Here is a 56818-nt window from a genome sequence, read left to right on the forward strand (position 1 = left end):
GTCGGTCGGCTACGCCACGCTGTATGGCGACATGAACGGCGGCTTCAATCCGATCAAGGACATCTACAAGACCGAGGTGTTCCGTCTGTCGAGCCTGCGCAATGGCTGGAAGCCGGACGGCGCGCTCGGGCCCTCAGGCGAGGTGATTCCGGTCAACATCATCATCCGGCCGCCGACCGCGGAGTTGCGCGAGAACCAGACCGACCAGGATTCGCTGCCGCCCTACGACGTGCTGGACGCGATCCTCGAGCGGCTGGTGGAGCGCGAGGAGCCGCTGGCGACCATCATCGAAGCCGGCTTCGACCGCGACGTGGTGGCCCGGGTCGATCGCCTGCTCAACATCGCCGAATACAAGCGGCGGCAGGCGGCGCCGGGGGTGAAGGTGACGCGGAAGAATTTCGGCCGCGACCGCCGCTATCCCATCACCAACCGCTTCCGCGATTTCGGCAAGGCGTTGCCGGCGCCCGACGAGACGCTGGTGGCGCGCACCTCGCGCGCGTCGGCGGAGGCGTTCGAGGGCTGAGCTCTTCTTACCGCTTCGGGATGAAGGCCGGGCCGACGGTGCGGATCTGGCCGTCGCTCGCCGGCGCGGCCGCCGGTGCCGTGGCGTCAGCGGCTGCGGGCTGCTGTTGAGCTGCGGCTGCGGGCGCGCCTTTCTTGCCGGCCGCGGCCTTGGTCTGGGCGCGCTGCTGCATCTTCCGCGCGCTCTCCTCGGTGACGATGATATCGCCCTGCTGCTCGGCGGACGCCTTGTCGTCGACCGCCTTCAGCGCCTCGGCCCAGCTCTGGCCGGCCGGCTTGCAGGAGCAGGACGGATTGAACTCGGTGCGGTACTTGAAGGCGTTCGGCAGCGACGAGTAGGACACACCGCTGATCGAGACCGCCTGGTTGATGTCCTCGCCGGGATTTCGGTAGGTGAACAGGCTGGCATCCGCGGCAGGGCACTGCGCCTTGCAGATTTGCTCGTCGGCGGCGAAGCGCGCCTGCACCGTTGCGAACGAGATCGGGAAATAGGCGCCGTCGCAGGTGCGGACGCAGACGGTACGGAAGGTACCGGACTGGGCGCCATACTGCGCGTCTGGCGGGGGCAGCGGATTGTTGGGATTGCCGCCACCACCGCCGCCGAACAGGTTCTCGAGGAAGTTGCCGGGGCCACGCGCGGCCGCGGCATATTGCGGACCGCAATTGTTCTGCGCCAGCGCGGTCAGGACCGAGCGGCGCTGGTTCTCGCGGTCGGCGCCACCGAGCCCGCCGGAGCGCAGTCGTTCGAGATTGGCGGTGATCTGGTCGAGATTGGCGCGCATCTGCTGGATCTGGGTATTGACCGGACCGCACTGCGCCGAATTGTTATTGAAGAGCGAGAAGAACCCGGAGCTGTCGCAGCCCATGCGCCGGGCCTGCGCCGTCACCCGATCGAGTTCGCCCTGCTGGCGGGTCGCTGCGTCCTGATAGCGGCGGATCTGCTCGTCCTTGGCCGGATCGCCGGAGCCGCCGCCGCGGTCGATCGCCGCCAGCTGGCCTTCGAGCCGGCCGCACATCGGATTGGCCTGCGGCGCGGCTTGCGGAGCCGGACCGGGCGGGCCGGGCGGCACTTGCGCCAGGGCATGCGTGGCGGGCAGGGCCATGCCGGCCAGCACGGCGCACGTCAGAAACCAGCAGGAGAAGCGAGAACGGGAGCTATTGGGCATATCCGGCCATTAAAACGACGCCGCGCGGCGATCAACGCCAAAGCGCGCGGGCAAGGCCGCTGCAATAGCCGTTTCTCGGGGCAGCGTCACGTCGTTTCCGGGGCGCCGGTGTGGCAATAACCCCGCCCGACCAGCGGCTTGGCTCAGCGCTGGCAGGTGATGGCAACGAATTCGCCGCAGCTGTTGCCGCTGCATTTTTCATTCGCGGCGTGCGGAACCGCGCCGGTGATCTCGTCGGGATCGACGCGGCGGTAGTTGGTGGCCTGCGCAAAATCGCGTGACCGGCAATAGGCGCGGGCGGCGGAGGCGCCGCAGCGGTCGCCGCGGGCGAGGCACTGGTCGATGCCGTAGCCGTCGGCCTGGTTGGCGACGATGAAGACGCGGCTGTCGGCCAGCGCAGCCGAGGAGAAAAGGAAGGACGGAGCAAGGAAGAGCGTGCAGGCAATCAATGCTGAAATGGGCCGCATGGTGCACCGGTGAAAATGGCGGGGAATCCGCTGGCGTCCGGATACGCCCAAATCCTTAATAATGATTAACCATGAGGGCGTTGACGTGATTTCGGTGCGGGGCGGGGTGGCAAACCGCCCGAAAACAGCCCCTTGACGCAATAATGGGGCCGTGAGACATGGTGGAACCATGAACGGCCACCTCGCCATCTGCAGCATTTGCCGCGAGATTATGAGCTAGCGATTCGCTGGCTGAGGCCGTCTTTTCTCAACACATGAGAGCATTGGACCGCCCGGCCGCAAGGGAACGGTTTCCATGGATTTGCGCCTCTACGATACGCTGACCCGGGAGAAGCGGCCGTTCGTGCCGCTCGATGCCGACAACGTCCGCATGTATGCCTGCGGACCGACGGTCTATGACTTCGCTCATATCGGCAACGGCCGCGCGGCTATTGTCTTCGACGTGCTGTTTCGCGTGCTGCGCCATCGCTATGGCGCCGATCACGTGACCTATGTCCGCAACATCACCGACGTCGACGACAAGATCAACGTCCGCGCCGCGCGGGATTATCCCGGCGTGCCGCTGAACGAAGCGATCCGCAAGGTCACCGAGCAGACCTATCAGCAGTATCAGGACGATGTCACGGCGCTCGGCTGCTTGCCGCCGACCGTGCAGCCGCGCGCGACCGAGCATATCCCGGAGATGCGCGCGATCATCGAGAAGCTGGTCGCCGGCGGCTTTGCCTATGTCGCCGAGGATCACGTGTTGTTCTCGCCGCAGGCGATGAACGCGGCCAACTCGATGTTGCCGCGCTACGGCGCGATGTCGAAGCGTTCGCTCGACGAGATGATCGCGGGCGCCCGCGTCGACGTCGCGCCCTACAAGCGCGACAACACCGACTTCGTGCTGTGGAAGCCGTCGAAGCCGGGCGAGCCGTCATGGCCGTCGCCGGCCGGCATCAAGGTCGAGGGCCGTCCCGGCTGGCACATCGAGTGCTCGGCAATGGCCTGGAAGCATCTCGGCGAGAAGTTCGACATCCATGGCGGCGGCATCGACCTGGTGTTCCCGCACCATGAGAACGAGCTCGCCCAGACCTGCTGCGCGTTCCACTCCGACCGCATGGCCAATGTCTGGATGCATAACGGCTTCCTGCAGATCGAAAGCGAGAAGATGTCGAAGTCGCTCGGCAACTTCTTCACGATCCGTGATCTCTTGGCCGATTGGCCCGGCGAAGTGCTGCGGCTTGCCATGCTGAAGACGCATTATCGTTCGCCGCTCGACTGGACCGTGAAGGCCACAGAGGAGGCCGCGAAGACGCTCGACGACTGGTACGCGGTCGCGGCCGACGCCGAGCCCGGCGCGCCGTCGCCGGCGATGGTCGAGGCGCTCTACGACGACCTCAATACGGCGCAGGCGATGGCGGTGCTGCACGGCCTGCGCAGTGCTGCGTCGAGCAGCGAACAGAGCCGCAAGGAGTTTACCGGCTCGCTCCGGCTGCTCGGCTTCCTTTCGGAGAGCGCGGCTGCGTGGGAGGCGCGCAAGCAGCAGGCGAGCGGCGTCGATGTCGCAGCTGTCGAGGCGCTGATTGCCGAGCGCACCGCGGCGCGGGCGCGCAAGGATTTCAAGGAGTCCGATCGGATCCGCGATCAGCTCGCCGCGATGGGCGTGGCGATCAAGGACGGAAAGGATGCCGAAGGAAAGCCGATCACCACCTGGGAGGTCGCGCGATGAGCCGTTCCGCACCCGCACTGCGCCCGTATCTGCCCGACGACGCGCCGCTGCTGGCGGCGATCTTCGCGGCTTCGATCATGGACCTGACCGGCGACGACTACAGTGAGGCGCAGCAGGAAGCCTGGGCGATGGCCGCCGATGACGAGGCAGCGTTCGGCAAGAAGCTCGCCGGCCAGCTCACGCTGATCGCGACCTTGCAGGGCGCGCCGGTCGGTTTCGCCTCGCTGAAGGGCGCCGATCTCATCGACATGCTCTATGTGCATCCGAGCGCGGTCGGGCAGGGTGTCGGCAGCGCGCTGTGCGATGCGCTGGAGAAGATCGCGAGTGCCCGCGGCACCAAGACCCTAAAGGTCGATGCCAGCGACACCGCGCTGGAATTCTTCCGCAAGCGCGGCTACGTCGCCCAGCAGCGCAACTCGGTCACCATCAACGACGAGTGGCTTGCCAACACCACGATGCAGAAGCAGCTCGATGGTGTCGCCACCCCGGGAGGCCACGCGTGAGCCGCGAGCGCCTCTATCTGTTCGACACCACGCTGCGCGACGGCGCGCAAACCAATGGCGTCGACTTCACGCTGCAGGACAAGCAGGTGATATCAGGCATGCTCGACGCGCTCGGCATCGATTATGTCGAGGGCGGCTATCCAGGCGCCAATCCGACCGACACCGAGTTCTTCAGCAAGAAGCCTGCCTTCGAGCACGCGCGCTTCACCGCCTTCGGCATGACGCGGCGGCCGGGCCGCTCGGCGTCGAACGATCCCGGGCTTGCCGGCATCCTCGAAGCCAAGGCGGATGCGATCTGCTTCGTCGCAAAGTCCTCGGCCTACCAGGTCCGGGTCGCGCTCGAGACCACGAATGAGGAGAACCTCGCCTCGATCCGCGATAGCGTCGCGGCCGCGAAGGCGCTCGGCCGCGAGGTGATGGTCGACTGCGAGCATTTCTTCGACGGCTACAAGGAGAACCGCGACTACGCGCTCGCCTGCGCCAGGGCCGCCTATCAGGCCGGCGCCCGCTGGGTGGTGCTGTGCGACACCAATGGCGGCACCATGCCGCATGAGATCGAGACCATCGTCGGCGATGTCGTCACGCACGTGCCCGGCGCCCATCTCGGCATCCACGCCCATAACGACACCGAGCAGGCGGTCGCCAATTCGCTCGCCGCGGTGCGGGCCGGCGCGCGGCAGATCCAGGGCACGCTCAACGGCCTTGGCGAGCGCTGCGGCAACGCCAATCTCTGCTCGCTGATCCCGACCTTGAAGCTGAAGCAGGATTTTTCGGACAAGTTCGAGATCGGTGTCACCACGGAGAAGCTGGCAACGCTGGTGAAGGTGTCGCGCACGCTCGACGACATGCTGAACCGCGCGCCCAACCGCCATGCGGCGTACGTCGGCGAGAGCGCGTTCGTCACCAAGACCGGCATCCATGCCTCGGCTGTGATGAAGGATCCGCAGACCTATGAGCACGTGCTGCCGGAACTGGTCGGCAATCACCGCAAGGTGCTGGTGTCGGATCAGGCCGGCCGCTCCAACGTGATGGCCGAGCTCGACCGTGCCGGCATCGCCTATGACAAGAGCGATCCGCGGCTGACGCGGCTGGTCGAGGAGTTGAAGGAGCGCGAGGCGGCGGGCTTTGCCTATGAATCCGCCAACGCATCGTTCGATCTGCTGGCGCGCCGCACCCTCGGCAAGGTGCCGGAATATTTCAAGGTCGAGCAGTTCGACGTCAATGTCGAGCAGCGCTACAACGCCAACGGCCAGCGCGTCACGGTGGCGCTCGCGGTGGTGAAGGTCGATGTCGACGGCGAGCGGCTGATTTCGGCCGCCGAGGGCAACGGCCCGGTCAACGCGCTCGACGTCGCGCTGCGCAAGGATCTCGGCAAGTACCAGAAATATATCGATGGCCTGAAGCTGATCGACTACCGCGTGCGTATCCTCAATGGCGGCACCGAAGCGGTCACGCGCGTCTTGATCGAAAGCGAGGACGAGACCGGCGAGAGCTGGACCACGGTCGGCGTCTCGCCCAACATCATCGACGCCTCGTTCCAGGCGTTGATGGATTCGGTGTTTTACAAGCTGGTGAAGTCGGGCGCACAGGCTTGAGTGATTGAGCCGTCATTCCGGGGCGATGCGAAGCAGCGAACCCGGAATCTCGAGATTCCGGGTCTGGTCCTTCGGACCATCCCGGAATGACAACGGGGAGGGAGTATCCATGATCGACCACGTCTCCGTCGGTGTCCGCGATCTGGAACGGGCCGCGCGGTTCTACGAGCCGACGCTGGCCGCGCTGGGTCTGAGCCGCCTCGTCACGCGGCCGGCGACGATCGGCTTCGGCAAGGCCTATCCCGAATTCTGGATCAATCTGCGCGCCGGGATGGCGCAGGTCCCGCATGAGAGCGGCACCCACATCTGCCTGCGCGCGAAGACGACCGCTGAGGTCGATGCCTTCCACACTGCGGCGCTGGCGTCAGGCGGCCTCTCCGATGGCCCTCCGGGCCTGCGCCCGCACGACCGCGTGCGCTACTATGCGGCCTTCGTCCTCGATCCCGACGGCAACCGCATCGAGGCCGTGACTTTTCCGAGCGAGTAGTAAGGATTTCAGGCTAGCACTTATCTCGACCCGTCATCCTGAGGAGCGCGTAGCGCGTCTCGAAGGATGCGCGGCCACCAGCGGGGCCGTCGTGCTTCGAGACGGCCGCTTTGCGGCCTCCTCAGCATGACGGTGATGGAGCCGAAAGTGCGGCGAACAGTTACAGCCGCCGCGCCACTTCGGGCGCCAGCTCCTTCGCGGCCGCCGGCTTGCCGGCCACCGCCGAACGCAGCCGCGGTAAAATCTCGTCGACGCGATCGGCCATCAGCACATTGATCGGCAGCGTCGCGCGGATGAATTCGGTCGTGCGCATGTGGCTCAGCAGCGAGAGCAGGGGCTCCCAGAAGCCATCGATGTTGGCGAGCAGGATCGGCTTATGGTGACGGCCGAGCTGCTGCCAGGTCAGTTGCTCGACCAGCTCCTCCAGCGTGCCGATGCCGCCGGGCAGCGCGACGAATGCATCCGAGCGCTCGAACATCAGCCGCTTGCGCTCATGCATGTCGGGCGTGACGATCATCTCCTGAACCGAGGTCAGCGCGTTCTCGCGCGCGCGCAGGAATTCGGGAATGATGCCGGTGACGGAGCCGCCGTGGTCGAGTGTGGATTTCGCAACCGCGCCCATCAGGCCGATCGAGCCGCCGCCATAGACCAGGCGCACGTTGTTGTCGGCAAAGCTCTTGCCGAGTGCGATGGCAGCTTCAACGAAGCGGGGATTGTTACCGGGGCCGGAGCCGCAATAAACACAGACAGTCTTGATTTGGTTCATACGATCCTTGTGGCACTGCAGCGTAAACAGGGTCAAGACTCGCATATGGGGATTGAGGGCCAAAAAATCCCCTAAATTCCCGCGAATCGCGAACAATTTTCGTCATAAGCCTGTACGCCGCGTTCAAACGATCTATATGACGGGCACAATGGCAAATCGTGGACAAGATGTGGCGGCGGACCGCCGTGCCGCGACCGCGCGGGCGGGCGCCTGATGGTGCCGCCGCAACAGAGTGTGACCGGCGCCGCACAGCCCACGGCCACGCCGCCGGCCGCCGAGAAGGGGACGCTGCTCGGCACCCTCGTTCATCTCTGGCCCTATATCTGGCCCGGCGATCGCGCCGATTTGAAGACGCGCGTGATCTGGTCGGTGGTGTTGCTGCTGTTCGCCAAGCTCGCGACGCTCTCGGTACCGTTCACCTTCAAATGGGCGATCGATGCGCTGAACGGTACGGGATCGGCGCCGGTTGCGGCCTCGAACTGGGTGGTCTGGCTGATCGCCTCGCCGGTGTTGATGACGATCAGCTACGGCGCGGTGCGTATCATCATGGCGGTGCTGACGCAGTGGCGCGACGGCATCTTCGCCCGCGTCGCGATGCATGCGGTGCGGCGGCTCGCTTACATCACCTTCGTGCATATGCACGAGCTGTCGCTGCGCTTCCATCTCGAGCGCAAGACCGGCGGCCTGACCCGCGTCCTGGAGCGCGGCCGCTCCGGCATCGAGACCATCGTGCGGATGGTGATCCTGCAGCTGATCCCGACCATCGTCGAGGTCGCGCTGCTGGCGGGCGTGCTGCTCTGGCAGTTCGACTGGCGCTACGTGCTCGCGGTGCTGCTCACGGTCGTCGTGTTCATGTACTTCACCTACATCGCGACCGAGTGGCGGATCGAGATCCGCCGCAGGATGAACGATTCCGACACCGAGGCGAACACCAAGGCGATCGACTCGCTGCTCAACTACGAGACGGTGAAATATTTCGGCGCCGAGGAGCGCGAGGCGCGGCGCTACGACCGCTCGATGGAGCGCTACGAGCAGGCCAGCGTGAAGACCTACACCTCGCTCGCCGTGCTCAACACCGGGCAGGCGATCATCTTCACCGCGGGGCTGACCGCGACCATGCTGATGTGCGCGTTCGGCATCCGCAACGGCACCCACACCGTCGGCGATTTCGTGCTGATCAATTCGATGATGATCCAGCTCTACCAGCCGCTGAACTTCATGGGCATGGTGTATCGCGAGATCAAGCAGGCGATCATCGACATCGAGAAGATGTTCGACGTGCTGGCGCGCGATCCCGAGGTGCAGGACATTCCGGGGGCCAAGCCGCTCGCGGTGTCGTCCGGCAGCGTGCGGTTCGAGGATGTCCGCTTCGCCTACGAGGTGGACCGGCCGATCCTCAAGGGCCTGAGCTTCGAGGTGCCGGCCGGCAAGACGGTTGCGATCGTCGGTCCCTCCGGCGCCGGCAAGTCGACGATTTCGCGGCTGTTGTTCCGCCTCTACGACGTCTCGAGCGGCCGCATCCTGATCGACGGCCAGGACATCAAGACCGTGACGCAGGCCTCGCTGCGCTCGTCGATCGGCATGGTGCCGCAGGACACCGTGCTGTTCAACGACACCATCCGCTACAACATCCGCTACGGCCGCTGGGACGCCCGCGACGACGAGGTGGAGGAGGCGGCGCGCCTCGCGCAGATCGACGGCTTCATCCGGATGTCGCCGCAGGGCTATGAGACCCAGGTCGGCGAGCGCGGCCTGAAACTCTCCGGCGGCGAGAAGCAGCGCGTTGCGATCGCGCGCACGGTGCTGAAGGCGCCGCCGATCCTGGTGTTGGACGAGGCGACCTCCGCGCTCGACAGCCACACCGAGCACGAGATCCAGGGCGCGCTGGAGCGGGTCTCGCGCAACCGCACCTCGCTGGTGATCGCGCACCGGCTGTCGACCATCGTCGGCGCCGACGAGATCATCGTGCTGGACCAGGGCCGGATCGCCGAGCGCGGCACCCACGCGCGGCTTTTGGCCGCCGACGGCCTTTATGCCAGCATGTGGAACCGGCAGCGCGAGGCCGAGGAGGCCCGCGAACGGCTCGCCCAGGTCGATGAGGACGGCGCCGCGCCGAATCGGCTGCCGCCGGCGGTCACTGAATCGTCGGAGGATTCCAGCCCCGACGCGGGTGAGAAACCCTTGCCGACCGCCGCGGAATAGTCGATTTAGAGCCTCTCCCGCCAAATGGGGCGGGGAAACGCAAGCGAGCTCTGATGTCGATCGCCAATTCCATCCGCGCGCAGATCCCGCCGATCCACCCGGAGGGCTATCCCTTCATTGGCGGCTTCGCTCTGGCGAGCCTGATCCTGTTCTGGATCTGGACCCCGCTGGGCTGGATCGGGACGCTGCTGACCGTCTGGTGCGCGCTGTTCTTCCGCGATCCGGTCCGCGTGACGCCGCTGCGCGACGGCATCGTGGTGTCGCCGGCCGACGGCCGCGTCTCGATGGTGGTGCAGGCGCTGCCGCCGGCCGAGCTAGGGCTCGGCGACAAGCCGCTGCCGCGGGTCTCGGTGTTCATGAGCGTGTTCAACTGCCATGTGAATCGCAGCCCGGTGGTCGGCCGCATCGACCGCATCGCCTACCGTCCCGGCGCCTTCATCAATGCCGAGCTCGACAAGGCGAGCGAGGACAATGAGCGCAATTCGCTCGTCATCTCGACCTCCAACGGCCGCATCGGCGTGGTCCAGATCGCGGGCCTCGTGGCGCGGCGCATCGTCTGCTTCGTCAAGGAGGGCCAGTCGATCGGCGCCGGCGAGCGCTTCGGCCTGATCCGCTTCGGCTCGCGGCTCGACGTCTATCTGCCCGAGGGCACCAAGGCGCTGGTCTCCGAGGGGCAGACCGCGGTCGCCGGCGAGACGATTCTGGCGGATTTCCGGGGCGCCGATCCGGGCCGGACTTACCGCGCCGATTGATTGCTCGCACATCTAGCCCCTCATCCTGAGGAGCCCGCAAAGCGGGCGTCTCGAAGGATGCAGGCCGCCGAGAGGGGCCTCATGGTTCGAGACGCGCGTTCGGCGCTCCTCACCATGAGGGTGTACGCCTGGATCAGGCAATTAACTCTGTTTCTCCGGCCCGATCGGCCGGTTCCCGCACCGATGGCGGAGCGGGGCAGCGCTTGCTATATTGCAAAACCATGACGCCATTCGATCCGAATTCCACCGAGTATCGCCGCCGCCGGTTCCGCCCGATCCCGGTGCGGATGCTGGTGCCGAACATGATCACGCTGCTGGCTATCTGCGCCGGGCTGACCGCGATCCGGCTGTCGACGGAAGGGCGGATCGAGCTTGCGGTCGCCGCGATCGTGTTCGCCGCGATCCTTGACGGCATCGACGGCCGCGTCGCCCGCATGATCAAGGGCCAGTCGAAATTCGGCGCGGAGCTCGACAGCCTGGCCGACTTCGTCAATTTCGGCGTCGCGCCGGGCCTGATCCTGTATTTCTGGCAGCTGCATGAGCTGAACAACGGCGGCTGGATCGCCGCGATGGTGTTCGCGATCTCCGGCGGCCTGCGGCTTGCGCGCTTCAATGCCTCGATCGACGATCCGAACAAGCCGGCCTTCGCCGCCAACTATTTCACCGGCGTGCCGGCGCCGGCCGGTGCGATCACCGTGCTGCTGCCGATCTATCTCGCCTTCCTCGGCGTGCCGATGCCGCCGGCGACGCTGACGGCGTTCTACACGCTCTTGATCGCCTTCCTGATGGTGTCGCGGCTGCCGGTGTTCTCCGGCAAGACCGTGAAGATGCGCGTGCCGCCGGAAATGGTGCTGCCGGTGTTCGTTGCCGTGGTGTTCTTCGTCGCGCTGCTGATCGGCTATCCCTGGCACATCCTGTCGGCGGGCTCGGTTGCCTATTTGATCAGCCTGCCCTGGGGCTGGAAGTCCTATCGCGACCAGGAGCGCCAGCTTGCCGCGCAGACGCAAGCTGCGGGCGCGCCGGCGCCGGCCGCTGCTGCTCCCTATGCGGCGCCGGTCGCGGAGAGCGATCGCGACGATCGTCCGACGCATCTGCATTGATGCCTCTCTATGATCCGTCATCCTGAGGAGCGCGGAGCGCGTCTCGAAGGATGCACGGCCACCAGCGGGGCCGTCGACCCTTCGAGACGGACGCTTGCGCGGCCTCCTCCAGCGACAACGGCTTCGCCGTTGCGCGGGGGTGACGGTGATAGAGCTGGTTGCGCCTTCCCAAATATCAGCCATGAGCGTGCCTCGGTTGGGTTCGCCTGCGATCTCGGCTATAGGCTGAGACGGCCCTGCGAACGCCAAAAATCAGGAGAGAAACGCCGTGACGACATCTGCTTCCGCCCCGCTTCCTGCTTCCGTCCTTGAAGCGTTGGCGCGCTACGACACGCCGACGATTTGCAACGCGATGGAGATCGTCGCGCCGGAGCGCCGTCTGATCGGCTACACCGTGAAGCCGCTGGTCTGCCCGTTCCCGACGCTGCCGCCGATGGTCGGCTACGCCCGCACCACGACGATCCGCTCGGTGCTGAAATCCGGCCTCTCGGCCGAGGAGCAGTCGAAGCGCCGCATCGAATATTACGAATATGTCGGCACCGGCTTCGGCCCGCGCATCTCTGTCATCCAGGACATCGACGGTCCGGACGTCGGCTACGGCGCATTCTGGGGCGAGGTGCAGAGCAACGTGCACAAGGCGCTCGGCTGCCTTGGCGTCATCACCGACGGTTCGATCCGCGATATCCCGCAATGGGCGCCGGGCTTCCAGGCGCTGGCCGGCTCGATCGGTCCGTCGCACGCCTGGGTGCATGCGGAGAGCTTCGGCGGCGAGGTCCGCGTCGCCGGCATGACGGTGCGATCCGACGACCTGATCCACGCCGACAGCCACGGCGCCATCGTGATCCCCTACGACGTCGCGGCGAAGCTGCCCGAGGCCGCCGAACTCTGCGGCCGCCGCGAGACCCCGATCCTGGACATCGCGCGTTCCAAGGATTTCTCGCTCGAGAAGCTGAAGGACGCGCTGAAGCGTTCGGCGGAAATCCACTGAGCGCGCGTTGTCGATTTGCGGAACGGCGGGCCGAAGGGCCCGCCGTTTTGCTTTCGTCAGGCCGGCGCAACCTTCGCGATCTCGTTCGCCCCGCGAACCGTCATGTCGATGGCGACATAGAGGATCACGGCGAGGCCGACATAGGCGATCCAGCGGTGGTTCTGCAGCAGCCGCGCGATGAAAGAAGCCGCTGCGCCCATCATCGCGATCGAGAGCGCGAGGCCGAACACCAGCACGATCGGCTGCTCGCGCGCCGCGCCCGCGACCGCCAGCACGTTGTCGAGCGACATCGAGACGTCGGCAACGATGATCTGCGTGGTGGCCTGCCACAGCGTCTTGCGCTGGCCCTTTGCGCCATCGGCATGTTCGGCCGTGGTCTCGTGCGCGTCGGCGCGCAGCTCGCGCCACATCTTCCAGCACACCCACAAGAGCAGGATGCCGCCGGCCAGCAGCAGGCCGACGATCTGCATCAGCTGCGTGGTGACGAGGGCGAACAGGATGCGCAGCAGTGTCGCGGCACCGATGCCGATCAGGATCGCCTTGCCGCGCTGCTTGGCCGGCAGGCCCGCCGCGGCAAGGCCGATCACGACGGCATTGTCGCCGGCCAGCACGAGGTCGATGACGACGACTTGCAGCAATGCGCTGAGGGCGTCGAGTGAAAACAATTCGGGCGAAAATAGTTCGGACATGGTCGCATTCCCCTTTAGGTCGGGGAGCGGACCCTTTCGACGAAACCGGCTCTTGCCGTCATGCGGACGGCAAATCCACCGCGACGCTTATCCGCGTCACGGGTCGAAGCAGGGCCACTCCAACTGAGTTCCAGTCCGACATCGCAGCTTGTGGCTGCCAGAGGGGCCCGGCCTGGGATTACGGTCGTGACACCGGACGCATTGCTGCTTCTTCCTCGAAGAACAGCGCCGCCTGATCCGGTTCGCCGAGGATCGCCGCTGCGCACCCCATGAAGGTGAACGCGCCGGCAAAATCCCACAGCGTGAGGTTCGCCACGCTTGTGCGCACGTGGATCACGCGCGCCGCAATCGCGGTAATGGCTGCCTGGACGAACAACAACAGGCTGAGCACGGGCAGCACGAGCGCGGGCTCAACCAGACGGAGTGTCAGGACGATCGGCAGCGCGGTCAGCGCGCCGAACAACAGCAGCATGCCGAACGGCTCCAGCGAGGGAGTCTTTCGCAAGATCCTGTCTGGAATGGTCGAGGACATTCCGGTCCTTTGCCGATCTTGTGCCGATCCTGGCTTGTCGTTCACATCAAGGATATCAGAACGCGATCTCCCTGAGGCGCGACGCGGCGCCGCGCGACCGCCGGCCGCGCGACAAGATGTACGTCTGCGGTTCCGGAGAAGGCCCGTGCCCCGGGGCGACTTTTTTGGCGCCGTCGGCGCGGTGGCATGCCATGGCAAAGTCCGCGCGGCGCCTTTATCTTTGCTGACAGCGTTGGGCGAACGATCGAAAGGCAATTTCGATGAATATGGCAGGCAAGACGGTGCTGATCACCGGTTCCACCGACGGCGTCGGCCGTTACGTCGCGACGAAGCTGGCGTCGGCCGGCGCCCGGGTCCTGATCCACGGCCGCGATACCAAGCGGGCGCAGACGCTCGCCGACGAGATCAAGCGTCTCAGCGGCCGCGAGCCGATGTTCTACCAGGCCGATCTGTCCTCGCTGGCCGAGGTTCGCGAGTTTGCCCAGCTGGTGCTCGACGACCAGGAGCGCCTCGATGTGTTCGTCAGCAACGCCGGCATTGGTTCGCAAAACGAGGGGCCGGCGCGGCAGACCAGCAAGGACGGCAACGAGCTGCGCTTCGCGGTCAACTATCTCGCCGGCTTCCTGCTCGCGCATCTGTTGCTGCCGCGGCTCAAGGCGAGCACGCCGGCGCGCATCGTCAACGTCGCGTCGCTCGGCCAGCACCCGATCGATTTCAGCGACGTGATGATCACGAAGAACTACAACGGCGCGCGCGCCTACGCGCAGAGCAAGCTGTCGCAGATCATGTTCACCATCGACTTGGCCGCGGAGCTCGAAGGCTCCGGCGTGACCGTTAACTCGCTGCACCCTGCGACCTATATGAACACCACGATGGTGCGCGCCAGCGGCGCGACGCCGATCTCGACCGTCGAGCAGGGCGGTGATGCCATCCTGCGTCTGGTCCAGGATGACGATGTGGCAGGCCGGAGCGGGCTGTTCTTCGACGGCAAGCGCGAGGCCCGCGCCCATGCCCAGGCCTATGACGCCGAGGCGCGCAAGCGGCTCAAGGCGTTGAGTCTGAAGCTCACTGGGTTGCAGGCTTCCTGATCCGGCGCGGCGCCGGCCCCCCTTGGATGCGACCTTGGGCGCGGATCGTCTCGAACAGGCGCTTGCATGCGGCCGGAACGCCGCGATCCGGCACCGTTGCAATGCCGAGCAATAGACCCGGCTGCGCGCGCTTCGGTGAAACATACCAGGGCGAGAGCGGGGCGGGCGCCAGCCCGTGCGCGAGCAGTGCTCGGGCGATCTCGACATCGGCGGTCTTGTCCGGCAGCGTCAGCATGACCGCGAGGCCGGCAACCCGCGCGTCGTTGCTCCAACTCCGCAGCGCCGTCGTCAGCGCATCGCGCCTGTCGCAATAGGCCCGCTTGGTTCGCCTGAGATGGCGGATGTAGTGGCCGTCGCGCATGAACTCGGCGGTCGACAGCTGCACCGCCGGGCCGGGAGCAGGGACCAGGCAGGTCGCGACATCGGCGAACTGCGCCGCCAATGGCTCCGGAGCAACCAGGAAGCCGAGGCGAAGCGTCGGCGAGATCGTCTTGCTGAAGGAGCCGAGATGGATCACCCGGCCGGCGCGGTCGAGCGAGGCAAGCGCCGGCGCGGCACGGCCGTCGAGCTGCAACTCGCCGAGATAGTCGTCCTCGATGATGAAGGCTCCGGTTTGCGCGGCCCAGTCGAGCAGCTGCGCGCGACGTTTCGGCGACAGCGGCGGGCCGAGCGGCGCCTGCTGGCCCGGCGTCACGACCGCGAGTGCCGCGTCGGGGGCGTACTTGAGGCCGTACTCGACATCGACACCATTGGCATCGACTGATATCGGGACGATCTCCAGCCGCGCGAGCTCGAGGCCCTTTCGCGTCAATGGAAATCCCGGGTCTTCCATCCACACGCGGCGGCCTTCGAGGCCGAGCACGCGCAGCGCGAGGCCGAGTCCGCCGCTGAATCCCGAGGTGATGACGATCTGCGCGGGCGAGCATTCGAGCCCGCGCGCGATCGCGAGGTGCGCCGCGATCTCGCGTCGCAATTCGAGCTCGCCGCGTGGATCGATATGTCGGGTCACCGCGCTCAATTCCGCCCGGACGGCGCGCGCGCGGATTCGCGCCAGCAGCTTGGCGGGGAGGCTATCCTGCGCGGGGACGCCCATCCGGAAGTGTCCCTGACCGCTCAGATCCCGAAACATCTCCACGACCGATCCGGGAGCGACCGGCGCATCGGGCTTGGCGGCCTTCCCGGGCCGCCTCGCGACGGTGGTGCCGCCCGCCTTCGACGACACGATGTGCTGGGCGTCCGACAGCTTGTCGTAGGCCGCCCGCACGGTGCCGCGCGCAACGCCGAGCTGCGCGGCGAGGTCGAGCCAGGAGGGCAGCCGGGCGCCCGGCACCAGCACGCCATTGTCGATCGCCGCCGCGATCGCCTTGCGGATCTGCTCGGAGAGCGGCGTTCTGGCCGACCGGTCGAGCGCGATGGGAAGCGGGTTGGGCATGGCTCGTGGTACACCAATTCGGTTCATTCTTGGTGCTTCTTTTTGGCCATGCGTGCCCGCATCTATCCGTTAGCAATGGAGGCACGAGATGAAGACCTTGATGACGACGCTGCTGGCCTGCGCCGCGCTTGCGACCCCGGCGATGGCGCAATCGGTGACGCCGAAGTTCGAGCATATGATCACGAACATTCCCGGCAAGTCGCTGATCGCGGTCGAGGTCAACTTCCCGCCCGGCGAGGTCTCGGCGCCGCACCATCACGCCAAATCGGCGTTTCTTTATGTCTATGTTCTGCAGGGCGCGATCGAGAGCCAGCTCGAGGGCGAGGCCGCGCACATCTATCGGGCTGGCGACAGCTTCTACGAGCCGCCCGGCGCGCATCACGTGCTCGGGCGCAACGCCAGCGCGACCGAACCGGCGAAGCTGCTTGCGGTGTTCGTCGTCGACAGCAACGACAAGGCGCTGACTGTGTTCGACAAGGAAGGACACAAGCAATGAGCATGCGGATCGATTACAACAAGGTCGCGCCCGCGGGCATCAAGGCGCTCGGCGGCGTCTATGGCTACATCACGCAAAGCGGCCTTTCCGCGCAGCTCGTCGAACTGGTCTATCTGCGGATATCGCAGATCAACGGCTGTGCTTATTGTCTCGACATGCATACCCGCTCACTTCGGAAAATGGGCGTCAAGGTCGAGAAGTTGGCGCTGCTACAGGTCTGGCGCGAGGCGGAGGCGCTGTTCGATGCCGAGGAGCGCGCGGCGCTGGCCTGGGCCGAAACCGTCACCCGCGTGGCGGAGACCGTGATTCCGGATGCCGATTACCGGGCGGCCCGCGAAATGTTCAACGAGAAGCAACTGGTCGACCTGACCATCGCGATCGGCCTGATGAACACCTACAACCGGATCGCGATCGGCTTCCGCAACCCGCCGCAGGCGGTAACCGAGCATTCCGCTGCGGCGGCTTGATCTTGGCAGGATGGGTCAACTCCTCGACAGGAGCAACTCATTCGTTGCGGGCCGCATGCTCAGCAGCAGGAGTGCGCCGGAGAGCAGGTACAGCGCCATGACGAAGTACATGCCATAGATGTTGTCGCCGGTGTTCCGCACGATGAACCCGGTGATCGACGGGCTTACCGCCGGACCGAGGTTTCCGAGGCTGGTGACGAGGGCAAGGCCGCCGGCCGCCGCGCCTGCTGAGAGATACTCACTGGTCAATGCATAGAAGAGCGGCGGCGCTGACACAAAGCCGATGACGGCGAAAGAGAGAGCCAGGATCGAACCAACAAAAGTGCCGTGGAGCAACATGAGAAAGAACAAGCCGCCGGCGGCAATCGTGACGCAGGTCGCATAGTGCCAGCGGCGCTCATGCCGCTTGTCCGAATGACGACCGATCAGGATCATGCAGACGATACCCGCAGCGTTGGCTACTGCGTGATAGACGCCGACTAGTAGCGGATCCTTTACTCCCCAGCTATGGATCAGGGTCGGCATCCAGAATACCATCTTGTAGTTGGCGCCCAGCAGACAAAAACAGGACAGCGACAACAGGTAGACCTTCGGGTCTCGCAGCAGCTGCCGGAACGTCCCCGAGGTCGCCTTCACGATGTTCTCTTCGTCATGCTGTAAAGCATCGTCCAGCAGCGCCTTCTCCCCCTTCGAGAGCCACGCGGCCTGGAACGGCTTGTCCTTGAGCAGGTAATACACGAGAACGCCGAGGATTGGCGCGGGCATCCCCTGGATCAGAAACAGCCATTGCCAGCCATAAAGACCGCTGACGCCATCGAAATACTTCAGGATCGAACCACACAGCGGACCAGCGATGAACATCACAATGGGGGGCGCCGACGCGAGGATCGCGATGACCTGCCCGCGCCTCACCGACGGGTACCAGTACGTCAAGTACAGCAGCACGCCCGGGGCGAAGCCGGCCTCAAAGACACCAAGAAAGAACCTCGCCGCATAGAACTGGAGCGGCGTCGATACGAACATCATGGCGGTCGCCGCCAATCCCCAGAGCACCATGATCCGCAACAGGGTCTTGCGCGCGCCGATCCTTTCCAGAAGAAGATTGCTGGGCACCTCAAACAGGAAATATCCGACGAAGAAGATGCCCGCGCCGAGCCCGTAGACTGCATCATCAAACGGCAGTGTCTGCTTCATCTGAAGCTGTGCAAAGCCGATATTGATGCGGTCGAGAAAGGCGACCATGCTGGCGATCAGTAGCAAAGGTATAAGGCGCCAGTCGACCTTCGCGAACACGGCCTTGTACGCCGGGTTCTCCAATATGGGCGACGATGACTTGTTTGCAGCAGGCAGATGCATTCTTGTTCCTTCCAAAGTATGCTTTTGCCTATGATGTCCTTCGAACCAGTCGCTGCTCCATTGCGCGGGAGTAATGGTCTAACCTCGAAAGCTCAGGCGACCTTTGCCTCGATGATGCTGTGGCGCCCGGCCGGATAGGTCGCGGTGTGAGTAAAGCCGGATTCGCGAAACAGCCAGGCGTACTTCTTTTCCGTTCTTTCGAGACCGCCAGGCCCGCGAAGCATGAGCAGATCGGTCAGCGTCTGTTCCCTGTGCGCATCGCTTACGCTCGGGAATTCCGGCATGATCCGTTCGATAAGCAGGAGCACGCCACCTGCAGGGAGCGCCCTTCGACAGTTTGCGAGGATGACCATGCTGCGGTCATCGCTCCAATCGTGAATGATGTGCTTCATGACGATGGCATCCGCGATTGATGGAATCGTCTGGAAGAAATCGCCGGCCATGAATTCGACGCGGTCACTGAGCCCGCTGCGCCTCAGTTGGCCAGTCGCGGATTCGGCGCAGCGCGGAAGGTCGAAAATGGTCCCTCGGATATGCGGATGTTGCCCGGCTATGGCGCCAAGGAGTTCGCCGGAGCCGCCGCCGACATCCATGAGATGAGCGAACGCACCGAAGTCGTAGGCCCCCAGGATATCCGGAATCGCCAGACGCGTCCCCTCCATCATCGCCGCATTGAATATGCGGACCATCTCCGGATCGTGCGCCATCAGATCAAAGCTGTTTTCATGGCCAAGCAGTTGCGCGGCGGTCTTGCCCGTCATGATCGAGTCCAGCAACCCGGTCCACGATTCGGCCAGGAACTGGCCTTCAAAGATCGTCCAGTTCTTGAGGGACTGGGTTGCGGCCCCGTCAAGGCAAGCTCCAAGTTCGGTCAATGCGTATCGGTCTTCAGCGACCGTGCAAATGCCTATGGTCGAAAGTGCTGTCAGCAGGCGGCGGAGCGCCTGTTTGTTCGCGCCGGTCGCCTCGACGAGTTCGCCAAGGGGCCGCGATCCATCGCGCAGGAGCTCAGCGATCCCCAGCTTCGCGGCGACATAGATGACCGCGGTCACGCGCTGCGACTGAATAAGGTGCAACAATTTTGCAGATGCGTGGATAGAGGACATCGATCATTCCCTCCCATGTTGCTCGTTGGTTCGCGGGCAGCACTCCCCGGCAAAATTGCTCAGGCCGGAGAGCGGCGCGCTGTGCGGCATTGATTGGCCGATCCTGATCTCGGTGTCGGGGACGCCCGGGCCGCATCGCTTGTCTGTCCCCGCAACCGGGGAAGGGCTGAAACCTGAAACACTTAGCGCAGCATGGACGACAGAACTGGTCATGGAGGCCTGCCTGGCGCTGACCGCCTTTGATGGATCGCTTCTCGGGACGGTTTTGCCATCCCGCGCCGTAAGATGATGCTGTACAATTACCATCAGGTCCCGAAACCTGGCCGATATTCTGCCGATATTTTCCGAAATGGCCCAACGAGGCATTCTTGCTTAAGTCATCGCAGCCTTCGATTGTGATCGGCGACCGGACCTTGGACCTGGCTCGCGAATTGCTGCTCGACGGGCGCGGCGACATCGTGCCGTTGCGTCCTCAAGCCTGGGCCGTGCTGCGGCTCCTCGCGCAACGCGTCGGGCGCCTGGTGCATAAGGACGAGATATTGGATGAGGTCTGGTCGGACTGCGAGGTCACGGAAGACTCGCTTGTCCAGGCAATCGGCGACATCAGGCAGGCCTTGGGAGAGGCGGGCCGATTGGCCCTGAGAACGTTGCCTCGCCGCGGCTACATGCTGGTCGTGGATGGCGAGCAGGCCGACCGCCCGGCCTCTGCCAGCATCACGACCTCGTCGATGCCGGACAATGCCGGAAAGCCAGCGGGTTCAACGTCGATCCCACACCTGTCCATTGTTGTTCTACCATTCACAAATATTGGCGGCGATCTGGAGCAGGAATATTTTGTCGATGGCGTGACTCACAGTTTGACTACCGACCTGTCGCGCATCGCCGGCGCGTTCGTCATCGGCCGGGGCACCGCGTTCACCTTCAAGGGAAAGGCGGTGGACGTGAGGGAGATCGGTCGCGAATTGAATGTCCGTTACGCGCTGGAAGGGTCGGTGCAACGCGGCGGCAATCGCTTTCGCCTGAACGTTCAGTTGACTGACACGGAAACCGGAGCCCATGTGTGGGCTGAGCGCTTCGACAAGCCCGCTGCCGACTTGCTGGACATGCAGGATGAGATCGTATCCCGGCTCGCCAATACGTTGAACGCCGAGCTTATCAAGGCCGAAGCACGACGAGCGGAAAGGTTGCCCCAGCCGGACGCGATGGATCTCTATTTTCAGGGCAGGGCTGTCCTGAACAAAGGAATAGCGCCTGCGGTTATGGCGCGAGCAAGGGATTTCTTCATGCGCGCCCTCGCGCTTGATCCCGACAATATTGAAGCAGCGGTTGCCGCGGCTCAGGTCGATTTTGCGATCGGTTCTTCCTCCATGGCCGATGACGGACCGGCATATTTCAGGGCCGCGGAGAAGGCGCTGAATGGCGTGTTGTTGCGTGCGCCCAATCACCCCAGAGCCCACATGTTGCTCGGCGCGGTTCAAATTCGGACACACCGCGCTGCAAAGGGTATCGCTGAATGTCGCCAGGCGCTGGCGCTCGATCGGAATTTGGCCGATGCGCATGGGTTTATTGGCCTAGGGAAGCATGCGCTGGGGCGTGGCGAGGAAGTCGAAGGGCATATTCAAGAGGCGTTACGACTGTCCCCTCGCGATACGCGTGCCTTTCTCTGGATCATGGTTGTCGGGATGGCCAAGTTGATGTCCTGCACCAATGCAGACCTCGAGGCGCTGGACTGGCTTCGCCGGAGCATTGAGGCTAATCCCAATTTTGCGCTCGCTCACTTTCACTTGGCTGGCGCGTTGGCCATGATGGGAGACCTCGAGGAAGCACAATCCAGTGCCAAAGCTGGACTGGCACTTGATCCAAACTTCAGCATTCGTCGATACGACGTCAATGTCGTCTTCCTGTCCGACAATCCGGTATGGCTCGCCAAGCGTAAGCGCTTTTATGAGGGAATGCGCATGGCCGGCGTGCCGGAAAGCTAGTGCCGCGTTCGATCATCTGCGTGAATGGGATAAAGCTGCGACGAGGAGCTGCATTTGAGCTCCAGCAGCGGCGCGCCATACACGCGTCTTGGTCAGCGGCGGAGCACCACTCACGAACCCGGCTTGGCCTCGACCGGCTTCTGCGCGAACTGCGGAAAAGTCTCGGCCACGACCGGCCCATCCAGCCGCCATGAATAGCAGCCGCCGACGAAGAACGGCGGCTCGGTGACATCGCGCTGATGATCGAGCGCGCCGCGGCCCTGCGGGTCCTTGCCGGAGGTCGCGGTCTGGAACAGCGTCGTCACCGCCGGTCCCAGCAGCTCGGCGAGATGGGTGCAGGTCTCGAGCTTGCCGATCTTGCGACGGACCAGTTCGCGCCAGCCCTTGCCGATGCGTTCGCCGACCAGGCGCTGCAAAATGCCCTCGACGTCGAGGCAGGATGGGTAGGGCGTCGAGGCCATCGTGGTGCCGGTCTCGCGGATCGTAAAACTGTCGTCGACCGCGAGCCGCAGGCGGATATCGTGCACGGGATCGTCGGGCTGCTGCAGGCCGCGATGCTTGTCCTGTCGCGCATAGGGTTTGGTGTCGACCAGCCGCGCCTCGACTTCCCACAATCCGTCGTCACGGAGATAGCCGAGACATTCGACGGAGCGGCGGTGCATCAGGCGGCGGGGCTTGCCGTCGGCATTGGTATCGGGTGCGGACATCGGAACTCGCTGGATTGAATCTAGTACTGATCCAATCGGCCGCGTGCGCCGATGTCAACGCTCGCAGCTGAATGGCGTCATGAGACGTCGTCATTCCGGGATGGCGCGTCAGCGCCAGACCCGGAATCTCGAGATTCCGGGTTCGATGCTTCGCATCGCCCCGGAATGACGGGGTGACGTTGAGAGCTGCCCCTCAGCTCACGCGCCGTTCGCGGTTCTCCCAATATGGCTTGCGCAGCTCGCGTTTCAGAATCTTGCCGGCCCCGGAGAGCGGCAGCGGGGTCGAGGTGATGTCGACGCTGCGCGGGCATTTGTAGCCGGCGATCAGCGCCTTGCAATGCTCCATCAGCTCCTCCGGCGTGGCGCTGGCGCCGCTCTTCATCACCACGACGGCGTGAACCTGCTCGCCCCAGCGTTCGCTCGGAATGCCGATCACGGCGCATTGCGCCACCGCCGGGTGCTGGGCGAGGGCGTTCTCGACCTCGGCCGAATAGACGTTCTCGCCGCCGGAAATGATCATGTCCTTGACGCGATCGACGACGTAGACGAAGCCGTCCTCGTCCATGTAGCCGCCGTCGCCGGTGTGCATCCAGCCGTCGATCACGGCGCGCGCGGTTTCCTCCGGCCGCTCCCAATAGCCCATCATCACCATGTCGCCGCGCACGGCGATCTCGCCGACGGTGCCCGTCGGCACCACCTTGTCCTCCGCGTCGACTATCTTGACCTCGGCGCCGAGCGTCGCCCGGCCGGCGCCGCGGTGCCGTCCCTTGGCGCGGCCGTCGCCGATATGCTCTTTCCAGTGCAGCAGGGTCGCGATCGGCGACAGCTCGGTCATGCCGTAGGCTTGCGTGAATTCGACATGCGGCAGCGCCTTCATGGCGCGCATCAGCACAGCATCGCTCATGACGGAGGCGCCGTAGGAGATCCGCTTCAAGGACGACAGGTCGTAATTGCCGAGCGTCGGATGATCGACGAACATCTGGATCATGGTCGGCACCAGCAGCACGTCGGTGATGCGCTCCTTCTGGACCGCGGCCGCGACGCCGTCGGGCGTAAAGCCCTGGATCACGACATTGGAGCCGCCGGACAGCAGCACCGAATACATCGCCGCGCCGTTGGCGAGGTGGAACATCGGCGCCGCGTGCAGGTAGATCGAGGTGCCCGGCCACAGGCCTTCGCCGAGCGCATTCAACGCATTGGCCATCAGATTGCCGTGGCTCAGCATCACGCCCTTGGAGCGGCCGGTGGTGCCGCCGGTGTAGAAGATGCCGGCGAGATCGTCGCGGCTGCGCATGGCATCGGCTATCGGCGCGCTGCGCGCGATCAGCGTCTCGTAATTCTCCATGCCAGCCGGCGTCTCGCCCTCGTCGGCATAGACCAACTTCAGGCCGGGGATGGCGCCTGCCAGCGCCGCGCCGACCGGCGCAAACGCCTTGTCGACGAACAGGATCGTTGCGCGGCAGTCGCGCAGCGCGTCCTCGTTCTCCAGCGGAGACCAGCGGATGTTGAGCGGCACGATCACGGCGCCGGCCCAGCCGACCGCCAAATAGAGTTCGAGATAGCGGTCGGAGTTCAGCGACAAGATCGCGACGCGGTCGCCGTCCTGCGCCCCGAGGCCGCGGATCGCGGCGGCTAGGCGGGCGACGCGTTCGCCGACCTCGCGCCAATTGCGCCGCCGCTCACCGCAGACGACTGCGAGCCCGTTTGGATTGACCTGCAGCGCGCGCCGCAGTCCGTGTGTGATGTTCACTCGTCTCCTCCCTTGGATGCGTTTCCCTTGCGAGGCGGTTTGTCCGCCTTCTCTGCAGCCGGAAAGGCTGCTTTGTGCGCTGTTGTCTTGCGCGTTGATGTCATTTGCGTTGTTGCTTTGGCGATGCCTTCGGTGAGACGGATCGCAAATTCCTCGGCGACGGCGCGTCCGCTCAGCTCGCCGCCCGGCTGGAACCAGTGGCCGATCCAGTTCAGCGAGCCGGCAATGGCGAACGCCGCGAGTTTCGGGTCGCAGGGTTTCACCGAACCGTCTTCGACGCCCTGTGCGATATAGTCGCGGAAGGCGCGGTCGATCCGCCGCTTGGCGGTCTGCACGATCTTGCGGTTGTCCTCGCTGAGATCGCGGATGTCGAAGCGGACCAGGCTTTTCCCGTAGTCCGCGGTCATCAGCTCGGCATAGCGGACGGTGAGCTTGCGCAGCTTGTCGAGCCCCGAGCCGCCGCCCGCCGACGTCTCGGCAATGCATTCGTCGACCAGCTCATTGCCGATCGACCAGCACTCGAACAGGATCTCGTCCTTGCCGCGGAAGTAATTGTAGAGCGCGGGCTTGGTGATGTTGAGCCGCTTGGCGACGTCGTTCAGCGTGGCGCGGTGATAGCCCTGTTCGAGGAACAGGGCGACGGCCGTGCGCAGAACCGCCTCGCGCTTCTCGTCGCGGGCGCGGCGCCGGCTTTCGAATGGCAGCCAGGGGGACTCGTTGCTGGAAGGGAGGGAGTGGGCGTCCATCGCGTCGGCTGTTGTCGCATTGACTCCGGAAGGTCGCCCGTATATTACCCATGGGTAATAAATAGTCCAGTGGGTAATTTCCGGGAGGACACGCGATGACGTCACGCACCTATGTTGCCGGGGTCGGCATGATCCCGTTCGTCAAGCCCGGCGCCAATGCGCCGTATCACGTGATGGGCGCCGAAGCGGCGAAGCTGGCGCTCGCCGACGCCGGTCTCGATTACGGTCGTGTGCAGCAGGCCTATGTCGGCTATGTCTACCGCGACTCCACCTGCGGCCAGCGCGCGCTCTATCCGGTCGGCATGACTGGCATCCCGATCGTCAACGTCAACAACAACTGTTCGACCGGCTCGACCGCGCTGTTCCTGGCGCGGCAGGCGATCGAGTCGGGCGCGGCCGACTGCGTGATGGCGCTCGGCTTCGAGCAGATGAAGCCCGGCGCGCTCGGCGCCGTGTTCACCGACCGTCCCAGCGCGTTCGACGATTTCGATGCCGCGGCCGACAAGCTGGTCGACGCGCCCGGCGTGCCGCTGGCGCTGCGCTATTTCGGCGGCGCCGGCCTCAGCCACATGAAGAAATACGGCACGCCGCTCTCCGCCTTTGCAACAGTGCGCGCCAAGGCGAGCCGGCATGCCAAGAACAATCCGCTGGCCCTGTTCCGGAAAGAGGTAACCGCCGACGACGTGATGAACGACCAGGTGATCTGGCCCGGCGTGATGACGCGGTTGATGGCGTGCCCACCGACCTGCGGCGGCGCCGCCGCGATCCTGGTCTCGGAGAAATTCGCCGACCAGCACGGCCTCAACAAGCAGGTCCGCATCGCCGCGCAGGCGATGACCACGGATACGCCGTCGACCTTCGGTGCGTCAGACATGATGCAGGTGGTCGGCTACGACATGGCGCGCGATGCCGCGCGCAAGGTCTATGAGGCCGCCGGCATCGGGCCTGATGATCTCGACGTCGTCGAGCTGCACGACTGCTTCGCGCACAACGAGCTGATCACCTATGAGGGGCTTGGCCTGTGCGGCGAGGGTGAGGCCGCGAAATTCATCGACGACGGCGACAACTCCTATGGCGGCAGGATCGTCACCAACCCGTCCGGCGGGCTGCTGTCGAAGGGCCATCCGCTCGGCGCCACCGGACTTGCGCAGTGCTATGAGCTGACGCGGCAGCTGCGCGGCACCGCTGCGGCGACGCAGGTGGAGGGCGCGCGGATCGGCTTGCAGCACAATCTCGGCCTCGGCGGCGCCTGCGTCGTGACGCTCTACGAACGCGCCTGAGGCCGCCCATGGTCGATCAATCCGCTGTCGGGCGTACATTCACGCCCGTGACCGCGCGCGTCGAGCCGGGGCGCCTGCGCTTCTTCCTCGATACGCTCGGCGAGACGAATGCCGTCTATCGCGACGAGACGGCCGCGCAGGCGGCCGGCTTCACGGCGGCACCGGTACCGCCGACCTATCTGTTCTGCCTCGAGATGATGGATGCACCCGACCCGTTCGAGTTCCTCACGGCGCTCGACATCGATCTGGCCCGCGTGCTGCACGGCGAGCAGCGCTTCGACTATCACGCGCCCGTGGTCGTCGGCGACACGCTGACGTTCCGCCCGCGCGTCACTGGCGTGACCGACAAGAAGGGCGGAGCGATGACGCTGATCGTGGTCGACACCCCCGTCACCAACCAGAACGGCGTCCATGTTGCCGATGTCTCGCGCACCGTCGTGGTGCGCAATGCGAGGCCGTCATGACCAGCTCTCCCTCTGTCGGCGATATCATCGTCCACAAGGAGTTTCCGGCGATCAGCCGGCATCGCCTGGCGCTGTATTGCGGCGCCTCGGGCGATCACAACCCGATCCATGTCGATATCGATTTCGCGAAGGCGGCCGGCTTTCCCGACGTGTTCGCGCACGGCATGCTGGTGATGGGCTATCTCGGCCAGGCGCTGACCGACGCGGTGGCGCCGTCGCGCATCCGCTCGTTCTCGACCCGCTTTGCCGCGATCACCCAGCTCGGCGCGCAGCTGACCTGCGAGGGCACGGTGACCGAGCTGAACGAGCAGGGCGGTGAGAAGCGCGCAAAACTCGCGCTGACGACGAAGGATCAGAACGGCGAGATCAAGCTCGCCGGGGAAGCCATTATCGCGCTTTAGGAGAGATCATGTCGAAACTGCAAGGCAAAGTCGCGCTCGTCTCAGGCTCCGGCCGCGGCATCGGGCGGGCGATTGCGCTGAAACTCGCCGGCGAGGGCGCGCGCGTCGTGGTCAACGATCTCGATGCCGAGCCGGGCGATGCGGTCGTTGCCGAGATCAAGGCCATGGGCGGCGAGGCGATCGCGGTCAATGGCAGCGTGACCGAAGCCGGCTTTGCCGATCGCTTCGTCGGCAGCGCGATCGATCGGTTCGGCGGCCTCGACATCATCGTCAACAATGCCGGCTACACCTGGGACTCGACGATCCAGAAGATGACCGACGAACAGTTCCAGGCGATGCTCGACGTCCATCTGGTCGCGCCGTTCCGCATCATGCGCGCGGCGTCGGAGCCGATCCGGGTGATGGCGAAGAGAGAGGCCGAGGCGGGCCGCGAGGTGTTCCGCAAGGTCGTCAACATCTCCTCGATCGCGGGCCTCTACGGCAATGCCGGGCAGGCGAGCTATTCGTCCGCCAAAGCCTCGCTGATCGGCCTGACGCGCACGATGTGCAAGGAGTGGGGCCGCTACAAGGTCAACGTCAATTGCGTCGCGTTCGGCCTGATCAACACCCGCCTGACCCAGCCGATCGAGAGCCAGCAGAAGACCATCGACGTCGCCGGCCGCGACATCAAGGTCGGTGTCCAGCCGCAGATGCTGGAGGCGATGGGCCGCATGATCCCGCTCGGCCGCGGCGGCACGCCGGAGGAGGCGGCCGATGCGGTCTATCTGTTCTGCGCTCCGGAATCGAATTACATCAGCGGTCAGGTGATCGTCGCCGGCGGCGGTCTGCTGATTTGACGAGAGCGTTTTCAAGCGAAGTGGGTACCGGTTCGCGTCAAGAAAACGCGTCAAAGAAAGAATGCGTAGCGAGGGCAGATGCACTACCGATCGTCCTGGATGACCGAGGAGCTGGACACCTTCCGCGACCAGTTCCGCAAATTCCTCGCCAAGGATCTGGCGCCGCACGCCGAAAAATGGCGCGAGCAGAAGCTGGTCGACCGCTCGGCCTGGCGCGCGCTCGGCGAAATGGGCGCGTTGCTGCCGAGCGTGCCCGAGGCCTATGGCGGCTTAGGGGCCAGCTTCGCCTATGACGCCGCCGTGCTCGATGACCTCGAGAGCACGGTGCCGGAGCTGACCACCGGCGTCTCCGTGCACAGCGCGATCGTCGCGCATTACATCGTCAACTACGGCTCGGAGGAGCAGAAGAAACGCTGGCTGCCGAAGATGGCGTCGGGCGAGATGGTCGGCGCCATCGCGATGACCGAGCCCGGCACCGGCTCGGATCTGCAAGCCGTCAAGACCACGGCGAAGAAGCAGGGCAATTCCTACGTCATCAACGGCCAGAAGACATTTATCACCAACGGCCAGGCCGCCGATCTCGTCATCGTGGTGGCGCGGACCGGGGCGCCGGGCGCCAAGGGCATCTCGCTGATCGTCGTTGAAACCGCGGGCGCCGAGGGCTACCGGCGCGGCCGCAACCTCGACAAGATCGGGCTGCACGCATCAGACACGTCGGAGCTGTTCTTCGATAACGTCACGGTGCCGCCGGAAAACCTGCTTGGCGCCGAGGAGGGCAACGGCTTCGTGCAGCTGATGCAGCAATTGCCGCAGGAGCGGCTGTCGCTCGCCATCGGCGCAGTCGCCTCGATGGAGCGCGCGGTCAGGATCACCACCGAATACACCAAGGAGCGCACCGCGTTCGGCAAGCCGCTGCTTGAATTCCAGAACACCGCCTTCAAGCTCGCCGAGCGCAAGACCGAGGCGATGATCGCCCGCGTGTTCGTCGACTGGTGCGTCGAGCGCCTGGTCGCCGGCGACCTCGACACCGTGACGGCGTCGATGGCGAAATGGTGGTGCTCGCAGAAGCAGGTCGAGACCGCCGACGAGTGCCTGCAGCTGCATGGCGGCTACGGCTACATGCAGGAATATCCGATCTCGCGCATGTTCATCGATTCCCGGATCCAGAAGATCTATGGCGGCACCAACGAGATCATGAAGCTCCTGATCGCGCGCTCGCTTTGAAACTTCTTCACCGTCATTCCGGGGCATGCGAAGCATGAACCCGGAATCTCGAGCCGCAACTTCGAGATTCCGGGTTCGATGCTCGCGCATCGCCCCGGAATGACGCGGAGAGGTGAGTGCGCGCTCATGTCCTTCGCGCGCCGCTACATCGCGCGCACGTTCTTGAGGAACTTGTCGACCTGAACTTCCAGCTCGGAGGCGTTGCTGGCGAGCTCTCCGGAGGCCGCCAGCACGTTCTCGGCGGCCTTGCTGGCATCGTCGATCGCCTTGGTCGTGCCGTTGATGTTGGCGGTGACCTCCTTGGTGGCCGCGGCCTGTTCCTCGACGGCGCTGGCGATCACGGTCGAGATCTCGCTGATCTGGACGATGACCTGCGAGATCGCCTTCAGCGCCGTGGCGGTGTTGCCGGTCGCGGTCTGCATCTCGTTGATCTGCGCCGAAATGTCTTCCGTGGCCTTGGCGGTCTGGTTGGCCAGCGCCTTCACCTCGGAGGCGACGACGGCGAAGCCGCGTCCGGCCTCGCCGGCGCGTGCGGACTCGATGGTTGCGTTGAGTGCAAGCAGGTTGGTCTGGCCGGCGATCTGGCTGATCAGGGCGACGACGTCGCCGATCTTCTGCGCCATGGTCACGAGGCCCGCGACCAGCTTGTCGGACTTCTCGGCTTCGTCGACCGCCATGCGGGCGATGCGGCTCGCCTCGGCCACTTGGCGGCTGATCTCGTTGACCGAGGACGACAGCTCCTCGGACGCGGACGCCGCGCTCGCCGAGCGCTGATTGACGAATTCGGCGGTCGTCGTCAGCGATCGCGCCGTGCCCTGCATTTGCGTCGAGGCCGACGCCAGCATCCCGGCAAGCCCCTTAACATCCTTCTCGAAATCATCGGCCAGCTTCACATTGCCTGTCACGACCGACCAGCTCAGCATCGCGCCGGTGTAGTTGCCGCGCTTGTCGGTCAGCCCGGAGACCCGCAGGTCGAGCGTTTCCGGACCGAGCTTGATCTTGGCCGCATGCGGCAGGTTCTTGGGATCGCCGACGATGCGCCGCTGGTGCGCCGGGTTCTTGTGGAAGATGTCGAACGAGTTGCCGAGGATCTTGTCCGGCGCCACCGGAAGCAGGTGCTTCACGGTGTCGAGCGTCTTGAGGCTGGTCTGGTTGATGTAGGTGATGTTGAAATCGGTATCGCACATCATGATGTTGATCGGCATGTTGTCGAGCATCTGCAACAGCCGCTCGGTCTGGGTTTCAAGCCGCGCCTTCTCGGTCGCGAGCTCCCAGGTCAGCATCGGGCCGGTGTAACGGCCGCGCGAATTGGTCATCGCTGTCACGGTGAGATCGAGCGTCTCGCCACCGATGGTGATGCGCGCCCTGTGCGGCAGGTTCTTCGGGTCGGACAGCAGCCGGCGCTGATGCTGCGGATTCTTGTGAAAGATATCGATCGATTGCCCGATCAGCGCGTCGACCTTCACCGGAAGGACATGCTCGATCTTCTTCAAGTTCTGCCGCGTCGACTCGTTGATGTAGGTGATTTTGAAATTGTCGAGCTCGCAGAGCATGACACTGATCGGCATGTCGTCGAACAGCCGGTACGAACCGTCCGAGCCGACGACGCTTGCGACGCTCTTCATCCCCAACATGCATTGCCCTCCAGCCTTGATAATGATCTTGGTGAATTGAAACGGTGCACCTGATCGGCAGCGGAATGCCTTCCACCGCCGGCCCCACGCAGGTGCGCTACACGATTTACAATTTCTGACTGCGTGAAACGGTAGGCGATTCGAGTTCCATCAAGAAGGGCGTGCAATGCGCCGCGTGCGCTCGCGCAAGACGCGCAACGCGCGAAGCAGCGATGAGTGCAGTCGAAATCGCCGCGCAACACCGCGATTTGCTGCGTAATCCGCGCGATCCTGCGCTGAAAGATGCGAAGCGCCGATCGCTGCACCGTAGTCTTACGGAAGCAGACGCGTGCGCTCCCAATGATTGTTATCGTGCACATGGCGCGTTGGCTTATGCAGATCGTGCCACGCCATGGCGCGCATCGGAGAGCTCCTGACTGCAATCGTATCGGCGGCCGCGCGCTGTCAGTCTTGGGGATGTGGCGTGCGAGCATTTTTCCGCCTGCGCTCTGTTGCGGCGATCGGCGCCTCGTGATGATCGCGAGGTTGTGCCATCGTCGATGGGAGTGCCCCTGAAAGAAGTACGCACAGGTTGATCACGCCGCGCGAGACCCGATCGAGGCCGCAGACCGGCGTCGTGACATCGGTCCCGCTTGAGCGCGACGAGATCGCCCTGGACCCGGCCGACGGTGGCCTGCGTTGCTTGCCAGCCGGCGGCTTCAATCCTGCCGGCGATCGTCCGCTCTGCGGAAATCGATGACGAAACAGCGTTGCCCATTGCCTACCGCATGGCTTGGCGCCGCTGCGCCCGCGGGACGCAGCTTCGGCCTTGCACCCCATTTCCGTCTATCATACCCCGTGGGACCACGATCCGCGCGAAGCTCAAGCGCGCGCCAGTACTTGCAGGGAGCCCTCATGACCAAAAGCAATGCCCGCACCGGAGGCCAGATCCTGATCGACCAGCTGGTCGCGCAAGGGGTGGAGCGCGTCACCTGCGTGCCAGGCGAGAGCTATCTGGCGGCGCTTGACGCCTTGCACGACAGCCCGATCGACGTCGTGATCTGCCGCGCCGAGGGTGGCGCCGCGATGATGGCGGAGGCCTATGGCAAGCTGACGGGACGTCCGGGCATCTGCTTCGTCACGCGCGGTCCGGGCTCGACCAATGCCGCCCATGGCGTGCACATCGCGATGCAGGATTCCACCCCGATGATCCTGTTCGTCGGCCAGGTCGACACCGGCATGCGCGAGCGCGAGGCGTTCCAGGAACTCGACTACAAGGCGGTGTTCGGCACCATGGCGAAATGGGCGGTCGAGATCGATCGCCCGGATCGCATTCCGGAACTGGTCGCGCGCGCCTTCCGCGTCGCGCTGCAGGGCCGGCCCGGTCCGGTGGTGATCTCGCTGCCCGAGAACATGCTGACTGAAACCGCCGCGGTCGCCGACGCGCCGAAGGTCGAGCCTGCGGCGACCTGGCCGGCGCCGGCCGATCTCGAGCGCCTCGGCAGCATGCTCGCCGGCGCCAAGGCGCCGATCGTGGTGCTCGGCGGCTCGGCCTGGACCGCGGAGGCCGCCAAGGGCATCGCGCGCTTCGCCGAGCGCTTCGACCTGCCGGTTACAACCTCGTTCCGCCGCGCCTCGCTGTTCGACGCCGACCACTCGCATTATGCCGGCGATCTCGGCATCGGCCCGAGCCCGAAGCTCCGGGATCGCATCACCGGCGCCGATGTCATTCTGTTGATCGGCGGCCGCATGTCGGAAATGCCGTCCTCGTCCTACACGCTGCTCGACATTCCGGTGCCGAGCCAGAAGCTGATCCATGTCCATCCCGGCGCCGAGGAGCTCGGCCGCGTCTACCAGCCGGCGCTGGCGATCCAGGCGACGCCCGCAGCCTTCGCCGCCGCGGTCGAGACCATGAAGCCCGCGGCCGCGCCCGCCTGGAAGGGTGAGGCGGCCAAGGCGCACGCGGATTACCTCGCCTGGACCGACAAGCCGCGCGAGCTGCCGGGCAGCTTCCAGTATGGCGAGGTCATGACCTGGCTGCGCGATCGCTTGCCGAAGGATGCCATCGTCTGCAACGGCGCCGGCAATTATGCCGGCTGGATTCACCGCCACCATCGCTTCCACGCTTTCGCCGCGCAGCTTGCGCCGACCTCGGGCTCGATGGGCTACGGCGTGCCGGCGGCTGTGATGGCCAAGCGGCATCATCCGGACCGGGTTGTCGTGGCGTTCGCCGGCGACGGCTGCTTCCTGATGAACGGGCAGGAGTTCGCTACCGCGGTGCAGTACGACGCGCCGCTGATCGTCGTCGTCATCGACAACGCGCAATACGGCACCATCCGCATGCATCAGGAGCGCGACTATCCCGGCCGCGTCGTCGGCACCCAGCTCAAGAATCCGGACTTCGCGCTTTATGCCAAGGCGTTCGGCGGCCATGGTGAGCGTGTCGAGCGCACCCAAGACTTCGCGCCCGCGTTCGAGCGCGCGCTGGCCTCAGGCAAGCCCGCGATCCTGCACTGCCTGGTCGATCAGCGCGCGCTGTCGGTCGGTAAAGACTTCGTGCAGGCTACGAACTGATGCCTGAGTCCACCGGCCGTCGGGTCGCGATCATCGGGGCCGGCGCGGTCGGCGTGATCAGCGCCATCGAGGCGCTGCGCGAGGGCCACAGCGTCACCTTGATCGATCCGGGCGAGCCCGGCGGCACCCAAGCCGCGAGCTACGGCAATGCCGGCTGGCTGTCGTCGCATTCGGTGATCCCGCCGGCCGAGCCGGGCACCTGGAAGAAGGTGCCGGGTTATCTGATGGATCCGCTCGGGCCGCTGGCGATCCGCTGGTCGTACCTGCCGAAGGCCTTGCCCTGGCTGGTCAAGTATCTGCTGTCGAGCCGGACCGAGGCGCAGGTCGAGGCCACCGCGCGGGCGATGCGCGATCTGTTGAAGGATGCGCCGCTGCTGCACCGGCAGCTCGCCGAGGAAGCGGGCGTCGGCGAATTGATCGAGCGGCGCGGGGTGATGCATGTGTTTCCCTCACGCGCGCCGTTCGATCGCGATCTCGGCTGGCGCATCCGCAAGCGCGTCGGCATCGAATGGCTGGAGCTCGATGAAGACGAGATGCGCCAGCGCGAGCCCGATCTGCATCCGCGCTACAAATTCGGCGTCGTGGTGGAGGAGGCGGGACGCTGCCGCGATCCCGGCGCCTATGTCGCGGCGCTTGCCGCCCACGCCATCGCTGATGGCGCCGAGCGCGTCGCCGCCAAGGCCACGGGCCTCAGGCTTGCCGGCAACAAGCTGGTCGCCGTGGTCACCGAGAGCGGCGAGATCGCCTGCGACGCGGCTGTCGTCGCCGCGGGCGCGCGCTCCAGGCAACTGACCGCCTCGATCGGCGATCCGCTGCCGCTGGAGACCGAGCGCGGCTATCACGTCATGATCGAGAATCCGGAATCCGGCCCGCGCAATTCGATGATGGCCTCGGATGCCAAGATGGTTGTCAACTGGACCGACAAGGGCCTGCGCGCCGCCGGCACGGTGGAGATCGCGGGGCTTGACGCCGCGCCGAACTGGAAGCGCGCCGAAATCCTGCGCGAGCATCTCTTCAGCATGTTCCCGAAGCTGCCGAGGGATATTCCGCCATCGCGGATCAAGACCTGGTTCGGCCATCGGCCGAGCATGCCCGACGGGCGGCCCTGCATCGGTTATGCCCGTGCCACGCGCGACGTGGTTTACGCCTTCGGCCACGGCCATGTCGGCCTGGTCGGATCGGCCCGCACCGGCCGGCTGGTCGCGCAACTCCTGAGCGGCAAGGCGCCGGAGATTCCGCTCGCCCCGTTTGCGCCCTCGCGCTTCCTGTAGGAAGGAGCGGCGGCGAAGCCTCAGCTGTCGCCGGCCCAGGCCGTGATCGCGGCCGGCGCGATCACGCGTCTCGGTATGTGCGGATTGATCGTTCCGGCGCTGACGTCCTGCGTCTGGACGAGCAGGGTGCGTGCAAACGCCTTGGCATCCTGCTCGGTCGTGAAGGTACGGGTCTGGCGCGCGAAGCGGTGATGTCCGGCGTCAGGATTTCGCATGGCGAACGAGACGTACCAGATGGCCTTGTCGGTCTTCATCGCGCCTCTTTGGTGGTAATCCGCCCGCGCGATCGCGACGTCGTGCTCGATGCTCGATGTGCAAAAAGTGCCAAGACAAAGAATCCTGAAATACAACACATTGCGGCGAATAGGCTCCTCGGCGAACAAGCAATGCTACAGGATCGGCACGTCTACCGATACTGGCGGCATATTACCTGTCAACCGATGGGTGAAATGACAATGCGCCGTTGCGACGTTGGTTCCATCCGGCAAATTGCCACGCCCTCCCATGACCTGGCGACGTTCGGAACGTCGATTTCCTGGGAAAGTTGTCCCGCTCGTTCGAAGGCATGCTTTACCGGGAGGACGAGATGACGTGGGTCGGCAGGTGGAAAAACCAATACGGTTCGATCGTCGAGATCACCAGCGAAGCGGATGGCCGCATCGAGGGGACGTTTCGAACCGCGCTGGCCGATAGCGGCTTCTACGGCCAGACGGTCGCAATCGTCGGCGTCCACCAAGGCAATTGCATCGGATTTTCGTCGGTCGGTTCGTCGGCGACTGGCGATCGTGTGGTCTCCTATACCGGCTTGCTTCGCGATCAAAAAATCGAAACGGCGTGGTTTGTCGTGTCGGACAAGGCGCTGGTCGCGGCCCGAGAGGGTGAAGCGGCGGCCCTGAAGTCCGTGAACTGGTGGCGAGCTGTCACGACAAGTGTCGATACGTTCGAACGGACGACGTAGGCCTCGCTAGATGACTTGGTCCTCCTTGCGTGCTGCGTTGATGGTCTCCTCCACCTCGGTGGCAAGGGCCGTGAGATGTTCGGCGAGCTTGCTGAACAGCTCGCGCTTGCGCAAGTCAGTCGCCAGGTCGCGGATCAACGCACACTCCGCCGCGTCGCGGCGAAGCTTTTCGAGATGCGAGAGCATGTCCTGCATTTTTCGTCCCCGAATGCCGTAGTCCGCAACGCTAAGGCGGCACAGAACCTCGCAACAATAACCTGTGATACTTTTCGCGAACCTTGGCGAGGGTCGCGTATCTTTCCGATCCTCAAGTCGAGCTTGGCTTGCGAGACCGGCTTCTCCAGGAGGTCGGCGCCCCTCCCGCAGCTTGCTGCTCGTCATTCGTCAGTCTGTGGGCTCAATCAATTCGTTCGGCTTTTCAGAATTTAACTTGACGGATGACCCAACTCAGATGTTCAATACATCCGTCTCACCCGATCGAGGGGCGCTTCGCGATCGTCACGAACGCGGCGTGGGATGCGGTGGACGCCGAGCATGTGCGCGACGACATGCATGTGAGGCGGACGGCGAAATCGTGTGGTCCTGACGCCCTAGCGGCAGGTGTCTCTTCGCATTGCGCGGTGCGCGTTGTGAAGACGGTGACAAACAAGCCCAGTCTCACCGGGGAGAGCACGTATAAGCCGTAACCCATCGCGCAGGGAAAGCCGGGTTGTTTCCGGTTACACCTGTGGTCCTACCTCCCGCGTTTTTTATTACGCGGGACCCATGGGTGCGATCGGCACCCGGCTTTCCCTGCGCCCTCTGCTTCCAGAGCGGCGAAACGAAAAGCAAAGCTCGGACAGATCATGTCGCGAGAATGCGGTTGTTTGACTAACAGACCGCGCAACACATTCAGTGTCGTCCCTGCGAAAGCAGGGACCCATACGCCGCGGCGGATGTCGTGAACAGAGCTCGTCATTCCAGCGAAGCACACCAATCAACGCTTGTGGTTATGGGTCCCTGCTTTCGCAGGGACGACAGCGAGGATGAGGCGATAGCGCTGCCTCTCTCACGACCCGATCCGCACCACCATCTTGCCGAGCGCGGCGCGGGTCTGCATGGTGGTGAAGGCCGCGCGAAAGTCCTCGAACGCGAACACCTTGCCGACCACGGGCGTCAGCCGGCCATCGTTCAGCCATGCCGACAATTGCGCCATTACGCGCGCCTGCGCTTCAGGCTCGCGGCGCGCGATCTGGGCGGCATCGACGCCGATCAGGAGGCCGCCCTTGAGGAGCGGCAGATTGAACGGCAGCGCGGGGATGTTGCCGGCCGCGAAGCCGACCACGACATGGCGGCCGTTCCAGGCGATCGAGCGGAACGCCTGCAGCGAGACCTCGCCGCCGACCGGATCGAAGATCACGTCGGGGCCATGGCCGCCGGTCGCGTCCTTCAGCGCGTCGCGCCAGTCGGGCTTCGTGTAGTCGACGACCGCGTCGGCACCGAAGCTTGCGGCGAAGTGGCGCTTCTCCTCCGTCGAGGCCGCGGCGACGACGCGCGCGCCGAGCAGCTTGCTGACTTGAATGGCGGCGATGCCGGTGCCGCCGGCGGCGCCGAGCACCAGCAACTGCTCGCCGGCCTTGAGCGAGCCGCGCTCGCCGAGCGCATAGAGCGCGGTGAGGTAATTGGTGCGAAAGGCCGCGGCGGCCTCCATCGAGAGCCCGTCGGGCATGATCTCGACGGCGTCGGGCGGCACCACGATGTGCTCGGCCAGTGCGCCCGAGCGCGCCGCGCCCATCACCCGCATGCCCGGCGCGATGCCGGCGACGTCGCCTGCGACCGCATCGACCACGCCGGCGAATTCCGCGCCCGGCGTGAAGGGCAGCGCATCCTTGGTCTGGTAGCGGCCCTCGACCTTCAGCCCATCGACGAAGCCGATGCTCGCGGCGTGGACCCGGACTCGGATCTGTCCGGGGCCGGGTTCGGGGGTGCCGATCTCCCTCAGCTCGATCTGATCGATGGGTGCGTATTGCTCGACGACGACCGCCTTCATCCTGTCCTGCTCATTGGTTGGTTTCCTCGCGGGCCTTTTCCGTTCCGATTGAATCGGAACGGGGCCCTGGTTTCTTGTGTTGACGCGTTCTCTTCACGCGAGCCGGTAGCCAGTTCGCGCAAAAACGCTTCCGGCAATCCTATCCCATGTCCGTTGTTCTACGGGGAGGGGTTTTGTGCATGCGACGGCAGGCTCGCTTGCGGAAAGCCAGCATCTTCAACGACATCGCGAAAAGACCGGCGTTTACCCGTTGTTATCCCTACCAAATTCGGTAACGCGTCCTTAATCGCGTTAACGTTAGGGTTTTCCACGCGGCCCGCCTTGGGCTGCGCGCCGTCCAGGACGGGCAGGTTGCGTACGCGTTGGAGTCTCCTATGGATATCATGACTGGCGCCGGGCTGTTGGCTGGCATCATCGTCATCGCGGTGATGATGTTCATGGGCGGCGACCTGCACATGTTCATCTCCGAACACGCCATGATCATCATCTTCGGCGGCTCGATCGCAGCGACGATGATCCGTTTTCCGCTCGGCGTGATGCTGCACGGCCTGCCGCTCGGCGCCAAATTCGCCTTCACCATGAGCCGGCTGTCCGCGCGCGACCTCGTCGACGAGCTCGCCCGCATCGCCGAGATCGCCCGCAAGCAGGGGCCGGTCGGCCTGGAAAAGGTCGAGACCGACGAGCCGTTCCTCGCCAAGGGCATCCGCTACGTCGCCGACGGTTACGACCTCGAATTCATCCGCGACAACATGGAACGCGACCGCGACAACTTCCTGATGCACCTCGACGAGGGCAGCAAGATCTATCGCGCGATCGGCGACTGCGCGCCGGCGTTCGGCATGATCGGCACGCTGATCGGCATGGTGCAGATGTTCGCCAACATGACCGACCCCTCCAAGCTCGGCCCGTTCATGGCGACCGCGCTGCTCGCGACGCTGTACGGCGCGCTGGTCGCCAATTTGTTCTGCCTGCCGATCGCCGACAAGCTGCATGGCAAGCTGCTCGACGAGGAGACCAACCGCACGCTGATCATCGACGGCATCCTGATGATCCGCGACTCCAAGAGCCCCGCGCTGGTGCGCGAGATGCTGCTGGCCTATCTGCCGGAGAAGCATCGCCAGGAGGAAGGCGAGCCGGTTCCGGCCTGACCGGACCGCGCTTTCGGGAAACGCAGCGATGGCCAAGAAAAAGCGCGGCGACGCCCATACCGGAGGTCACGGCTGGTTCGTGACCTTCGCCGACCTGATGGGCCTGATGATGAGCTTCTTCGTGATGCTCGTCGCGTTCTCCACCATGGACAACAACAAGCTGAAGATCGTCGCCGGCTCGATGCGCGATGCTTTTGGCGTGCAGACCAATGTGCGCTATTCCGGCATCGTCGAATCCGACGGCCTGCCGACCCGGCCGAAGCTGAAGAACGTCGAGCACATCTCGCCGGAGGAGTCTTCGGCCAATCCGACGCCGGACGAGAAGGAGCGCAGCCAGATCAACGGCGCGCGGCTGAAGATCGACCGCGAATTCGCGCTCGCCTCGGCCTCGCTCCGCCAGGCGCTGCAGGACATGCCGGAGCTGACCGAGATCTCCAAGAACATCATGTTCGAGGAGACCAAGGAGGGGCTCAACCTCGAGATCGTCGACCAGGACGGCCGCTCGATGTTCGCCGACGGTTCAAGGGAGCCGTATGACCGCACCCGCCGGCTGATCCAGAAGCTGGCCGCGCCGCTGAAAGCGACGCCGCTGCGGGTCGCGATCGTGGGGCATACGGCCGCAGGCTTCGTGCCGGCGCGCAGCGATTATGACGGCTTCGACCTGTCCGCGGACCGCGCCAACGCGGTGCGGCAGATCCTGGAGCGGGAAGGGCTGCCGCCGTCGCATATTTTCGCGGTTTCCGGCAAGGCGGACGGCCAGCCGCTGTTTCCCGACGATCCGACGCTGCCGGCCAACCGTCGCGTGACCATCACGTTGATGCGGGAAAATCCGCCACTGCCGCCGGATCTGAAGCCGTAGCTCTGGGTTACCATACTACCGTCGACTACCATTGTTGCGCGGTTGACACGCGGAGCGGAAGCGTCGATAGCCGCGCGGATCAAATCAACCGATCGGGCGTTCCAACCTCGCCATGGCTGTCAGCGTCTCATCTACCGAAGCTCAGGAAGGGCAACCCACCTCCAGCTTCTGGGCCCTGACACTCGGCAGCATCGGGGTGGTGTTCGGCGATATCGGAACTTCGCCGCTCTACGCATTCCGCGAGGCGGTCGGCGGCGCCGCGCACGGCCAGCCGGTCACCCGCATCATGGTGCTGGGCGTGCTCAGCCTGATCCTGTGGGCGCTGTTCACCGTCGTCACCGCGAAATACGTGCTGCTGCTGCTGCGCGCCGACAACAATGGCGAGGGCGGCACGCTCTCGCTGATGGCGCTCGGCCAGCGCGCGATCGGACGGCGCAGCTGGCCGCTGCTCGCGCTCGGCGTGGTCGGCGCCTCGATGTTCATCGGCGATTCCATGATCACGCCGGCGATCTCGGTGCTGTCGGCGGTCGAAGGCCTCAAGCTCGCCACCCCGCATCTCGAGCACTATGTGGTGCCGCTGACGATCCTGATCCTGGTCGTGCTGTTCTCGGTGCAGAGTTCTGGTACCGCGCGCGTCGCTTCCGCCTTCGGTCCGGTGATGGTGGTGTGGTTCGCCTCGCTGGCGGTGATGGGGCTCGTCCACATCATGGACGACCCGTCGGTGCTGGCGGCGATCAATCCCTATTACGCGCTCCAGTTCATGCTGACCCACGGCACCATCGGCCTGGTGACGTTGGGCGCGGTGTTCCTCGCGGTGACCGGCGGCGAGGCGCTGTATGCCGATCTCGGGCATTTCGGCCGCAAGCCGATCCAGTCCGGCTGGCTGTTCTTCGTGCTGCCCTCACTGCTGCTGAACTATTTCGGGCAGGGCGCGCTGGTGCTGTCCGATCCCAGCGCGATCGAGAACTCGTTCTACCGCATGGTGCCCGACGTGCTGCTGCTGCCGCTGGTCGGGCTCGCCACCGCCGCGACGGTGATCGCGAGCCAGGCGGTCATCACCGGCGCCTATTCGCTGATCAGCCAGGCGGTGCAGCTCGGGCTCTTGCCGCGCTTCGAGGTCCGCTACACCTCGGAGACCCATGCCGGCCAGATCTATCTGCCGCGCGTCAACCGGCTGCTGCTGATCGGCGTGCTGCTGCTGGTGCTGCTATTCCGCACCTCGAGCGGGCTTGCGTCGGCCTATGGCATCGCCGTCTCCACCACCATGGTCGCCGACGGCATCATGGGCTTCATCGTGATCTGGAAGCTGTGGAACTGGCGCGTGGCGTCGGCGGCGGCTTTGATCCTGCCGTTCGTGATCGTCGACATGACCTTCTTCAGCGCCAATCTCCTGAAGCTGTTCGAGGGCGCCTGGGTGCCGCTGCTGTTCGGCGCCGTCATGGCGACGATGATCTGGACCTGGCGCCGCGGCGCCGCCATCCTGGTCGCCAAGACCCGACGCATCGAGGTGCCGCTGCGCGACCTGATCCACAGTCTGGAGAAGCGGCCGCCGCATATCGTCAAGGGCACCGCGGTGTTCCTGACCAGCGATCCCAGTTTCGTGCCGACCGCGCTGCTGCACAATCTCAAGCACAACAAGGTGCTGCACGAGCACAATGTGATCCTGACCATCGAGACCGCACCGACGCCGCGCGTCGATCTGTCCGAGCGCGTCACCATGGAGAAGGTGAGCGACAAGTTCACCGCGGTGCGCCTGCGCTTCGGTTACATGGAATCGCCGAACGTGCCGAAGGCGCTGGCGGTCGCGCGCAAGCTCGGCTGGCAGTTCGACATCATGGCGACCTCGTTCTTCGTGTCGCGCCGCTCGCTGAAGCCGTCGGCCCAGTCCGGGATGCCGCAATGGCAGGACCATCTGTTCATCGCGATGAGCCGGTCCGCCAATGATGCCACCGACTATTTCCAGATCCCGACCGGCCGGGTGGTTGAAGTGGGTACCCAGGTAACTATCTGATCCGGCGCAGGATTCTGATGTTGATCGACCGTGATCCATGCGTGATCTGCATGGCGGAGGCCTGAATCCGGGCTAACCTATGCATTCCTGCCGGGAGTATAGCGCTGCGACCCGGCATTGTGCGGTGCGGCAGAAGACAGAGGCACGGCTTCCCCATGTCATCCGAGAGTGCGATCACCGCGGCGGAAATGCCGGCGGCAAACGGCAATGGCGAGGCGCATTCCACCGCCACCTTCAAGGCCCTGATGCTCGGCAGCATCGGTGTCGTCTATGGCGACATCGGCACCAGCCCGCTCTACGCGCTGCGCGAAGCCGTCGCGGCGGCCGCCGGCGGCGAGGGCGCGGTGACGGCGCATGCGGTGCTCGGCGTGCTCTCGCTGATCCTCTGGGCGCTGATCATCGTCGTCACGCTGAAATACGTCGTGATCCTGCTGCGCGCCGACAACAATGGCGAGGGCGGCACACTGGCGCTGATGGCGCTGGCGCAGCGCGCGGCGACCAAGGGCGGCGCCGCGATCGTGCTGCTCGGCATCATCAGTGGCGCGCTGTTCTATGGCGACGCCGTCATCACGCCGGCGCTCTCGGTGCTGTCGGCAATCGAAGGCATTAAGCTCGTCACCTCGACATTCGATCCCTATGTCGTCCCGCTCACGGTGGTGATCCTGGTCGTGCTGTTCGCGGTGCAGTCGCGCGGCACCGCGCGCGTCGCGGCCTTCTTCGGGCCGGTGATGTGCGTCTGGTTCGCCGTGATCGCGGTCGCGGCGCTGCCGCAGATCGTGCGGCATCCCGAAGTGCTGTACGCGCTCAATCCGATCCTCGCGGTGTCGTTCATGCTGCATCACGGCGTGATCGGCTTCATCACGCTCGGTGCGGTCTTCCTCGCCGTGACTGGCGCCGAGGCGCTCTATGCCGACCTCGGCCATTTCGGCAAACGCCCGATCCAGACCGCGTGGCTGTTCATCGTGCTGCCGTCGCTGGCGTTGAACTATCTGGGGCAGGGCGCGCTCTTGATCGGCAATCCCAAGGGCATCGAGAACCCGTTCTTCCTGATGTTCCCGGACTGGGCCCTGATCCCGATGGTCGCGCTGGCGACCATGGCGACCGTGATCGCGAGCCAGGCGGTCATCACCGGTGCCTATTCGCTGACGCGGCAGGCGATCCAGCTCGGCCTGTTGCCGCGGTTCGAGATCCGCCACACCTCGGAAGCGCATTCCGGGCAGATCTACATGCCGCGCATCAACCGTTTCCTGTTCATCGCGGTCATCGTGCTGGTGCTGATGTTCCGCTCGTCGAGCGCGCTGGCCTCGGCCTACGGCATCTCGGTGACCGGCACCATGGTGGTGACGGCGATGATGGGTTTTGTCGTGATCTGGAAGGTCTGGCGCTGGTCGCCGATCGCGGCCGCCGCGCTGGTCGCGCCGTTCCTGTTCCTGGACATCACCTTCCTGGCCGCCAACCTGCTCAAGGTGTTCGAGGGCGGCTGGGTGCCGCTCGCGCTTGGCGGTGCGATGATCGTGGTGATGTACACCTGGCGGCGCGGCAGCCGGCTGTTGTTCGAGAAATCGCGCAAGCTGGAATTCCCGCTCGCCGATCTCGTCGCGATGCTGGAGAAGCGGCCGCCGCAGCGCGTCACCGGCACCGCGGTGTTCCTGACCAGCGACCCCGTCAGCGCGCCGACCGCGCTGATGCACAGCCTCAAGCACTACAAGGTGCTGCACGAGAAGAACGTCATCCTGACCATCGAGACGGCGCCGACGCCGCGCATCGATCCGTCCGAGCGGGTGCGGATGGAGCAGCTGAGCGAGACCTTCTCCAAGGTTACGCTGAAGTTCGGCTTCATGGAGCAACCTAACGTGCCGAAGACGCTGGCGATCGCCCGCAAGCTCGGTTGGCAGTTCGACATCATGTCGACCTCGTTCTTTCTGTCCCGCCGTGCCCTGAAGCCGGCGGCGCATTCGGGCATGCCGAGCTGGCAGGACCATCTGTTCATCGCGCTGAGCCGCTCCTCGAACGACGCCACCGACTATTTCCAGATCCCGACCGGGCGGGTGGTCGAGGTCGGCACGCAGGTCACGATCTAGCGGTCCTGCCAGTCACGTCCTGCAAGTCATCTAACCCGTTTCGGACGCTTGATTTTCTCTGCGCAAGAGGCGACTTTGCGGGCCGGAACGGCGGGCCGCGCGACGCTCGCCAAGCTGATATCGGGAGGATATTTCCGTGGCGGACCACAAGGTGGAAGATTTGTTTCCGGACGAGGTGTCGAACGGCATAGCGGAAGGCCGCTATCTGCTGGTCGACGTCCGTGAGCCAAACGAGGTCGCCGTCGAGGCCTATCCCGATGGCGTCGTCGTGCCGCTGTCGACGTTCGATCCGGCGGCGATTCCCGATCCGCAGGGCAAGCAGGTGGTGTTCGCCTGCCGCTCCGGCAAGCGCTCGGTGACGGCCTCGCTGGCCGCCCAGGCCGGGGGCCTGCCCTACGACAAGCATCTGGCGGGCGGCATCATCGGCTGGAAGGCGGCGGGACTGCCGACCAAGACCGGCGGCTGATCCCCTGACATGACCTCCATGAACAAGGTCTTTGCGGACCTTCCCGTCACCATCTTCGAGGCGATGTCGCAGGCCGCGCGCGACAACAACGCCATCAATCTCGGCCAGGGCTTTCCCGACGATCCCGGTCCGGAGGACATCCGCCGCGCCGCCGCGGACGCGTCGATCAATGGCTACAATCAATATCCGTCGATGATGGGCATCCCGGAGCTCCGTCGGGCGATCGCATCGCATTACGGCCACTGGCACGGGCTCAAGCTCGATCCGATGACCGAGGTGATGGTCACCTCGGGCGGCACCGAGGCGCTGACCTCCTCGATCCTCTCCGTGGTCGAGCCCGGTGACGAGGTGGTGTGCTTCCAGCCGGTCTATGATTCCTATCTGCCGATCATCCGCCAGGCCGGCGGCATTCCGCGGCTGCTGCGGCTCGAACCGCCGGAGTGGCGGCTGAGCGAGGAGATGCTGCGCAGCGTCTTCAATCACAAGACGAAGGCGGTGCTCTTCAACAATCCGCTCAATCCGGCGGCGGTGGTCTATCCGCGCGAGGACCTCGAACTGCTGGCGCGGTTCTGCCAGGAATTCGACGTGGTCGCGATCTGCGACGAGGTCTGGGAACACGTGGTGTTCGACGGCCGCGAGCACATCCCGCTGATCACGATCCCGGGCATGCGCGACCGCACCATCAAGGTCGGCAGCGCCGGCAAGATCTTCTCGCTGACCGGATGGAAGATCGGCTTCGTCTGCGCCGCGCCGCCGCTGCTGCGCGTCGCTGCGAAGGTGCACCAGTTCCTCACCTTCACGACGGCCCCCAATTTGCAAGCGGCGGTGGCATATGGGCTTGGCAAGCCCGACGACTATTTCCTCGACATGCGCAACGACATGGCGCGGAGCCGTGACCGCCTGACCAAGGGATTGGAGAGCATCGGCTTTCCGGTGCTGAAGTCGCAGGGGACCTACTTCCTCACCGTGGACCTGTCGCCGCTCGGGCTCAACGAGACCGATGCCGAGTTCTGCTGGCGGATCGTGCAGGACTACAAGGTTGCGGCGATCCCGGTCTCCGCGTTCTACGAGCAGGATGCAGTGACGTCGGTCGTGCGCTTTTGTTTTGCCAAGAAAGACTCGACGCTCGACGCCGCGCTGGAGCGGTTGTCGGACGCTGTTCACCGCCGCAAGAGGTAGGCCAGAATGCGAGAGCAGAACCGTCGTCTCGTCAGCTTCGTCGGCGCGGTCGCGACGGTCCTGCTGCTCTCGGCCTCCGCCGACGCCGAGGAGCGCACGGTCAACTTCTACAACTGGTCGAACTACATGGCGCCGGGAGTCCTCGAGGACTTCACCAAGGAAACCGGCATCAAGGTCGTCTACGACACGTTCGACGCCAACGAGACGCTGGAGACGCGGCTGCTCGCCGGCAAGTCGGGCTATGACGTCGTGGTGCCGACCGGCTACTTCCTCCAGCGCCAGATCACCGCGAAGGTATTCCTCAAGCTGGACAAGTCGAAGCTGCCGAACCTCGCTAATGCATGGCCCGTGGTGACGGAGCAGCTTGCGACTTACGATCCCGGCAATAGCTACGGCGCCAACTACATGTGGGGCACCACCGGCATCGGCTACAACGTCAAGATCGCGGAGAAGATTCTCGGTCCCGACGCGAAGATCGACAGCTGGGACATGGTGTTCAAGCCGGAGAACCTCGCCAAATTCAAGGATTGCGGCATCCACATGCTGGATTCCGCGGACGACATCCTGCCGGCGGCGCTGAGCTATCTTGGCCTCGATCCGAACTCGACCAAGCAGGTCGACCTCGAGAAGGCCGCCGATCTCGTCATCAAGATCCGGCCCTATGTGCGCAAATTCCACTCGTCCGAATATCTCAGCGCGCTGGCCTCGGGCGAAATCTGCTTCGTGGTCGGATGGTCGGGCGACATCATGCAGGCGCGCAGCCGGGCGGCGGAAGCCAACACCGGCGTCGAGATCGGTTACACGATCCCGAAGGAGGGCGCGCAGATGTTCTTCGACAATCTCGCGATTCCGTCGGACGCGAAGAACGTTGCTGAGGCCTATGAGCTGATCAACTACCTCTACCGTCCCGAGGTCGCGGCGAAGAACTCGAACTTCCTGTCCTACGCCAACGGCAATCTGGCGAGCCAGAAGCTGATCGATCCGAAGATCTTCACCGACAAGAATATCTATCCCGACGAGGCGATGCAGAAGAAGCTGTTCGTGATCACCGCGCGCGATCCGGCGACGCAGCGGATCATCAACCGGCTGTGGACGAGGGTGAAGACCGGGAAATGACGCGACGCGTCAGTCCGGGATGGTGCGTCAGCACCAGACCTGAGATGCGCAATTGCGCATCGGGGAATCTCGAGATTCTCGGTGCTCAATTGCGCACCTGAGGGTTCGATGCTTCGCATCGCCCCGGAATGACAAGTCGGATGAGCCTATCGCCAGCGCCGGTGCAGCCAGAGCCACTGATCCGGATATTCGCGGACCCAGCCCTCGACGACGTCGGTGATCGCCTGCATCGTGCCCTGGATATCGATCTGGCCGGATGCGTCGAACACCGGCTTGATTTCCTCGGTGACCTCGCCGCGGAAGCGGCCGTCGGGCAGGCGGATGATCCGCGTGCCGTGGATGGGGCAATCGATCTGCCGGCGCAGGCGCGCCAGCAGCGGATTCGCCGTGGTCTTGCGGCCGAAGAAGGTGACGGGAACGCCGTTGGTCAAATACTGATCGACCAGCATCGCGACGTGCTGGCCGTTCTTCAGCGCCTGCGCCAGCTTGAGCGGCGCGTCGCGGCCGGCCGGGACCAACGTGCCCAGGTTGACTGCTCGGATGCGCTCGATGGCGCGGTCGGCGGCTTCGATGTTCGGCCGCCGAAACAGGATGGTGGCGTCGAGCCCATGCGCTGCGGCGGCAATTGGAGAGAGCTCCCAGTTGCCGAGATGTGCGGCGAAGAACAGTGCCGGCTTGCCGTCGTCGCGCAACTGATCGAACAGCTGCTTGCTGCGCGCCGAGAATTCGACGCGACCCGGCTTGTCGGGATTCTGGGGATCGTGGTCCCAGATGCGGTCGATGTGCGCGAATTCAGCGCCGATGCGTCCGAGGTTGTGCCAGACGCCGGTCAGGATCTCCTCGATCTCCTCCGGTGACTTTTCCGGGAAGGCGGCCTTGAGGTTCTCGCGGCCGATGCGATCCTCGCGCAGCCGGCGGCCGATGAAATGCGCGGCGCGGCCGAAGAACCTTGCGGTCTTCTCGGGATCGAAATAGCGCGTTGTACGCAGCAGGCCGATCGTCAGCCCGCCGATCGCCGCGTCGGTCACGGGCTTCGCGGCGTCACGCAGGTGCGCCCTGGTGCGAAGGAGCAGGCGTTTCATCTGATGAGGCGAGGGCGCTAGGCCGGCTCGCGCGTCAGGATCAGTGAGGCGTTCTGCCCGCCGAACCCGAACGAGTTCGACATCACGGCGGTCACCTTGGCATCGCGCGCCTTGTTGCCGACCACGTCGAACGGGATCGCGGGATCAGGCACCTCGTAGTTGATCGTCGGCGGAATCCGCTGATGCTCGAGCGTGAGCAGCGAGAAGATCGCCTCGACTGCACCGGCGGCCGAGATGGTGTGGCCGACCATCGACTTGTTCGACGACACCGGAATGTTTTTGGTGTGTTCGCCAAACACGGCCGACGTCGCAAGATACTCCATCTTGTCGTTTTCCGGCGTCGAGGTCCCGTGCGCGTTGATATGATCGATTTGCTCGGGCTCCATTCCGGCATCGGCGAGTGTCTTGCGCACGCAGCCGATCGCCGGCTTGCCGTCCGGGGCCGAGCGGGTGCGATGGAAGGAATCGGTGAGCTCGCCGCAGCCGGCGACGACGCCGAGGATGCGCGCGCCGCGGGCCATCGCGGCCTCGTAGCTCTCGAGCACCAGCGCGCCGGCGCCTTCGGCCATCACGAAGCCGTCGCGGTTCTTCGAGAACGGCTTTGAGGCGGCTTGCGGCGGATCGTTCTGGGTGGAGAGAGCCGACAGCAGCGAGAAGCGCACCATGGCTTCCGGGTTAACCGAGCCGTCGGTTGCGACGCACAGCGTCGCATCGGTTTCGCCGCGGCGGATCGCCTCGACGCCAAGCTGGATCGCGGTCGCACCGGACGCGCAAGCCGTCGACAGCGAAATCGGGGACCCTTTGGTACCGAAGGTCTCGGCGAGGTTGAGCGCGACGGAGCCGAAGGTGAAGCGCCGGTGAAAGTGCGCGAACTTCCCGCCACTGCAGGTCGCCAGGTATTCGATGATTCCAAAGTCCTTGGTCGGGACCTCGCGCGCGACCTCGAGCCGCTGCGGCCACTCGGTCTCGATCGGGGCGACTGCCAGAAACAGCGGGCCGGGAAAGTCGCCCTTGCTGCCGATGCCGGCTTGCTCGAGCGCTTCTTCGGTCGCGATCTCCGCCAGACGCTGCGACAGGCTGGTCGAGGAGAATGGGTCGACGGTGACGAAATCGACGGCGCCGGCCATCGTCGTCTTCATACTGTCGAGCGGGAACCGTGTCACGGTCTTGATGCCGGACTCACCCGCGGTGAGGCGCTTCCAATTGTCGGTCTTGCCGCCGCCGAGCGACGTCACGATTCCCATGCCGGTCACGACGACGATCGGTCGGCCGAATTTATCGCGTGGTGCTGTCATGGTGTCCCCGTCGGTGCTTGCGCCGAATTACTTGACGGCCTCGACCAGTGCCATGCCTTCGCCCTGCCAGTGGCCGACCCCCAACACGACAATCTGGGTTGGCGCTTCGGTCTTTTCAACCTCCAGCCCGGTCGGGTCGTTGGCCGGATAGAGCGCGCCGCGCGAAATCGAGAGCGCTGCCAGCGCGAGCCCGAGCGGGAACTGCGCCTCCATGGTGTGGCCAAAGGTCGTTCCGGTGGCGCGGACGGCAAAGCCGGCATGCTGGCTGAGGAATGCACGCTCTTCAGCGGTCGCAGGCTCGGCGCCGGTCGCGCCCGTGATCAGGATACCGTCGTCGCCGCTGACGCCGAGCTGCGGCCACAACGCCTGCAGCGATTTCGTCACGGCGCCCGGCTCCTTGCGTCGGGCAAGGTCGGCGACCACCTTGGTCAGCTTGGCGTACGGCTTTGCGCCGCGGGCCTCGGCATGTTCGCGCGATTCCATCACGAGGAAGGCGCCGGCGGAGCCAATGGCAAAGCCCGGGTTGTTCCTGCGGGCCCAGACCGAGCTATGCTGGTCCTTGAGGGCGAGATCGCCGAATGCATAAAGCATCAAGAGGTCGCCGCGATCGCCGTTATGAGCGGCACCGACCAAGGCGATGTCACTCTGGCCGGCTCCAATGCGCGCGACCGCGATCCGTGCCGCGTCGATGCTCGAGGCTTCCTCGCCCATGAAGGTGCGGGAGGTCCCGCACACGCCGTGAACGATCGCGATGTTGCCGGCGAGCAGGTTGGAGAGCTGCGCCAGGAACAGCGTCGGGCGCAGCTCGTTCATCAGCTTCTCGTTGAGCAGGGCGGGCGGCAGCTTGCCCTGCGCATCGGCGTTCATGATCGCCAGGTCGACATTGAGGTCACGCTCGCCGCCACCGGCTGCGATGATCATGTCCATCCGCGACAGGATTTCCTGATTGCCTTTGACGCCGGCGGAATCGAGCGCCAGCCCGGCGGCATAGGTACCGATCCGCTGCCACGTCTCCATCTGACGCTGATCGCCCTTCTTCGGGATCTGGGCGTCGAAGCTGACGGGGGCGATCGGATGGATCACGTATGGCGCGAGCCGCTTCTCGTCGGCATTGACGCGCCGGGCGCCGAGCGCCTCCCAATGCGCATCCAGCCCTTCGCCAAGCGAGGAGAGCAGGCCTACGCCGGTGATCCAGACTTCCTTCTCAGCCATGACTCATTGCCTGCTGCGGAAACCCGATCTTGGTGGCCATCGCATCCATGTGCACGCGCAAGTCCGGGCTGGGGAAGGGGATATGACGGAAGGTCAGCTCGGCATTGCACTTGAGCTCCTTGCCGACGCGAACCTTCGCCGAGGTGACGGCGAAGCCTGAACCTTCGTGCTCGATCTTGGCCTCGATGGTCAGGAGCGAACCCGGGCTGACGAAGCCGCGCATCTTGGCTTCCTTGACCATGGCGAGGAAGGGCATGCGCTCGAACTTGGTCAGACCGAGGATCAGCCAGCCCGAGCTCTGGGCCATTGCTTCGGTCAGCAGCACGCCGGGCATGATCGGATAGCCCGGGAAGTGCCCCGCGAACACCGAATGGCTGTCGGGCGGGACATCCGCCTCGACGACAATGGTCCTTGCGTCGAGGTTGAGGTCGACGATCCGATCGATCAGCTGAAAGATCTCGAGCTGCATGATGGGCGATTACGAGCCCGTGCCCGTGCCCGCGTTCTTGGCTGCAACCAGCTCGTCGATGCGGTCGGCGAGATTCTTCAACACGAAATACTGCTCCGTCGTGGCCTTGCCGTCGTTGACCTCTTGGGTCCACTTTTCGAGCGGCATTTTGATCCCAAAGGCCTTGTCGATGGCAAACGCGATGTCGAGGAAGTCGAGGCTGTCGATCCCCAGATCGTCGATCGCGTGGCTCTCCGGCTTGATCGTGTCGCGCGGGATGTCGCAGGTCTCCGCGATAATGTTGGCGATCTGCTCGAATGTGGAGGACATCATTAAGCCTTTGATATATTGAAGGTAATTCCGGGTCGGCTCAGAGGAGGCGGGCGCGTTGCCCCGGAATGCCCGATTGCTGGTGCCGGAGTCGTGTGCCCGTATATCGGAGCAGGGCCGTTAGTTCAATGGAGCTTGGCCGGCCTCGCAAGGACGGTTTTTGGGCAGGGTTCCGGCCAGCCTAGCTGCGCGGCATCACCGTAATCTTCGCGCAATCCCGGCGGCCCATCAGCACGCAATCCTGGGTCTTGCGCAAATCGGCGATGCTCATGGCAAGCCAGATGCCGATCGCGGTGAGCGCCACCGTGAAGGCGAAGGCGGCGATGTTGGCGAGCATGCGCTGGCGGAAATCGTCCGGCTCCTCGCGCGGCTTCTCATAGCGAGAGAGATCGTTGGCAACGGAAGCCGGGCGAGTCGATCGGAGCGGTTCCTCGCGCTTGCCGGGCGGCTGCGCCGAGGTACGCGGCCGGAATTTGAGCACCACGTGCTCCGCATCCGAGGAAATTGGCCGCTGCGTCTTCACTGTTGTCAGTCCGGTCGCGTCGCCGGTTATGTTTAGCATGTTCGCTGCACTTCACACCTAAAATCTTGGTGCGCGCAGAGGTGGTATTCATGCTTCGATCACCTCCAGGAGCTGGCTTGCCGTCGAGGTGACTGCTGCGGTGCGCGGGATGCTCGGCATTGCGATGACGAGGCCGATGTCGACACACGCGTTCGACCTTCGCGCATGCACAGTTTGCGCTGCAACGCCGTCACGGAGGTTGAGGCTGCGCGCCCGGGCATCGGCAGCCTGCGCATTGACAGCCGAGGCCGAGGCATCCGGCCGTCGGCCCCACCGCTTCGTGAAGCCATTCCGGCACACCGGACTCTTTCACCCGCCTGCGGGCTCATGACATAGTGGAACCCGTTCCGGAGTGCCGGTCAAAAGGGAGCATAAATCATGGCCCACACGCGCGAGCCTTACGTGAAACCGGTCCCGATCATGTCGCTGCGGCCGACCCAGATGACGGTCGGCATGCAGGAGGTGACGGAGAAGCGGAAGCGCTGGCGCGAGCACAAGTCGGACAAGAAGCGCGCCGAACTGCTGGGCAAGCACATGATCCCGGTCGTCCATGGTCCCGACGATCGCTACTACGTGGTCGATCACCATCACATGGCGCGTGCGCTGCACGAGGAGGGCGTCAAGGACATCCTGGTCACGGTGATCGGCGATCTCACGATGGTCGAGCGCGACGTGTTCTGGGGCGTGATGGACAACAAGCGCTGGGTCTATCCCTACGATTCCAAGGGCGAGCGCCGCCACTTCAAGGACATTCCGAAATCGATCAAGGATCTCAGGGACGATCCGTTCCGCAGCCTCGCCGGCGAGATGCGCCGGGCGGGCGGTTTCGCCAAGGACACGACGCCGTTCAGCGAATTCCTGTGGGCCGATTTCCTGCGCCGCCACATCCCGCGCAAGACGGTGGAGAACAATTTCGCCAAGGCGCTGGAGAAGGGACTGGCGCTCGGCCGCAGCAAGGACGCGGTCTATTTGCCCGGCTGGTGCGGGCCGGCATCCGACGACTGATCTGCCGCGGCCTCCGGCCTGTGCTGATCCTCCTTGCCACCGAGCGCGTGGTGCAGCCACCGCTCGGTCCGCTTGCCGAAGGTCAACAGCAGGAACGCCAGCGCGACGGCGGTGACGACGATCGGCCAGTGTCCGGCGCCGCAGACGATGCCGACGCAAGCGGCGAAGAATGCGCATGCGGCGCTGGTCAGGCCGCGGACCTGGAAGCGGTCGCCCTGCCGCACGATCACGCCGGCGCCGAGAAATCCGATGCCGGTCAGCACGCCCTGGATCACGCGGCTCACCGCGTCGGTGAACTTGCCGGGCTCGACGGCCTGCAATGCCAACAGCACGACCATCGCCGTCGAAAGGCTGACGAGACCCAGCGTCTTCAGGCCGATCGGCTTGCCGCGCAGGTCGCGGTCGAGCCCGATCGCGCAGCCGGCGAGGGTGGCGGCGCCGAGACGCAGGATGATCTCGCTCCAGTCCGCCAAGGCGTCCTCTATTTCGGCTGCCGGCCGAGCATGTAGAACTCGCCGTTCGGCCGCATGCCGGTGACGTTGGCGAGCCGGTTCGACAGCGCGAAGAACGCCGCAACCGCGGCGATGTCCCAGACGTCGTCGTCGCTGAAGCCGTGGGCGGCAAGTGCGGCGAAGTCCGCCTCCGAGACTTCCTCGGCCGCGCGGCTCACCTTCATGGCGAAGTCGAGCATCGCGCGCTGCCGCGGCGTGATGTCGGCCTTGCGGTAGTTGACCGCGATCTGGTCGGCGATCTCGGGATTCTTGGCGCGGATGCGCAGGATCGCGCCGTGGGCGATCACGCAATACTGGCACTGGTTGGCGGCGCTGGTCGCCACCACGATCATCTCGCGCTCGGCCTTGGAGAGGCCGGAGTCCTTCTCCATCAGCGCGTCGTGATAGGCGAAGAAGGCGCGAAACTCGTCGGGGCGATAGGCCAGGGTGAGGAAGACGTTCGGCACGAAGCCGGATTTCTCCTGCACCGCCAGGATGCGGGCGCGGATATCCTCGGGGAGCTTGTCGAGAGCGGGCGTCGGGAAGCGTTTTGCGGTCGGCTGCGTCATGAGATGGTTCCGGCGTGCCGCCTGGGTGCGGCGTCACGCGAGACCATAGTGGATGACGGGTCGGGCGCAAGGCGCATCGTGCCTTGCCGCGACGATGCTAGCGCAGCGGCTTCTTCAGCAGCGAGAAGCGGTCCGGATCGAGGCCGAGCGAGGGCTGCAGCATCGGGGCCTCGGCCGGCGCCATGGTGCGCGCCGGCGCGGGAGAGTTGAAGTTGGCGTCGCTCGGGCTATCGCGATGCGAGGTGGCGCCGCGCCAGCGCTCCAGCACGGCGCTGACGAAATGCATGTCATGGCCGGCGGTGACCGACGGCACCGTGGCGATGGTGGCCTCGCCGCGCGGCAGCTGGTGCGGCGGCACCTCCTTGAAGCGCAGCCGGGTCGGCAGCGCCACGCCTTCGCCGAACGCCAGCACCTCGCGGGTGCCGAGCGAGGGCACGAAGGACAGCAGGTTGGCGGCGGCGTCCGAGACCGCGGAGCGCAGCAGCGCCTGGTCGCGGTCGTTGGCGAGGCGCATCGTGAACAGCGTGTTGCACTGGGAGATGATGGTCGCGTCGAGTTCGGCCGGACGCTGGGTGATCAGGCCGAGATAGACGCCGTATTTGCGGCCTTCCTTGGCAATGCGCGACACCGCCTTGCGGGTCGGCCCGAAGCCGATATTGCGGTCGGCGGAGGCGTAGCGGTGCGCTTCCTCGCAGACGAACAGCATCGGCGAGACGCCGTCGCTCCACAGCCCGAAATCGAACGCCATGCGGCACAGCACCGACACCACGGAATCGACGACTTCGGCGGGGAAGCCGGCGAGCTGCATGATGGTCATCGGCTTGCCGTTGGCGGGCAGGCGGAACAGATGGCTGATCACCTCGGCCATGGTATCGCCGCCGACATTGGCATTGTCGAACATGAAGGCGTAGCGCGGATCGTTGCGCACCGCGTCGATGCGCGAGATCAGCTTGTGATAGATGATGCGCGAGGAGCGGTTCTCCAGCTTGCCCATGCGCTCGTCGATCAGCGAGATCAGGTCGACGAGGCGATAGGGCACCGGCGTATCGACGGTGTAGCCGACCTGCTTGGGGTCGATGCGCTTCAGCCCGAGACCGACCCGGTCGGAGTTCTGGTACTGGGTGTAGATGCCCTTCGCCATCGGAATCACTTCGGCGAGGATGTCGAGCTCCTCGGGCACGCCGGGCCGGCCGCCGAACAGCACGTCGACGATCTCTTCGAAGTTGAACAGCCAGAACGGCAGCTTCAGGTTTCGCGGGTTGAGCACCTGCGCGCGCTCGCCGAAGCAGCGGCCATATTCGTTGTGCACGTCGAGCAGGAAGATGCGCAGGTTCGGCCGCGACTTCAGGATCTCGTTGAGCAGCAGCGACACGCCGGTCGACTTGCCGACGCCGGTCGAGCCGAGCACCGCGAAGTGCTTGGAGAGCATCTCCTCGACGTCGACATAGGCGATCACAGAACGATCCTGCTGCAGCGTGCCGACATTGATCTGGTCCGAGCCGCTCGGCGCATAGACCGTGCGCAGCTCCTGGTTCGTGATCAGATCGGTGCTGTCGCCGATGGTCGGATAATGGGTGACGCCGCGCTGGAATTTCGGGCGGTCGCCGCCCAGGATCTCGCCGAGCAGGTCGACCGAGGCGGTCGCCATGTATTCGTCGGATGCCGGCAGGTTCTCGCACGTCACTTCGGTGATCATGGCGACGATGACCGAACTCGCGCAGCGGATACTGACGAACCGGCCGACCGTTGCTCGCATCTCTGAAAGTTGCATCTGGCCGCCCGCCAGCAGCCCAACCCGGGCCTGCGAGCCGCGCACAGAGATCACACGTCCGAAGGGTGTCACAGTTCCAGCCTGGCTCGTTCTCAAAATCTAAATGTCCGGACCAATATGCCCGCCCGGGATTGGAAAAACCGTTAAATCGCCGGGGTTCTGCATCGGCTAAATCTACACCTTCCCGGTGACGATTTGTTTCTATCGTGCCGCGAGATGACGCCCCGTCATGTGCATCGGCGGCGGATTCGTCGCTTTCCGGCACAGCCGCGTTTGTTTCCCGGTTTTTCCGTTAACGCGGGATTCACCATCTCCGAGGAGTGCATCGGCAGCTCCGTAGGTTTGCGGGGAATTGGGCTCGATTTGTCATGCGCTGTGGCCCGGTATCGCGTAACCGATTGCTAACTGCGAGTTGTAACGACCTTTCCATTTGTGCTGCGTAACGATGCCGCGCCCGGGAGAGATCAGCGTGCGCATCGAACATCGCAATTCAGGAAATGCCGATGCTGGCTCGACCAAGGGGCTGGCGTTCTGTGCCGGCCTGTTGGTCGGCAGCCTGCTCGGAAGCGCCACCGCGCAATGGAGCGAGCGCGAAGGCCTGCTGATGGCGGCATTCGCGATCATGGCCGTGATCGTCTTCCTGTTGCTCAAGCGGCACGAAATCTCCGACGAGCGGCTCGCCACCGAACGTCGCAATCTCATGACCGCCGTGAACAACATTCCGCAGGGCCTCGTGCTCTACGACGCGTCGGCGCGCATCATCATCTGCAACCGTCCCTACATCGAGATGTTCGGGCTTTCGCCCGACGTCGCCAAGCCCGGCTGCACCATGCACCGGCTGATCGCGCACAGGCAGGAGACCGGCTCGTTCGACGGCGATGTCGACGACTTCTGCGACGCCATCATGGGCAACGTGAAGCTTGGCCGCGCCACGCGTCAGCTGACGCAGGCGCCGGGCGGGCGCGCGATCGAGATCGTCAACAAGCCGCTGCCGGAAGGCGGCTGGGTGGCGACCATCCAGGATATCACGGAGCGCACGCGCACCGAGAACAGGATCGCCCACATGGCGCACTATGATGCGCTGACCGACCTGCCGAACCGCGTGCTGTTCCGCGAGCGCCTGGAGCGGGCGCTGAAGGCGATCCGGCCGGATCAGCAGCTCGCGGTCATGTATATCGACATCGACGAGTTCAAGGCCGTCAACGACGCGCTCGGCCATCAGATCGGCGACGAATTGCTCAGGGCGATCGCCGACCGCCTGCGCACCTGCGTTGGGGACACCGACGTCGCGGCGCGGCTCGGCGGTGACGAGTTTGCCGTGATCCAGACCGTCGTCCGCGATCAGACCGAGACCATGCAGCTCCTTGCTGCGATCTATCAGGCGATCCGCCGGCCGATCGAGTGCAGCGGGCATTTGATCACCACCGACGCCAGCATCGGCATCGCCGTTGCGCCCGCCGACGGCCTCGACATCGATCAATTGCTGCGCAATGCCGACCTCGCGCTCTACGGAGCCAAGAGCGACGGCCGCCGCACCTACCGGTTCTTCGAGACCGGCATGGACGCACGTGCCAAGGCGCGGCGCAGCCTCGAGCTCGAGCTGCGCCAGGCGATCGCCGACGGCAGCTTCGAGCTGCATTATCAGCCGCTGCTCCATCTCGAGGAGGGCCAGGTCAGTTGCTGCGAGGCGCTGGTGCGCTGGCGTCATCCGGAACGCGGCACCATCTCGCCGGCGGATTTCATCCCGATCGCCGAGGACACCGGCCTGATCAACGATCTCGGTCACTGGGTGCTCAACACCGCGTGCCGCGAGGCGATGAACTGGCCGGAGCATGTTCATGTCGCGGTCAACGTGTCTCCGATCCAGTTCAAGAGCCAGACACTGGCACTCAACGTCGCCGCCGCGCTCGCCGCGACAGGTCTTGCACCTTCG

54 protein-coding genes (1 of these 54 cut by a window edge) are annotated in these 56818 nt (G+C 64.9%); 30 read left to right on the top strand and 24 right to left on the bottom strand.

Translation table 11 applies throughout. The features are described 5' to 3' along the window. On the top strand, positions 1–523 hold a 523-nt coding region (nadE, locus tag PMN64_RS03035), incomplete at its 5' end, for an NAD(+) synthase (RefSeq protein WP_411779667.1). 7 nt (positions 524–530) lie between these two features. Here the strand turns inward: nadE and PMN64_RS03040 are convergent. Both PMN64_RS03040 and PMN64_RS03045 read right to left on the bottom strand, forming a co-directional pair. Beyond that, on the bottom strand, positions 531–1688 hold the full coding sequence (locus tag PMN64_RS03040) for a DUF2865 domain-containing protein (RefSeq protein WP_411779668.1): 1158 nt from the start codon (positions 1686–1688) through the stop codon (positions 531–533). A 143-nt stretch (positions 1689–1831) separates the two neighbouring features. Continuing rightward, positions 1832–2155, bottom strand: a complete 324-nt coding sequence (locus PMN64_RS03045; RefSeq protein WP_028344560.1) for a hypothetical protein — start codon at positions 2153–2155, stop codon at positions 1832–1834. A gap of 295 nt (positions 2156–2450) precedes the next feature. On the opposite strand from PMN64_RS03045, the gene cysS reads away from it, so the two are divergent. The 4 genes from cysS to PMN64_RS03065 all read left to right on the top strand — a co-directional run bounded on the left by cysS (position 2451) and on the right by PMN64_RS03065 (position 6451). Next, the gene (gene cysS / locus PMN64_RS03050; RefSeq protein ID WP_411779669.1) at positions 2451–3866 is read left to right on the top strand and encodes a cysteine--tRNA ligase; all 1416 of its coding nucleotides are present in this window, start codon (positions 2451–2453) and stop codon (positions 3864–3866) included. Further along, on the top strand, positions 3863–4369 hold the full coding sequence (locus PMN64_RS03055; protein WP_141340545.1) for a GNAT family N-acetyltransferase: 507 nt from the start codon (positions 3863–3865) through the stop codon (positions 4367–4369). The genes cysS and PMN64_RS03055 overlap by 4 nt, the downstream gene beginning before the upstream one ends. Continuing rightward, entirely contained in the window at positions 4366–5964 is a 1599-nt protein-coding gene (cimA, locus tag PMN64_RS03060; protein WP_411779670.1) for a citramalate synthase, read from the top strand. Before PMN64_RS03055 ends, cimA begins: the two co-directional genes overlap by 4 nt. A 109-nt stretch (positions 5965–6073) precedes the next feature. Continuing rightward, positions 6074–6451: a VOC family protein gene (locus PMN64_RS03065; RefSeq protein WP_411779671.1), complete on the top strand. Its 378-nt coding sequence runs from the start codon at positions 6074–6076 to the stop codon at positions 6449–6451. A 160-nt stretch (positions 6452–6611) separates the two neighbouring features. Here PMN64_RS03065 and PMN64_RS03070 read toward each other — a convergent pair whose 3' ends face one another. Further along, positions 6612–7217 (bottom strand): TIGR00730 family Rossman fold protein, encoded by a 606-nt coding sequence (locus PMN64_RS03070; RefSeq protein WP_304499716.1) that lies wholly within the window; start codon positions 7215–7217, stop codon positions 6612–6614. 213 nt (positions 7218–7430) lie between these two features. Between PMN64_RS03070 and PMN64_RS03075 the strand changes: the two genes are divergently transcribed. The 4 genes from PMN64_RS03075 to PMN64_RS03090 all read left to right on the top strand — a co-directional run bounded on the left by PMN64_RS03075 (position 7431) and on the right by PMN64_RS03090 (position 12259). Next, complete coding sequence (locus PMN64_RS03075) at positions 7431–9419, top strand: ABCB family ABC transporter ATP-binding protein/permease (RefSeq protein ID WP_411779672.1); 1989 nt, start codon at positions 7431–7433, stop codon at positions 9417–9419. 53 nt (positions 9420–9472) lie between these two features. Next, positions 9473–10171 carry a phosphatidylserine decarboxylase gene (locus PMN64_RS03080; RefSeq protein WP_028344567.1) on the top strand — a complete coding sequence of 233 codons (699 nt, stop codon included), beginning with the start codon at positions 9473–9475 and terminating at the stop codon, positions 10169–10171. A 221-nt stretch (positions 10172–10392) separates the two neighbouring features. Beyond that, positions 10393–11271, top strand: coding sequence for a CDP-diacylglycerol--serine O-phosphatidyltransferase (pssA, locus tag PMN64_RS03085; RefSeq protein ID WP_411779673.1), 879 nt, complete (start codon positions 10393–10395; stop codon positions 11269–11271). Between the two features lie 268 nt (positions 11272–11539). After that, positions 11540–12259, top strand: coding sequence for an RraA family protein (locus PMN64_RS03090; protein ID WP_411779674.1), 720 nt, complete (start codon positions 11540–11542; stop codon positions 12257–12259). A 56-nt stretch (positions 12260–12315) separates the two neighbouring features. Here the strand turns inward: PMN64_RS03090 and PMN64_RS03095 are convergent, their stop codons facing one another. Continuing rightward, positions 12316–12948, bottom strand: coding sequence for a TerC family protein (locus tag PMN64_RS03095; RefSeq protein WP_028344570.1), 633 nt, complete (start codon positions 12946–12948; stop codon positions 12316–12318). Between the two features lie 178 nt (positions 12949–13126). After that, positions 13127–13420, bottom strand: coding sequence for a hypothetical protein (locus PMN64_RS03100; protein ID WP_028344571.1), 294 nt, complete (start codon positions 13418–13420; stop codon positions 13127–13129). A gap of 320 nt (positions 13421–13740) precedes the next feature. Between PMN64_RS03100 and PMN64_RS03105 the strand changes: the two genes are divergently transcribed. After that, entirely contained in the window at positions 13741–14568 is an 828-nt protein-coding gene (locus tag PMN64_RS03105) for an SDR family NAD(P)-dependent oxidoreductase (protein ID WP_411779675.1), read from the top strand. Here the strand turns inward: PMN64_RS03105 and PMN64_RS03110 are convergent. Continuing rightward, positions 14546–16000 carry a PLP-dependent aminotransferase family protein gene (locus PMN64_RS03110; protein ID WP_411779676.1) on the bottom strand — a complete coding sequence of 485 codons (1455 nt, stop codon included), beginning with the start codon at positions 15998–16000 and terminating at the stop codon, positions 14546–14548. The genes PMN64_RS03105 and PMN64_RS03110 overlap by 23 nt on opposite strands. Positions 16001–16088: 88 nt before the next feature. On the opposite strand from PMN64_RS03110, the gene PMN64_RS03115 reads away from it, so the two are divergent. Together PMN64_RS03115 and PMN64_RS03120 are read left to right on the top strand one after the other, a co-directional pair. Next, positions 16089–16496 carry a cupin domain-containing protein gene (locus tag PMN64_RS03115; protein WP_411779677.1) on the top strand — a complete coding sequence of 136 codons (408 nt, stop codon included), beginning with the start codon at positions 16089–16091 and terminating at the stop codon, positions 16494–16496. Then, positions 16493–16963, top strand: a complete 471-nt coding sequence (locus PMN64_RS03120; protein WP_411779678.1) for a carboxymuconolactone decarboxylase family protein — start codon at positions 16493–16495, stop codon at positions 16961–16963. The genes PMN64_RS03115 and PMN64_RS03120 overlap by 4 nt, the downstream gene beginning before the upstream one ends. Positions 16964–16978: 15 nt before the next feature. Here the strand turns inward: PMN64_RS03120 and PMN64_RS03125 are convergent, their stop codons facing one another. Both PMN64_RS03125 and PMN64_RS03130 read right to left on the bottom strand, forming a co-directional pair. After that, positions 16979–18319: an MFS transporter gene (locus PMN64_RS03125; RefSeq protein ID WP_411779679.1), complete on the bottom strand. Its 1341-nt coding sequence runs from the start codon at positions 18317–18319 to the stop codon at positions 16979–16981. A gap of 92 nt (positions 18320–18411) precedes the next feature. After that, the gene (locus tag PMN64_RS03130) at positions 18412–19425 is read right to left on the bottom strand and encodes a methyltransferase (protein ID WP_411779680.1); all 1014 of its coding nucleotides are present in this window, start codon (positions 19423–19425) and stop codon (positions 18412–18414) included. A gap of 368 nt (positions 19426–19793) precedes the next feature. On the opposite strand from PMN64_RS03130, the gene PMN64_RS03135 reads away from it, so the two are divergent. Next, entirely contained in the window at positions 19794–21407 is a 1614-nt protein-coding gene (locus PMN64_RS03135; RefSeq protein ID WP_411779681.1) for a winged helix-turn-helix domain-containing tetratricopeptide repeat protein, read from the top strand. Positions 21408–21517: 110 nt separating this feature from the next. Here the strand turns inward: PMN64_RS03135 and PMN64_RS03140 are convergent, their stop codons facing one another. From PMN64_RS03140 to PMN64_RS03150, 3 genes are all read right to left on the bottom strand, one after another. Then, positions 21518–22114, bottom strand: a complete 597-nt coding sequence (locus PMN64_RS03140) for a DUF2889 domain-containing protein (protein WP_051002921.1) — start codon at positions 22112–22114, stop codon at positions 21518–21520. Positions 22115–22307: 193 nt separating this feature from the next. Further along, positions 22308–23864, bottom strand: a complete 1557-nt coding sequence (locus PMN64_RS03145; protein WP_411779682.1) for an acyl-CoA synthetase — start codon at positions 23862–23864, stop codon at positions 22308–22310. Beyond that, the gene (locus PMN64_RS03150) at positions 23861–24610 is read right to left on the bottom strand and encodes a TetR/AcrR family transcriptional regulator (RefSeq protein ID WP_411779683.1); all 750 of its coding nucleotides are present in this window, start codon (positions 24608–24610) and stop codon (positions 23861–23863) included. Before PMN64_RS03150 ends, PMN64_RS03145 begins: the two co-directional genes overlap by 4 nt. A gap of 95 nt (positions 24611–24705) precedes the next feature. Between PMN64_RS03150 and PMN64_RS03155 the strand changes: the two genes are divergently transcribed. The 5 genes from PMN64_RS03155 (at position 24706) to PMN64_RS03175 (ending at position 28815) form a co-directional block, all read left to right on the top strand. After that, a complete protein-coding gene (locus tag PMN64_RS03155; RefSeq protein ID WP_411779684.1) occupies positions 24706–25890 on the top strand; it encodes a lipid-transfer protein in 1185 nt (394 codons plus the stop codon). 8 nt (positions 25891–25898) lie between these two features. Then, positions 25899–26354: a MaoC family dehydratase N-terminal domain-containing protein gene (locus PMN64_RS03160; protein ID WP_028344581.1), complete on the top strand. Its 456-nt coding sequence runs from the start codon at positions 25899–25901 to the stop codon at positions 26352–26354. After that, positions 26351–26755: a MaoC family dehydratase gene (locus tag PMN64_RS03165; RefSeq protein WP_028344582.1), complete on the top strand. Its 405-nt coding sequence runs from the start codon at positions 26351–26353 to the stop codon at positions 26753–26755. Before PMN64_RS03160 ends, PMN64_RS03165 begins: the two co-directional genes overlap by 4 nt. An 8-nt stretch (positions 26756–26763) precedes the next feature. Further along, entirely contained in the window at positions 26764–27591 is an 828-nt protein-coding gene (locus tag PMN64_RS03170; protein ID WP_028344583.1) for an SDR family NAD(P)-dependent oxidoreductase, read from the top strand. 78 nt (positions 27592–27669) lie between these two features. Next, positions 27670–28815, top strand: coding sequence for an acyl-CoA dehydrogenase family protein (locus PMN64_RS03175; protein ID WP_411779685.1), 1146 nt, complete (start codon positions 27670–27672; stop codon positions 28813–28815). A 143-nt stretch (positions 28816–28958) separates the two neighbouring features. Here PMN64_RS03175 and PMN64_RS03180 read toward each other — a convergent pair whose 3' ends face one another. Then, complete coding sequence (locus PMN64_RS03180) at positions 28959–30449, bottom strand: methyl-accepting chemotaxis protein (protein WP_304499736.1); 1491 nt, start codon at positions 30447–30449, stop codon at positions 28959–28961. Positions 30450–31343: 894 nt separating this feature from the next. On the opposite strand from PMN64_RS03180, the gene PMN64_RS03185 reads away from it, so the two are divergent. Together PMN64_RS03185 and PMN64_RS03190 are read left to right on the top strand one after the other, a co-directional pair. After that, positions 31344–33002, top strand: coding sequence for a thiamine pyrophosphate-binding protein (locus PMN64_RS03185; RefSeq protein ID WP_411779686.1), 1659 nt, complete (start codon positions 31344–31346; stop codon positions 33000–33002). Continuing rightward, on the top strand, positions 33002–34273 hold the full coding sequence (locus PMN64_RS03190; protein ID WP_411779687.1) for an NAD(P)/FAD-dependent oxidoreductase: 1272 nt from the start codon (positions 33002–33004) through the stop codon (positions 34271–34273). Before PMN64_RS03185 ends, PMN64_RS03190 begins: the two co-directional genes overlap by 1 nt. Before the next feature lie 20 nt (positions 34274–34293). Here the strand turns inward: PMN64_RS03190 and PMN64_RS03195 are convergent, their stop codons facing one another. Next, positions 34294–34656: a hypothetical protein gene (locus tag PMN64_RS03195; RefSeq protein WP_245288938.1), complete on the bottom strand. Its 363-nt coding sequence runs from the start codon at positions 34654–34656 to the stop codon at positions 34294–34296. 203 nt (positions 34657–34859) lie between these two features. Between PMN64_RS03195 and PMN64_RS03200 the strand changes: the two genes are divergently transcribed. Then, positions 34860–35231 carry an avidin/streptavidin family protein gene (locus PMN64_RS03200; protein ID WP_028344587.1) on the top strand — a complete coding sequence of 124 codons (372 nt, stop codon included), beginning with the start codon at positions 34860–34862 and terminating at the stop codon, positions 35229–35231. A gap of 6 nt (positions 35232–35237) precedes the next feature. Here PMN64_RS03200 and PMN64_RS03205 read toward each other — a convergent pair whose 3' ends face one another. Together PMN64_RS03205 and PMN64_RS03210 are read right to left on the bottom strand one after the other, a co-directional pair. After that, the gene (locus tag PMN64_RS03205) at positions 35238–35426 is read right to left on the bottom strand and encodes a hypothetical protein (protein WP_028344588.1); all 189 of its coding nucleotides are present in this window, start codon (positions 35424–35426) and stop codon (positions 35238–35240) included. Positions 35427–36279: 853 nt separating this feature from the next. Then, positions 36280–37260, bottom strand: a complete 981-nt coding sequence (locus tag PMN64_RS03210) for an NADPH:quinone oxidoreductase family protein (RefSeq protein WP_411779688.1) — start codon at positions 37258–37260, stop codon at positions 36280–36282. Positions 37261–37634: 374 nt separating this feature from the next. Here PMN64_RS03210 and PMN64_RS03215 point away from each other — a divergent pair, with 374 nt between their 5' ends. The 7 genes from PMN64_RS03215 to PMN64_RS03245 all read left to right on the top strand — a co-directional run bounded on the left by PMN64_RS03215 (position 37635) and on the right by PMN64_RS03245 (position 46120). Next, positions 37635–38408: a motility protein A gene (locus PMN64_RS03215; RefSeq protein WP_016848416.1), complete on the top strand. Its 774-nt coding sequence runs from the start codon at positions 37635–37637 to the stop codon at positions 38406–38408. A 28-nt stretch (positions 38409–38436) separates the two neighbouring features. Then, positions 38437–39267 carry a flagellar motor protein MotB gene (locus PMN64_RS03220; RefSeq protein WP_028334286.1) on the top strand — a complete coding sequence of 277 codons (831 nt, stop codon included), beginning with the start codon at positions 38437–38439 and terminating at the stop codon, positions 39265–39267. Between the two features lie 112 nt (positions 39268–39379). After that, positions 39380–41278 (top strand): potassium transporter Kup, encoded by a 1899-nt coding sequence (locus PMN64_RS03225; protein ID WP_304499742.1) that lies wholly within the window; start codon positions 39380–39382, stop codon positions 41276–41278. A gap of 155 nt (positions 41279–41433) precedes the next feature. Next, a complete protein-coding gene (locus PMN64_RS03230; RefSeq protein WP_411779689.1) occupies positions 41434–43359 on the top strand; it encodes a potassium transporter Kup in 1926 nt (641 codons plus the stop codon). Positions 43360–43495: 136 nt separating this feature from the next. Further along, entirely contained in the window at positions 43496–43825 is a 330-nt protein-coding gene (locus tag PMN64_RS03235; RefSeq protein WP_411779690.1) for a rhodanese-like domain-containing protein, read from the top strand. A gap of 9 nt (positions 43826–43834) precedes the next feature. Continuing rightward, positions 43835–45004: an aminotransferase gene (locus tag PMN64_RS03240; RefSeq protein ID WP_411779691.1), complete on the top strand. Its 1170-nt coding sequence runs from the start codon at positions 43835–43837 to the stop codon at positions 45002–45004. Between the two features lie 6 nt (positions 45005–45010). After that, positions 45011–46120, top strand: a complete 1110-nt coding sequence (locus PMN64_RS03245) for a polyamine ABC transporter substrate-binding protein (protein WP_411779692.1) — start codon at positions 45011–45013, stop codon at positions 46118–46120. A 146-nt stretch (positions 46121–46266) separates the two neighbouring features. Here the strand turns inward: PMN64_RS03245 and PMN64_RS03250 are convergent, their stop codons facing one another. The 6 genes from PMN64_RS03250 to PMN64_RS03275 all read right to left on the bottom strand — a co-directional run bounded on the left by PMN64_RS03250 (position 46267) and on the right by PMN64_RS03275 (position 51010). Continuing rightward, positions 46267–47202 (bottom strand): lipid A biosynthesis lauroyl acyltransferase, encoded by a 936-nt coding sequence (locus PMN64_RS03250; protein ID WP_304499746.1) that lies wholly within the window; start codon positions 47200–47202, stop codon positions 46267–46269. 17 nt (positions 47203–47219) lie between these two features. Beyond that, positions 47220–48497, bottom strand: a complete 1278-nt coding sequence (locus PMN64_RS03255) for a beta-ketoacyl-ACP synthase (RefSeq protein WP_028344597.1) — start codon at positions 48495–48497, stop codon at positions 47220–47222. A 27-nt stretch (positions 48498–48524) separates the two neighbouring features. Further along, complete coding sequence (locus tag PMN64_RS03260) at positions 48525–49709, bottom strand: beta-ketoacyl-ACP synthase (RefSeq protein ID WP_304499747.1); 1185 nt, start codon at positions 49707–49709, stop codon at positions 48525–48527. Next, positions 49702–50178 (bottom strand): 3-hydroxyacyl-ACP dehydratase FabZ family protein, encoded by a 477-nt coding sequence (locus PMN64_RS03265; RefSeq protein ID WP_016848425.1) that lies wholly within the window; start codon positions 50176–50178, stop codon positions 49702–49704. Before PMN64_RS03265 ends, PMN64_RS03260 begins: the two co-directional genes overlap by 8 nt. Positions 50179–50187: 9 nt before the next feature. Further along, positions 50188–50487, bottom strand: a complete 300-nt coding sequence (locus PMN64_RS03270) for an acyl carrier protein (RefSeq protein ID WP_024582229.1) — start codon at positions 50485–50487, stop codon at positions 50188–50190. 181 nt (positions 50488–50668) lie between these two features. Further along, the gene (locus tag PMN64_RS03275; protein ID WP_028334297.1) at positions 50669–51010 is read right to left on the bottom strand and encodes a hypothetical protein; all 342 of its coding nucleotides are present in this window, start codon (positions 51008–51010) and stop codon (positions 50669–50671) included. Positions 51011–51427: 417 nt separating this feature from the next. Here PMN64_RS03275 and PMN64_RS03280 point away from each other — a divergent pair, with 417 nt between their 5' ends. After that, a complete protein-coding gene (locus PMN64_RS03280) occupies positions 51428–52054 on the top strand; it encodes a ParB-like protein (RefSeq protein WP_028344600.1) in 627 nt (208 codons plus the stop codon). Here PMN64_RS03280 and PMN64_RS03285 read toward each other — a convergent pair. The 3 genes from PMN64_RS03285 to PMN64_RS03295 form a co-directional block, all read right to left on the bottom strand. Further along, positions 52015–52527 carry an MgtC/SapB family protein gene (locus PMN64_RS03285; protein WP_028344601.1) on the bottom strand — a complete coding sequence of 171 codons (513 nt, stop codon included), beginning with the start codon at positions 52525–52527 and terminating at the stop codon, positions 52015–52017. The genes PMN64_RS03280 and PMN64_RS03285 overlap by 40 nt on opposite strands. Positions 52528–52535: 8 nt before the next feature. Beyond that, positions 52536–53114, bottom strand: coding sequence for a peroxidase-related enzyme (locus PMN64_RS03290; RefSeq protein WP_016848430.1), 579 nt, complete (start codon positions 53112–53114; stop codon positions 52536–52538). 97 nt (positions 53115–53211) lie between these two features. Next, complete coding sequence (locus PMN64_RS03295; protein ID WP_212057288.1) at positions 53212–54957, bottom strand: ATP-binding protein; 1746 nt, start codon at positions 54955–54957, stop codon at positions 53212–53214. Between the two features lie 397 nt (positions 54958–55354). On the opposite strand from PMN64_RS03295, the gene PMN64_RS03300 reads away from it, so the two are divergent. Continuing rightward, positions 55355–56818 carry the 5' portion of a putative bifunctional diguanylate cyclase/phosphodiesterase gene (locus PMN64_RS03300; RefSeq protein WP_411779693.1) on the top strand. Its footprint extends 423 nt past the window's final position, so 1464 of the gene's 1887 nt are visible here — the first part of the coding sequence; it begins with the start codon at positions 55355–55357; its stop codon lies beyond the right edge, outside the window.

This window comes from Bradyrhizobium sp. UFLA01-814, from assembly GCF_046718885.1.
GTDB lineage: Bacteria > Pseudomonadota > Alphaproteobacteria > Rhizobiales > Xanthobacteraceae > Bradyrhizobium > Bradyrhizobium elkanii.

Coding starts and splice junctions, on each gene's coding strand:
- PMN64_RS03140 (WP_051002921.1), bottom strand. CDS start 22,114: ATGTCCGCACCCGATACCAATGCCGACGGCAAGCCCCGCCGCCTGATG.
- PMN64_RS03175 (WP_411779685.1), top strand. CDS start 27,670: ATGCACTACCGATCGTCCTGGATGACCGAGGAGCTGGACACCTTCCGC.
- PMN64_RS03125 (WP_411779679.1), bottom strand. CDS start 18,319: ATGCATCTGCCTGCTGCAAACAAGTCATCGTCGCCCATATTGGAGAAC.
- PMN64_RS03230 (WP_411779689.1), top strand. CDS start 41,434: ATGTCATCCGAGAGTGCGATCACCGCGGCGGAAATGCCGGCGGCAAAC.
- PMN64_RS03260 (WP_304499747.1), bottom strand. CDS start 49,709: ATGGCTGAGAAGGAAGTCTGGATCACCGGCGTAGGCCTGCTCTCCTCG.
- PMN64_RS03105 (WP_411779675.1), top strand. CDS start 13,741: ATGAATATGGCAGGCAAGACGGTGCTGATCACCGGTTCCACCGACGGC.
- PMN64_RS03215 (WP_016848416.1), top strand. CDS start 37,635: ATGGATATCATGACTGGCGCCGGGCTGTTGGCTGGCATCATCGTCATC.
- PMN64_RS03155 (WP_411779684.1), top strand. CDS start 24,706: ATGACGTCACGCACCTATGTTGCCGGGGTCGGCATGATCCCGTTCGTC.
- PMN64_RS03100 (WP_028344571.1), bottom strand. CDS start 13,420: ATGCTGCTGTTGTTCGGCGCGCTGACCGCGCTGCCGATCGTCCTGACA.
- cysS (WP_411779669.1), top strand. CDS start 2,451: ATGGATTTGCGCCTCTACGATACGCTGACCCGGGAGAAGCGGCCGTTC.
- PMN64_RS03290 (WP_016848430.1), bottom strand. CDS start 53,114: ATGACGCAGCCGACCGCAAAACGCTTCCCGACGCCCGCTCTCGACAAG.
- PMN64_RS03040 (WP_411779668.1), bottom strand. CDS start 1,688: ATGCCCAATAGCTCCCGTTCTCGCTTCTCCTGCTGGTTTCTGACGTGC.
- PMN64_RS03120 (WP_411779678.1), top strand. CDS start 16,493: ATGAGCATGCGGATCGATTACAACAAGGTCGCGCCCGCGGGCATCAAG.
- PMN64_RS03205 (WP_028344588.1), bottom strand. CDS start 35,426: ATGCAGGACATGCTCTCGCATCTCGAAAAGCTTCGCCGCGACGCGGCG.
- PMN64_RS03180 (WP_304499736.1), bottom strand. CDS start 30,449: ATGTTGGGGATGAAGAGCGTCGCAAGCGTCGTCGGCTCGGACGGTTCG.
- PMN64_RS03255 (WP_028344597.1), bottom strand. CDS start 48,497: ATGACAGCACCACGCGATAAATTCGGCCGACCGATCGTCGTCGTGACC.
- PMN64_RS03160 (WP_028344581.1), top strand. CDS start 25,899: ATGGTCGATCAATCCGCTGTCGGGCGTACATTCACGCCCGTGACCGCG.
- PMN64_RS03080 (WP_028344567.1), top strand. CDS start 9,473: ATGTCGATCGCCAATTCCATCCGCGCGCAGATCCCGCCGATCCACCCG.
- PMN64_RS03075 (WP_411779672.1), top strand. CDS start 7,431: ATGGTGCCGCCGCAACAGAGTGTGACCGGCGCCGCACAGCCCACGGCC.
- PMN64_RS03170 (WP_028344583.1), top strand. CDS start 26,764: ATGTCGAAACTGCAAGGCAAAGTCGCGCTCGTCTCAGGCTCCGGCCGC.
- PMN64_RS03210 (WP_411779688.1), bottom strand. CDS start 37,260: ATGAAGGCGGTCGTCGTCGAGCAATACGCACCCATCGATCAGATCGAG.
- PMN64_RS03130 (WP_411779680.1), bottom strand. CDS start 19,425: ATGTCCTCTATCCACGCATCTGCAAAATTGTTGCACCTTATTCAGTCG.
- PMN64_RS03095 (WP_028344570.1), bottom strand. CDS start 12,948: ATGTCCGAACTATTTTCGCCCGAATTGTTTTCACTCGACGCCCTCAGC.
- PMN64_RS03225 (WP_304499742.1), top strand. CDS start 39,380: ATGGCTGTCAGCGTCTCATCTACCGAAGCTCAGGAAGGGCAACCCACC.
- PMN64_RS03115 (WP_411779677.1), top strand. CDS start 16,089: ATGAAGACCTTGATGACGACGCTGCTGGCCTGCGCCGCGCTTGCGACC.
- PMN64_RS03250 (WP_304499746.1), bottom strand. CDS start 47,202: ATGAAACGCCTGCTCCTTCGCACCAGGGCGCACCTGCGTGACGCCGCG.
- PMN64_RS03065 (WP_411779671.1), top strand. CDS start 6,074: ATGATCGACCACGTCTCCGTCGGTGTCCGCGATCTGGAACGGGCCGCG.
- PMN64_RS03200 (WP_028344587.1), top strand. CDS start 34,860: ATGACGTGGGTCGGCAGGTGGAAAAACCAATACGGTTCGATCGTCGAG.
- PMN64_RS03185 (WP_411779686.1), top strand. CDS start 31,344: ATGACCAAAAGCAATGCCCGCACCGGAGGCCAGATCCTGATCGACCAG.
- PMN64_RS03055 (WP_141340545.1), top strand. CDS start 3,863: ATGAGCCGTTCCGCACCCGCACTGCGCCCGTATCTGCCCGACGACGCG.
- PMN64_RS03110 (WP_411779676.1), bottom strand. CDS start 16,000: ATGCCCAACCCGCTTCCCATCGCGCTCGACCGGTCGGCCAGAACGCCG.
- PMN64_RS03245 (WP_411779692.1), top strand. CDS start 45,011: ATGCGAGAGCAGAACCGTCGTCTCGTCAGCTTCGTCGGCGCGGTCGCG.
- PMN64_RS03220 (WP_028334286.1), top strand. CDS start 38,437: ATGGCCAAGAAAAAGCGCGGCGACGCCCATACCGGAGGTCACGGCTGG.
- PMN64_RS03270 (WP_024582229.1), bottom strand. CDS start 50,487: ATGTCCTCCACATTCGAGCAGATCGCCAACATTATCGCGGAGACCTGC.
- PMN64_RS03070 (WP_304499716.1), bottom strand. CDS start 7,217: ATGAACCAAATCAAGACTGTCTGTGTTTATTGCGGCTCCGGCCCCGGT.
- PMN64_RS03045 (WP_028344560.1), bottom strand. CDS start 2,155: ATGCGGCCCATTTCAGCATTGATTGCCTGCACGCTCTTCCTTGCTCCG.
- PMN64_RS03240 (WP_411779691.1), top strand. CDS start 43,835: ATGACCTCCATGAACAAGGTCTTTGCGGACCTTCCCGTCACCATCTTC.
- PMN64_RS03190 (WP_411779687.1), top strand. CDS start 33,002: ATGCCTGAGTCCACCGGCCGTCGGGTCGCGATCATCGGGGCCGGCGCG.
- PMN64_RS03280 (WP_028344600.1), top strand. CDS start 51,428: ATGGCCCACACGCGCGAGCCTTACGTGAAACCGGTCCCGATCATGTCG.
- pssA (WP_411779673.1), top strand. CDS start 10,393: ATGACGCCATTCGATCCGAATTCCACCGAGTATCGCCGCCGCCGGTTC.
- PMN64_RS03150 (WP_411779683.1), bottom strand. CDS start 24,610: ATGGACGCCCACTCCCTCCCTTCCAGCAACGAGTCCCCCTGGCTGCCA.
- PMN64_RS03265 (WP_016848425.1), bottom strand. CDS start 50,178: ATGCAGCTCGAGATCTTTCAGCTGATCGATCGGATCGTCGACCTCAAC.
- PMN64_RS03165 (WP_028344582.1), top strand. CDS start 26,351: ATGACCAGCTCTCCCTCTGTCGGCGATATCATCGTCCACAAGGAGTTT.